Source organism: Streptococcus sp. Marseille-Q6488 (assembly GCF_946902925.1).
Taxonomy (GTDB): Bacteria; Bacillota; Bacilli; order Lactobacillales; family Streptococcaceae; genus Streptococcus.
Window position 1 is genome coordinate 1 of sequence record NZ_CAMPPZ010000014.1, and the last position, 57,671, is coordinate 57,671.

Annotated in this window: 53 protein-coding genes, 1 tRNA gene and 1 rRNA gene; 13 read left to right on the forward strand and 42 right to left on the reverse strand. The window is 40.6% G+C overall.

All coding sequences use genetic code 11. The features are described from left to right. The 11 genes from OVN23_RS07220 to argR form a co-directional block, all read right to left on the reverse strand. Positions 1-79 (reverse strand): 16S ribosomal RNA (locus tag OVN23_RS07220); the annotation flags it as partial. 243 nt (positions 80-322) lie between these two features. Continuing rightward, a tRNA-Glu gene (locus OVN23_RS07225) sits at positions 323-394 on the reverse strand. Positions 395-505: 111 nt separating this feature from the next. After that, on the reverse strand, positions 506-940 hold the full coding sequence (locus OVN23_RS07230) for a cytidine deaminase family protein (protein ID WP_049515878.1): 435 nt from the start codon (positions 938-940) through the stop codon (positions 506-508). Positions 941-953: 13 nt separating this feature from the next. Beyond that, positions 954-2,414: a glutamate--tRNA ligase gene (gene gltX, locus OVN23_RS07235; RefSeq protein WP_049515880.1), complete on the reverse strand. Its 1,461-nt coding sequence runs from the start codon at positions 2,412-2,414 to the stop codon at positions 954-956. A gap of 127 nt (positions 2,415-2,541) precedes the next feature. Beyond that, on the reverse strand, positions 2,542-3,891 hold the full coding sequence (locus tag OVN23_RS07240; RefSeq protein WP_000018268.1) for a glucose-6-phosphate isomerase: 1,350 nt from the start codon (positions 3,889-3,891) through the stop codon (positions 2,542-2,544). 170 nt (positions 3,892-4,061) lie between these two features. Next, entirely contained in the window at positions 4,062-4,751 is a 690-nt protein-coding gene (locus OVN23_RS07245; RefSeq protein WP_000124770.1) for a gamma-glutamyl-gamma-aminobutyrate hydrolase family protein, read from the reverse strand. Between the two features lie 20 nt (positions 4,752-4,771). Then, entirely contained in the window at positions 4,772-4,918 is a 147-nt protein-coding gene (locus OVN23_RS07250; RefSeq protein WP_191994110.1) for a hypothetical protein, read from the reverse strand. 122 nt (positions 4,919-5,040) lie between these two features. Continuing rightward, positions 5,041-6,807, reverse strand: coding sequence for a multidrug efflux ABC transporter subunit PatB (gene patB, locus OVN23_RS07255; protein WP_173214523.1), 1,767 nt, complete (start codon positions 6,805-6,807; stop codon positions 5,041-5,043). Position 6,808: 1 nt separating this feature from the next. Beyond that, entirely contained in the window at positions 6,809-8,515 is a 1,707-nt protein-coding gene (gene patA / locus OVN23_RS07260; RefSeq protein ID WP_267240887.1) for a multidrug efflux ABC transporter subunit PatA, read from the reverse strand. A gap of 146 nt (positions 8,516-8,661) precedes the next feature. Next, positions 8,662-11,196: a DNA mismatch repair protein MutS gene (gene mutS, locus OVN23_RS07265; protein ID WP_267240888.1), complete on the reverse strand. Its 2,535-nt coding sequence runs from the start codon at positions 11,194-11,196 to the stop codon at positions 8,662-8,664. 50 nt (positions 11,197-11,246) lie between these two features. Beyond that, complete coding sequence (gene argR, locus OVN23_RS07270; RefSeq protein WP_001231476.1) at positions 11,247-11,693, reverse strand: arginine repressor; 447 nt, start codon at positions 11,691-11,693, stop codon at positions 11,247-11,249. 135 nt (positions 11,694-11,828) lie between these two features. On the opposite strand from argR, the gene argS reads away from it, so the two are divergent. From argS to galU, 4 genes are all read left to right on the forward strand, one after another. Then, positions 11,829-13,520, forward strand: a complete 1,692-nt coding sequence (gene argS / locus OVN23_RS07275; protein ID WP_267240889.1) for an arginine--tRNA ligase — start codon at positions 11,829-11,831, stop codon at positions 13,518-13,520. Positions 13,521-13,975: 455 nt separating this feature from the next. After that, a complete protein-coding gene (locus OVN23_RS07280) occupies positions 13,976-14,221 on the forward strand; it encodes a hypothetical protein (protein ID WP_000084870.1) in 246 nt (81 codons plus the stop codon). A gap of 167 nt (positions 14,222-14,388) precedes the next feature. Further along, the gene (locus OVN23_RS07285) at positions 14,389-15,405 is read left to right on the forward strand and encodes an NAD(P)H-dependent glycerol-3-phosphate dehydrogenase (RefSeq protein WP_267240890.1); all 1,017 of its coding nucleotides are present in this window, start codon (positions 14,389-14,391) and stop codon (positions 15,403-15,405) included. A 21-nt stretch (positions 15,406-15,426) separates the two neighbouring features. Then, positions 15,427-16,326 (forward strand): UTP--glucose-1-phosphate uridylyltransferase GalU, encoded by a 900-nt coding sequence (galU, locus tag OVN23_RS07290; RefSeq protein ID WP_050392047.1) that lies wholly within the window; start codon positions 15,427-15,429, stop codon positions 16,324-16,326. Positions 16,327-16,392: 66 nt separating this feature from the next. On the opposite strand, the gene OVN23_RS07295 is transcribed toward galU, so the two are convergent. The 6 genes from OVN23_RS07295 to pbp1b form a co-directional block, all read right to left on the reverse strand. Further along, entirely contained in the window at positions 16,393-17,070 is a 678-nt protein-coding gene (locus OVN23_RS07295) for a rhomboid family protein (protein ID WP_267240891.1), read from the reverse strand. After that, positions 17,054-17,593 carry a 5-formyltetrahydrofolate cyclo-ligase gene (locus OVN23_RS07300; RefSeq protein WP_050392045.1) on the reverse strand — a complete coding sequence of 180 codons (540 nt, stop codon included), beginning with the start codon at positions 17,591-17,593 and terminating at the stop codon, positions 17,054-17,056. Before OVN23_RS07300 ends, OVN23_RS07295 begins: the two co-directional genes overlap by 17 nt. An 11-nt stretch (positions 17,594-17,604) precedes the next feature. Further along, positions 17,605-18,735 carry an N-acetyldiaminopimelate deacetylase gene (locus OVN23_RS07305; protein WP_050392044.1) on the reverse strand — a complete coding sequence of 377 codons (1,131 nt, stop codon included), beginning with the start codon at positions 18,733-18,735 and terminating at the stop codon, positions 17,605-17,607. Between the two features lie 67 nt (positions 18,736-18,802). After that, a complete protein-coding gene (dapD, locus tag OVN23_RS07310; RefSeq protein ID WP_050392043.1) occupies positions 18,803-19,501 on the reverse strand; it encodes a 2,3,4,5-tetrahydropyridine-2,6-dicarboxylate N-acetyltransferase in 699 nt (232 codons plus the stop codon). A 228-nt stretch (positions 19,502-19,729) separates the two neighbouring features. Next, a complete protein-coding gene (locus tag OVN23_RS07315) occupies positions 19,730-20,641 on the reverse strand; it encodes a DMT family transporter (protein ID WP_173282598.1) in 912 nt (303 codons plus the stop codon). Between the two features lie 82 nt (positions 20,642-20,723). Beyond that, a complete protein-coding gene (pbp1b, locus tag OVN23_RS07320) occupies positions 20,724-23,198 on the reverse strand; it encodes a penicillin-binding protein PBP1B (RefSeq protein ID WP_267240892.1) in 2,475 nt (824 codons plus the stop codon). Between the two features lie 141 nt (positions 23,199-23,339). On the opposite strand from pbp1b, the gene tyrS reads away from it, so the two are divergent. Then, positions 23,340-24,596 carry a tyrosine--tRNA ligase gene (gene tyrS, locus OVN23_RS07325; protein WP_173276606.1) on the forward strand — a complete coding sequence of 419 codons (1,257 nt, stop codon included), beginning with the start codon at positions 23,340-23,342 and terminating at the stop codon, positions 24,594-24,596. A gap of 77 nt (positions 24,597-24,673) precedes the next feature. On the opposite strand, the gene OVN23_RS07330 is transcribed toward tyrS, so the two are convergent. Together OVN23_RS07330 and OVN23_RS07335 are read right to left on the reverse strand one after the other, a co-directional pair. Beyond that, positions 24,674-26,737, reverse strand: coding sequence for a heavy metal translocating P-type ATPase (locus OVN23_RS07330; RefSeq protein WP_267240893.1), 2,064 nt, complete (start codon positions 26,735-26,737; stop codon positions 24,674-24,676). Position 26,738: 1 nt separating this feature from the next. Continuing rightward, complete coding sequence (locus tag OVN23_RS07335) at positions 26,739-27,017, reverse strand: DUF6110 family protein (RefSeq protein ID WP_000910909.1); 279 nt, start codon at positions 27,015-27,017, stop codon at positions 26,739-26,741. Positions 27,018-27,167: 150 nt separating this feature from the next. Here OVN23_RS07335 and OVN23_RS07340 point away from each other — a divergent pair, with 150 nt between their 5' ends. After that, positions 27,168-28,016, forward strand: a complete 849-nt coding sequence (locus OVN23_RS07340) for a putative RNA methyltransferase (RefSeq protein WP_173214491.1) — start codon at positions 27,168-27,170, stop codon at positions 28,014-28,016. A 341-nt stretch (positions 28,017-28,357) separates the two neighbouring features. On the opposite strand, the gene OVN23_RS07345 is transcribed toward OVN23_RS07340, so the two are convergent. From OVN23_RS07345 to malQ, 3 genes are all read right to left on the reverse strand, one after another. Continuing rightward, positions 28,358-28,564 carry a hypothetical protein gene (locus OVN23_RS07345; RefSeq protein WP_240148998.1) on the reverse strand — a complete coding sequence of 69 codons (207 nt, stop codon included), beginning with the start codon at positions 28,562-28,564 and terminating at the stop codon, positions 28,358-28,360. Between the two features lie 219 nt (positions 28,565-28,783). After that, the gene (glgP, locus tag OVN23_RS07350) at positions 28,784-31,042 is read right to left on the reverse strand and encodes a glycogen/starch/alpha-glucan family phosphorylase (protein ID WP_000950149.1); all 2,259 of its coding nucleotides are present in this window, start codon (positions 31,040-31,042) and stop codon (positions 28,784-28,786) included. A gap of 25 nt (positions 31,043-31,067) precedes the next feature. Then, positions 31,068-32,585, reverse strand: coding sequence for a 4-alpha-glucanotransferase (malQ, locus tag OVN23_RS07355; RefSeq protein WP_173253540.1), 1,518 nt, complete (start codon positions 32,583-32,585; stop codon positions 31,068-31,070). Positions 32,586-33,139: 554 nt separating this feature from the next. On the opposite strand from malQ, the gene OVN23_RS07360 reads away from it, so the two are divergent. From OVN23_RS07360 to OVN23_RS07380, 5 genes are all read left to right on the forward strand, one after another. Beyond that, positions 33,140-34,411 (forward strand): extracellular solute-binding protein, encoded by a 1,272-nt coding sequence (locus OVN23_RS07360; protein ID WP_000095466.1) that lies wholly within the window; start codon positions 33,140-33,142, stop codon positions 34,409-34,411. Positions 34,412-34,520: 109 nt separating this feature from the next. Continuing rightward, complete coding sequence (locus OVN23_RS07365) at positions 34,521-35,813, forward strand: sugar ABC transporter permease (RefSeq protein ID WP_000414955.1); 1,293 nt, start codon at positions 34,521-34,523, stop codon at positions 35,811-35,813. Position 35,814: 1 nt separating this feature from the next. After that, on the forward strand, positions 35,815-36,657 hold the full coding sequence (locus OVN23_RS07370; protein WP_004236955.1) for a sugar ABC transporter permease: 843 nt from the start codon (positions 35,815-35,817) through the stop codon (positions 36,655-36,657). A 261-nt stretch (positions 36,658-36,918) separates the two neighbouring features. Then, positions 36,919-37,719, forward strand: a complete 801-nt coding sequence (locus tag OVN23_RS07375) for a DUF1189 domain-containing protein (RefSeq protein ID WP_164226274.1) — start codon at positions 36,919-36,921, stop codon at positions 37,717-37,719. Positions 37,720-37,728: 9 nt separating this feature from the next. Beyond that, the gene (locus OVN23_RS07380; RefSeq protein ID WP_164226273.1) at positions 37,729-38,715 is read left to right on the forward strand and encodes a LacI family DNA-binding transcriptional regulator; all 987 of its coding nucleotides are present in this window, start codon (positions 37,729-37,731) and stop codon (positions 38,713-38,715) included. 29 nt (positions 38,716-38,744) lie between these two features. On the opposite strand, the gene OVN23_RS07385 is transcribed toward OVN23_RS07380, so the two are convergent. The 12 genes from OVN23_RS07385 to hisS form a co-directional block, all read right to left on the reverse strand. Next, complete coding sequence (locus tag OVN23_RS07385; protein WP_164226272.1) at positions 38,745-39,686, reverse strand: YitT family protein; 942 nt, start codon at positions 39,684-39,686, stop codon at positions 38,745-38,747. Beyond that, positions 39,664-41,427: an aspartate--tRNA ligase gene (gene aspS / locus OVN23_RS07390; protein ID WP_164226271.1), complete on the reverse strand. Its 1,764-nt coding sequence runs from the start codon at positions 41,425-41,427 to the stop codon at positions 39,664-39,666. The genes OVN23_RS07385 and aspS overlap by 23 nt, the downstream gene beginning before the upstream one ends. 134 nt (positions 41,428-41,561) lie before the next feature. Next, positions 41,562-41,792: a hypothetical protein gene (locus OVN23_RS07395; protein WP_164226270.1), complete on the reverse strand. Its 231-nt coding sequence runs from the start codon at positions 41,790-41,792 to the stop codon at positions 41,562-41,564. Between the two features lie 17 nt (positions 41,793-41,809). After that, on the reverse strand, positions 41,810-42,451 hold the full coding sequence (locus tag OVN23_RS07400; protein ID WP_164226269.1) for a CPBP family intramembrane glutamic endopeptidase: 642 nt from the start codon (positions 42,449-42,451) through the stop codon (positions 41,810-41,812). A 9-nt stretch (positions 42,452-42,460) separates the two neighbouring features. After that, entirely contained in the window at positions 42,461-43,159 is a 699-nt protein-coding gene (locus OVN23_RS07405; protein ID WP_164226268.1) for an ABC transporter permease, read from the reverse strand. Continuing rightward, positions 43,152-43,976 carry an ABC transporter ATP-binding protein gene (locus OVN23_RS07410; RefSeq protein ID WP_164226267.1) on the reverse strand — a complete coding sequence of 275 codons (825 nt, stop codon included), beginning with the start codon at positions 43,974-43,976 and terminating at the stop codon, positions 43,152-43,154. The genes OVN23_RS07405 and OVN23_RS07410 overlap by 8 nt, the downstream gene beginning before the upstream one ends. A gap of 10 nt (positions 43,977-43,986) precedes the next feature. Further along, the gene (locus OVN23_RS07415) at positions 43,987-44,727 is read right to left on the reverse strand and encodes a DUF3169 family protein (protein ID WP_049513535.1); all 741 of its coding nucleotides are present in this window, start codon (positions 44,725-44,727) and stop codon (positions 43,987-43,989) included. A gap of 2 nt (positions 44,728-44,729) precedes the next feature. Continuing rightward, positions 44,730-44,927, reverse strand: coding sequence for a hypothetical protein (locus OVN23_RS07420; protein WP_033682914.1), 198 nt, complete (start codon positions 44,925-44,927; stop codon positions 44,730-44,732). Next, positions 44,914-45,102 carry a hypothetical protein gene (locus tag OVN23_RS07425; protein WP_112444826.1) on the reverse strand — a complete coding sequence of 63 codons (189 nt, stop codon included), beginning with the start codon at positions 45,100-45,102 and terminating at the stop codon, positions 44,914-44,916. The genes OVN23_RS07420 and OVN23_RS07425 overlap by 14 nt, the downstream gene beginning before the upstream one ends. After that, positions 45,102-45,308 carry a helix-turn-helix transcriptional regulator gene (locus OVN23_RS07430; RefSeq protein WP_020900531.1) on the reverse strand — a complete coding sequence of 69 codons (207 nt, stop codon included), beginning with the start codon at positions 45,306-45,308 and terminating at the stop codon, positions 45,102-45,104. The genes OVN23_RS07425 and OVN23_RS07430 overlap by 1 nt, the downstream gene beginning before the upstream one ends. 9 nt (positions 45,309-45,317) lie before the next feature. Beyond that, positions 45,318-45,632 (reverse strand): hypothetical protein, encoded by a 315-nt coding sequence (locus OVN23_RS07435; protein ID WP_112444828.1) that lies wholly within the window; start codon positions 45,630-45,632, stop codon positions 45,318-45,320. A gap of 144 nt (positions 45,633-45,776) precedes the next feature. Further along, positions 45,777-47,057, reverse strand: coding sequence for a histidine--tRNA ligase (gene hisS / locus OVN23_RS07440; protein ID WP_112444830.1), 1,281 nt, complete (start codon positions 47,055-47,057; stop codon positions 45,777-45,779). A gap of 86 nt (positions 47,058-47,143) precedes the next feature. On the opposite strand from hisS, the gene OVN23_RS07445 reads away from it, so the two are divergent. Further along, entirely contained in the window at positions 47,144-47,290 is a 147-nt protein-coding gene (locus OVN23_RS07445) for a hypothetical protein (protein ID WP_000694304.1), read from the forward strand. Here OVN23_RS07445 and OVN23_RS07450 read toward each other — a convergent pair. Next, positions 47,287-48,534 (reverse strand): transporter, encoded by a 1,248-nt coding sequence (locus OVN23_RS07450; protein WP_267240895.1) that lies wholly within the window; start codon positions 48,532-48,534, stop codon positions 47,287-47,289. The two genes, OVN23_RS07445 and OVN23_RS07450, sit on opposite strands and share 4 nt — an antisense overlap. 200 nt (positions 48,535-48,734) lie before the next feature. Continuing rightward, the gene (rgg, locus tag OVN23_RS07455) at positions 48,735-49,586 is read right to left on the reverse strand and encodes a quorum-sensing system transcriptional regulator Rgg (protein ID WP_173214482.1); all 852 of its coding nucleotides are present in this window, start codon (positions 49,584-49,586) and stop codon (positions 48,735-48,737) included. 123 nt (positions 49,587-49,709) lie between these two features. Here rgg and OVN23_RS07460 point away from each other — a divergent pair, with 123 nt between their 5' ends. Continuing rightward, positions 49,710-50,051 carry a metal-sulfur cluster assembly factor gene (locus tag OVN23_RS07460; RefSeq protein ID WP_001206380.1) on the forward strand — a complete coding sequence of 114 codons (342 nt, stop codon included), beginning with the start codon at positions 49,710-49,712 and terminating at the stop codon, positions 50,049-50,051. Positions 50,052-50,262: 211 nt separating this feature from the next. On the opposite strand, the gene ilvD is transcribed toward OVN23_RS07460, so the two are convergent. The 6 genes from ilvD to OVN23_RS07490 form a co-directional block, all read right to left on the reverse strand. Then, positions 50,263-51,966 (reverse strand): dihydroxy-acid dehydratase, encoded by a 1,704-nt coding sequence (ilvD, locus tag OVN23_RS07465; protein ID WP_000137346.1) that lies wholly within the window; start codon positions 51,964-51,966, stop codon positions 50,263-50,265. 232 nt (positions 51,967-52,198) lie between these two features. Beyond that, positions 52,199-53,131, reverse strand: coding sequence for a transketolase family protein (locus tag OVN23_RS07470; protein WP_173228701.1), 933 nt, complete (start codon positions 53,129-53,131; stop codon positions 52,199-52,201). Beyond that, a complete protein-coding gene (locus OVN23_RS07475; protein ID WP_166732271.1) occupies positions 53,128-53,985 on the reverse strand; it encodes a transketolase in 858 nt (285 codons plus the stop codon). Before OVN23_RS07475 ends, OVN23_RS07470 begins: the two co-directional genes overlap by 4 nt. A 3-nt stretch (positions 53,986-53,988) precedes the next feature. Further along, entirely contained in the window at positions 53,989-55,335 is a 1,347-nt protein-coding gene (locus tag OVN23_RS07480) for a PTS ascorbate transporter subunit IIC (RefSeq protein WP_267240896.1), read from the reverse strand. A gap of 12 nt (positions 55,336-55,347) precedes the next feature. Beyond that, complete coding sequence (locus OVN23_RS07485) at positions 55,348-55,632, reverse strand: PTS sugar transporter subunit IIB (protein ID WP_000912476.1); 285 nt, start codon at positions 55,630-55,632, stop codon at positions 55,348-55,350. A gap of 3 nt (positions 55,633-55,635) precedes the next feature. Continuing rightward, positions 55,636-57,666, reverse strand: a complete 2,031-nt coding sequence (locus tag OVN23_RS07490) for a BglG family transcription antiterminator (protein ID WP_267240898.1) — start codon at positions 57,664-57,666, stop codon at positions 55,636-55,638. Positions 57,667-57,671: the final 5 nt, after the last annotated feature.

Sequence of the window (57,671 nt, forward strand, 5' to 3'; positions counted from 1 at the left end):
TCCTCCTTCAGCGTTCTACTTGCATGTATTAGGCACGCCGCCAGCGTTCGTCCTGAGCCAGGATCAAACTCTCATTAAAAGTTTGAGTTCTCACTCATTTCTGTCACTGACAGATTTATTGTTTTTTTCATTGTTCAGTACTACAACCTTAGTTGTAGTGCCCTGCACATTGGTTCGTCTTGTTCAGTTTTCAAAGGTCTTTGTCACTCGCTTCTCTCAAGTGACAACTATATTAGTATATCACAGACGCTTTCGCTTGTCAACACTTTTTTGAAACTTTTTTTGATCTTTTTTCATCAAGTGCCGCAACCACAACATACCATAGTCCGTACGGGATTCGAACCCGTGTTACCGCCGTGAAAAGGCGGTGTCTTAACCCCTTGACCAACGGACCTGAGCTGTTATTTTCAACTCTTACTATTATACAGACTTTTTCTAACTTGTCAACAACTTTTTTTATCTTTTTTCAAATTAAGTAAAAAGAGCCAGAATTATACTGACTCTTCTATTGATTATTAAACTTAGAAGCACGTTCTTCTCCCCACCAATATGGGATTAGTTCTGCGATTTTCACCGTCTTTCTTGTATCGTAGTCCATCATGAATTCTGCGTCCTTATTTTCAGCGTTCAACTCTAAGAGGAACTCTCTGCAAGCGCCACAAGGCATACCCGAACTTCCACCATAAGGTGGTTTGTCTCGAAAGGCTAAGACTTTTTTAACCTTAGTTTGTCCCGAGAATTGATACATATTAAAGAGTGCCGCACGCTCTGCGCAGAGATGGAAAACACCACAGGTTCCCTCCATACAGAAACCTGTAAATATTTGTCCATCTTCTGCTTCTACTGCGGCTACGACATGGTTAGCATAAACAAAATCAGATACTTCATGTGGATTATATAATTTCTGTGCTTCTTCGTACATCTTTTCCCAGATGTCCATTATTACATCCTTCTTATTTAGAGATTTCTTTTAACATATTTTCGATATGCTGGATTGATTTTTTACGGCCTAACAAAAAGATCGTATCTGGCAATTCTGGACCATGCATTTCACCTGAAACAGCAATACGAATAGGCATGAAAAGATTTTTCCCTTTAATACCTGTTTCTTTTTGGACAGCTTTGATTTGTGGGAAAATATTTTCTGTCACAAATTCTGCATCTGTCATCGCTTCAAGTTTTGCTTTAAAGGCTTCAAGAACTGTTGGGACTGTTTCACCCGCCATGACTTCACGCTCTGCTTCGGTCAATTCTGGGAAATCTGAGAAGAAGAGATCTGTCAATGGGATAATCTCATCTACTGATTTCATTTGTGGTTTATATAGCTCAACTAATTTTTCAGCCTTGTCAGTTAAACGGCCTGCTTCCTCTAAGAATGGTTTTGCCATTTCAAAGATAGTTTCTAGGTCTGCATTCTTGATATAGTCATTGCTCATCCAGTCGAGTTTTTTCTGGTCAAAGGCTGCTGGAGACTTGCTCAGGCGGTTTTCATCGAAAAGTTTAATGAGTTCTTCACGAGAGAAGATTTCATCTTCGCCACCTGGGTTCCAACCAAGAAGAGCAATAAAGTTAAAGACTGCTTCTGGTAAATAACCTTTTTTACGGTAGTCTTCGATAAACTGAAGGGTGTTGGTGTCACGTTTAGACAATTTTTTCCCAGTTTCAGAGTTGATAATCAAGGTCATATGACCGAACTCTGGAGCTTCCCAACCAAGTGCTTCATAGACCATAAGCTGTTTTGGTGTGTTGGCAATGTGGTCGTCTCCACGGATAACATGGGAGATTTGCATATCATGGTCATCGATGACAACGGCAAAGTTGTAAGTTGGGTAACCGTCTTTCTTTTGGATAACCCAGTCACCACCGATATTGCCACCTTCAAATTCGATATCACCTTTGACCATATCATGCCACTTGTAGATACCTGACTCATTGACAGCCAAACGAACCGTTGGGATGATTCCTGCTGCTTCACGTTCTGAGATGTAAGCCGCTTTTTCCTCTTCACTCATGCCAAGGTATTCATTGATATAGCGTGGTGTTTCACCAGCTGCTTCTTGGCGTTCGCGTTCAGCTGCCAACTCTTCTTCTGTAACGTAAGATTTGTAGGCTTTTCCTTCAGCTAACAGTTGGTCGATGTATTTTTGATACAAGTCCAAACGCTCAGACTGGCGGTAATTTTCATGTGTTTCTGGGCTTTCATCCCAATCCATACCTAACCAGCGAAGGTTTTCAAGTTGTGAACGTTCACCATCCTCGACATGACGTTTACGGTCAGTATCTTCGATACGAATGATAAAAGTTCCACCATGATGACGTGCGTAAAGGTAGTTGAACAATGCTGTACGGGCATTCCCGATGTGTAGTAGTCCTGTTGGACTTGGTGCGTAACGTACGCGGATATCTTTTGACATAGTTTCTCCTATAAAGTCTCTAGGCGTCTGCCTTTTTGCTCTCTATATTATATCACAAGTCTTGGCTGAGTCCAATTTCTATGGATAAAGAGAGTAAAAAGAGTGGACAAACCACTCTTTTCTTCTATTATAGACGTGCGTTAAGTTCTTTGCTCAATTCTTCAAATCCTGGTTTTCCAAGGAGGGCAAACATGTTACGTTTGTAAGCTTCAACACCTGGTTGGTCAAATGGGTTGATAGCATTCAAGTAACCTGAAAGGGCGATAGCCAATTCGAAGAAGTAGATAGTGTAACCAAGAGTGAAAGCATCTTGCTCTGGAAGAGTCACGTACATGTTTGGTACATCACCATCTGTGTGGGCAAGAAGAACACCATCAGTCGCTTTTTTGTTTACAAAGTCAACGTCTTTTCCTTGAAGGTAACCAAGTCCATCAAGATCTTCTTCCAAGCTAGGAATAATCACGTTTTTACGAGGTTTGTCAACACGGACAACTGTTTCAAACATGATACGAGTTCCTTCTTGGATAAATTGACCAAGTGAGTGCAAGTCAGTTGAGAAGTTGGCTGAAGTTGGGTAGATACCTTTTTGGTCTTTTCCTTCTGATTCACCAGCCAATTGTTTCCACCATTCTGAGAAGTATTGAAGTGATGGCTCATAGTTTACCAAGATTTCAGTTGCATAGCCTTTACGGTAAAGGATGTTACGAACAGCTGCATATTGGTAAGCTTCGTTTTCAGAGATTTTGTCTGAAGTGTAGTCTTTGCGAGCTGCGTTAGCACCTTCCATAAGGGCTTTGATGTCAGCTCCTGAAGCAGCGATTGGAAGCAAACCAACAGCTGTCAATACTGAGAAGCGTCCACCGATGTCATCTGGAACAACAAATGTTTCCCAACCGTTAGCATCTGCTTCAACCTTAACAGCACCTTTTTGGCGGTCAGTTGTTGCATAGATACGTTTGTTAGCTTCTTCTTGACCGTATTTCTTAACCAAAAGTTCTTTGAAGACACGGAAAGCAATCGCTGGTTCAGTTGTTGTACCTGATTTAGAAATCACGTTTACTGAGAAGTCTTTGTCAGCTACATACTCTACTAAGTCAGCAAGGTAAGTAGATGAGATTGAGTTTCCTGCGTAAAGGATTTGTGGAGCTTTGCGTTCTTCTTTTGTTTGCAAGTTAGCAAAGTGGTGGTTCAAGAAGTCGATTGCTGCTTTGGCACCAAGGTAAGATCCACCGATACCGATTACAACCAAAACATCGCTGTCTGATTTGATTTGCTCAGCAGCTTTCAAGATGCGGTCAAATTCTTCACGGTCGTAGTTTTCAGGAAGGTCCAACCATCCCAAAAAGTCGCTACCAGCACCAGTTCCTTTACGGATCAATTCATCTGCTGCTGTTACTTGTGATTGCATGTATTCCACTTCATGTGGTGCAACAAATTTGTCTAAAACTTTTGAATAATCAAATTTAATATGTGACATGTTATTCCTCCAATATTTCTTCTTTTCTATCATAACGCTTACCTTCGTTTTTTTCAAGTTTTTTTGTCGAATTTCTCCAATTTTTATCAGAATTCAAACGTTTGCGTAAAAATCCCACATTCCAAAAATTTTGAAAAAATAAAAGAAAGAACGACTAGATGTTCCAGTCGTTACAGTTCATTCAATAAATACTCAAATAATTCTAAATTGCCATCTTCTTCATTAACCAGAAACTCTGGATGCCACTGTAAACCGATAATGCGGTGCTCGTCGATAGACTCAATCGCTTCAATAGTTTGGTCTCTTGGATCAATAGCAGTTACACGGAAATTAGGTGCCAAATCTTTAATGCTTTGACGATGGACGGAGTTGACCTGACTTTCTTTCCCAAATAGCTTAGCCACCACGCTTCCTTCTACTGTCTCAATAGAGTGAGATGTTCCGAAAGGTAGCCCTTGCCAGTGACCTTCGATTTCTTGATTGAGGGTTCCACCAAAGGCAACATTGACAAGTTGAACACCGCGACAGATTGCCATAATTGGTTTATTCTGACGAAGCGCTTCTTTCAAGAGGGCCAATTCAAATTCATCACGCACTAGATTGTAATCATCGCTCTCGATGGTCTTTTTCTCTCCATAAAACTGAGGGTGGACATTTTGACCGCCTGTCAAAATGAGTTTGTCAATCATTTCCACATAATCGCGTACAACTGACTCATCACCAACAGGAATGACTAAAGGGAGACCACCGACTTGACGAATGCTCTCTGCGAATCTACAAGATACAGATGAATGAATGTTTTTGCCTTCTGCGTCTACGGGACATAGATTTGCAGCAACTCCTACAACCGTTCTAGCCATGATGTCTCTCCTTTCGAATATTAATACTCTTCGAAAATCTCTTCAAACCACGTCAGCGTCGCCTTACCGTAGGTATGGTTACTGACTTCGTCAGTTCTATCCACAACCTCAAAGCAGTGCTTTGAGCAACCTGCGACTAGTTTCCTAGTTTGCTCTTTGATTTTCATTGAGTATAACGATAGTCCTATCATATCACTCAAAAAGCCTTTCGTCTAATATGTTTTTTTTAAGGCTGTGATAAAAATTTTTTATGGGCAAGAAAAAGCTGCCCACATAGGACAACTTTTTCTTATTCAAAAACAAATTGATTGTGATAGAGTTCTGAGTAGAAGCCACCTAGTTTCAAAAGTTCATGGTGGTTACCGCGTTCAATGACTTCTCCATCTTTAAGGACAATAATCTGGTCTGCATTGAGGATGGTCTTCAAACGGTGGGCAATGACGAAACTGGTTCTGCCTGCTACAACCGCCTCCATGGCATGCTGAATCTTGCTTTCTGTCACCGTATCTACGTTTGAAGTGGCTTCATCGAGAATGAGAACTTCTGGATCTGTCATCAAGGTTCGAGCGATAGAAATCAATTGTTTCTGCCCTGTCGAGAAGATGCTCTGGTCATCATCGATAAGAGTATCGTACTTATCAGGCAAGCTTTCGATGTAGTCGTGGATATGGGTTGCCTTGGCTGCTGCCTCAACCATTTCTTGACTAGCATCTGGCACACCAAAACGGATATTGTCTCGAATCGTTCCGCTAAACAAGACCGAATCCTGCAAGACAATTCCCACCTTGCTTCTGAGACTATCCAAATCATAGTCACGGATGTCTTTGCCATCAAAATAAATACCACCAGCATCAACATCATAAAAGCGATTGATGAGGTTCATAATAGTCGTTTTCCCTGACCCTGTCGGCCCAACAACCGCTGTCATCTGACCTTTCGGAGCGGAAATGCTGACATCTTTCAAAATAGGTTTATCAGGCAAATATGAGAAATCAATGTGGCTGATTTCAACACCTTCTTGCAACTTAGTGAAGATTGGAGCCTTTTCAGGTCGGATTTCTTCCTCTGCGTCAAACATTTCCTGAATCCGTTCAGCACCTGTAAAGGCTAACTGAAGGCTTCCCCAACTAGCTGCAACTTGGATAATAGGCTGGTAGTACTGCTGTGAAAATTGGGCAAACATAACAATCAAACCTAGGGCTGTACTTGTTTCAATAGACTTATCATTCAAAAGTACAGCTGAACCAGCAAAGATGACGATGGCTGTATTAACCAGGCTCATCCCATTCATGACAGGGAAAAGAATTCCTGAGAACATTCTTCCTTTAAAGGTCGCCTTGCGCACGCGCTCATTTTGTTCAAGAAATCCTGCCATCATATCCTCTTGAATTCCTTGCACAATAACAGCTTTTTGACCTGAAATACTCTCGTCCATATAGGCGTTGAGCTTCCCTACCTCTTTCTGCTGGAGGTTGGTGTATTTGCGTGCCATTTTCACGATGAAAATCAGCATGAGGAAGGCTACTGGTGTGCTGGCAATAGTGATGAGGGCCAGGGTTACATTTCTCGAAAACATGACAAGAATCAGACCAATGTATAAAACAATATTACTCATGACCTGAACCAGACTTTCATTAAAGGCTTGGAGGATATTATCCAAATCACTAGTAAAACGAGATAGGATATCGCCATCTTGTCGGCGGTCAAAGAAAGAAACCGTCAACCGAGCAAGCTTACCGAAGAGGCCTTTGCGCATCTCGTTGGTCGACTCTGCAATCACGCGCGTCATGAGACACATGTATATGACACTGGAGATAAAGAGAACCAAAACCAGCAGACCAAGATTGACCATGATTCCTGATAGGCTTTGCCAAACAAGTTCTGGATTGCCATCTTGATAAGCTTGAACTAAATTAGCTAACTGCGTCACTGCTTGTCCAGAAAAGACCGGAAAGAGAGCTTGGGCAAGAGTCGCCAGAACAATCATCAGGATGACGACTACAAATGATAGCTTATAGACTTTAAAATAATGCCAAAAAAATTGAACTGTCTTCATTTCACTCCTCCTTTCCTTTCTGTGTTTCGTAGATTTCACGGTAAACGGCATTGTTGGCAACCAAGTCTGCATGCGTGCCTTGACCAATCAATCGTCCTTGATCCAGTACCAAGATCTTGTCTGCATGGACAACCGAGCTAATCTTTTGCGCGATGATAATGGTTGTTGTTCCCTTCAAGTCCTTATTCAAGGCTTCTTGAACTAGGCGCTCTGACTTAGCATCCAAGGCCGAGGTCGAATCGTCAAAAATCAGAATACGCGGATTGCTGACAATCCCACGCGCAATCGACATCCTTTGTTTTTGCCCACCTGAAAAGTTGGTTCCCCGTTCCTCAACTGGACTCTCAAAGGTTTTCTCCATACGATGAATGAATTCACTGGCTTGGGCAATATTGGCTGCGCGCTCCATTTCAAATAGAGTAGCATCTCCCTTACCCTGTCTCAAGTTATCAGCAATCGTTCCACTAAAGAGAATGGCACGTTGAAGAACGATAGACACTGTTTTACGCAGGGTTCCTTCACTCACTTCGCGAATATCCTTGCCTCCAATTTTGATGGCCCCTTCCTGTGGATCAAAGAGACGTGGAATCAATTGAGCCAAGGTTGACTTCCCTGCACCAGTTGCTCCAACCACACCAACCATTTGACCAGGTTCAATAGTAAAGCTCACATCTTTCAGCATCGGTTCCTTGTCCATTGGATAGGTAAAGGTCACATTTTCAAAGCTAAGACTACCGACCAACTCTTCATCTGGGACATCCTTGAAAGTCATAGCTGGCTCTGCATCCAGAATTTCTCGAATACGACGCATAGAAATCATGGCACGGCTGACAGAATTTCCCAAAAATCCAACCATAACAATGGTAAAGATAATCTGGCTTAGGTAATTGACAAAGGAAGCAATGGAGCCAACAACTGACGGATCCGACTGAACCATCCCTGCAACCAGCCAAATAGAGAGGAAGACCGCCCCGTAACCGACCAACATCATAAAGGGTTCCACTACTGAAAAGGCATAACCGATGTAAAGATTTTGACCGAGAAGCTCGTCTGAAACCTCCGTAAACTTAGCAAACTGCTCTTTTTCTTGGACAAAGGACTTGACCACACGAACACCGCGCAGATTTTCCTTAGCAATGGCATTGATGCGCTCAAGAAGGGTTTGAAACTTGGCAAAACGAGGTCCCATCATCCCCATCATGACAGCAGTCAAACCAAAAATCAAGACTACCATGAGAACAATCACCCACCACAGAGAAGGTAGGGTTTGAACCGCCAAGATAAAGGAACCGATAAACAAGAGGGGAAGTCTGAACAGAATTTGGAAGGTCATCATGACGACGTTCTGAATCTGGTTGATGTCATTTGTCATGCGAACGACTAGATTTCCCGCATTAAATTGTTCAATATTGGCATAAGAAAAGGTTTGGATTTTACGGAAGGCATCCTCTCGAAGGTCAGATGAAACTCCTTGGGCAATATAGGCTGCAAGGATAACATTGAGCCCCCCAGCAACCAGACCGATCAAGGCCACACCAATCAACCAAGCCCCGATACTATAAATAGCTTCATATTTTCCAGCAAGGAGGGCGTCTAACACTTCCTGCAGATAACGCGGTTGCAAAAGTGAACTAGCAACCATCAAGCCTGTCATCAGGAGCGAAGCTAAGGCCTGCCACTTGTAGGTTTTTATTTTCTGAATCAGCATACTTTCTCCTTAAAAAATAGACAAAAGGGAGCGACAATGTGTCAGCTCCTTCTCATTCTGTTTGTGTGATGTTATTCTAGCAAAAAAGTGGGAACTTGTCAAAGAAGTTTCCTTGATATAGCTAGAATGACTGGCAAGTCTTGACTTTATAATTTTTGTTTTAACTCAACCAATACATTCATAGCCTGCATAGGTGTCATGTTGTAAACATCTAGTTTAGACAATTCTGCTAAGATAGGATGTTCTTCAGTCGTATCAAAGAGTGAAATCTGTTCTGTGACAGCATTTGTTTGTCTCATAGGAGCAGGACTTTCTGTACCTTGACTCTCTAGTTGAGTCAAAATATTATCCGCTCTAGCTAAAAGATCTGCTGGCAAGCCAGCAATCTTAGCAACATGGATACCGTAGGATTTATCAGCTGGTCCTGGTTCAATCTTGTGAAGGAAGGTAACCTGCCCATCCTGCTCCAAGGTTGCCACGTGAACATTGACCAAGTGTTCCAAGCTAGACTCCAGACTAGTCAACTCATGGTAGTGGGTCGCAAAGAGGGTCTTGGCTCCGATATGCTCATGGATGTATTCGATGATGGACTGAGCAAGAGCCATACCGTCATAAGTTGCAGTTCCCCGTCCCAATTCATCAAAAAGAATCAAGGAATTTTTAGTCGCATGCGAAATGGCATTGTTGGCCTCCATCATCTCCACCATAAAGGTTGATTGACCTGAAACCAAGTCATCTGCTGCTCCAATACGAGTAAAGATAGCATCAAAAATCGGCAAATGGGCACTTTCTGCTGGCACATAAGAACCCAACTGAGCCATAACCGCCGTCATAGCCAGCTGGCGCATATAGGTTGACTTCCCGCTCATATTTGGCCCTGTAATCAGCTGAATACTGGTATCTTTTGCCATCTGAATCGTATTTGGAATATAGGTCTGAGCCCCCATAACCTTTTCAACGACAGCATGGCGTCCTTTCTGGATATCGATTTGTGAATCGTCACCAAACTCAGGTCGAATCAAATGCTGGGTTTCGGCCACAACTGCTAGACTTTGCAAGACATCAACTGTCGCAATTCCTTGGGCTAGAGCTTGTAAACGTTGGATGTACTTGCTGACCTCTTCACGAATACGCATAAAGATTTCATACTCTAGGTTAGCTGATTTCTCACGCGCTTCCAGTATATCTCCCTCGATACGGGCTAATTCTTCGGTTCCAAAACGTTCTGAGTTTTTCAGCGTCGCCTTGCGGAAAAAATGGGCTGGCACATTTCCCAGTTGAGAATTGGTCACATGGAAATAGTAGCCATCTTTCTTATTGTAGTCAATCTTGAGCGTGCTGATACCAGAGCTTCCTCTCTCCTTGGCCTCAATCTCAGCAATCCAACCAGTCCCTTCTCTGAGAACGCGACGGTACTTATCTAAAGTCTCATCAAATCCAGTCCGGATGATTCCTCCATCCGTAATCACATGAGGAGCCTCAGGAGCAATCGCTGAGCTAATCAAACTCTCCAACTCTGGAATGGCATCTAGTTGTTCGATGAGATAGGCTAGAGCAGGTTGTTCCATCCCTTCTAAAATCGCACGAATCCTTGGCACACTGGACAAGGTGGTCGCCAACTGCAAGAGATCCTTGGGATTGGTTTTGCCAAAAGAAACACGACTAGCCAAGCGCTCAATGTCATAAACACCCTTGAGACTGTCTGTCAAATCACTGCGCTCAAAGAAATGGTCGAGAAAGACCTGCACCACTTCTTGACGCTGAACAATTCGTTCCTTATCAATCAAGGGGCGATGAATCCAAGACCGCAAGAGACGCATTCCCATAGCAGTTTTGGTTTCATCCAAAAGCCAGAAAAGACTGCCTTGCTTCTTGCCCGAACGAGCATTCTCAACCAAATCCAGACTAGCCTTGGTCGCATAATCCATCTGCAAGAAATCCTTGATTTCATAGCGGATAACAGGTTTGAGGTGGTTCAATTCCCTCATCTGAGTCCGATGAACATACTGGAGCAATTTACTAGATGCCTCTTGCTCCACAGATGCCAATCGTGAATCCAGTAAATGAAGGTCTTCAAAGCCTTCTTTTTCATAGGAAAGTACCAGATTCATCTGACGACTAAGGATTTGTTCCTCTTCCTCAGACAAGTCATAACCCAACACTACTTCGCGCGCCTTGAGATTGCGGATTTCCCCACAAACTAGCGTGAAATCCAAAAGACCTGTCACATAAAAATCACCCGTCACTAGGTCCATATAAGCGAGGCCAAATTGATTGCCTTCGCGGTCTATGGCAACCAAGAAATTGTTCTGACTGTCCGGCTTACTGCTATCAACCACTGTCCCTGGCGTAATGACCTGAACAACCTCTCGTTTCACAACCCCAACTGCTTGTTTAGGATCTTCCATCTGCTCTGCAATGGCTACCTTATAGCCCTGCTCAATTAAGACATCAATGTACTGTTGGGCAGAATGATAGGGGACACCTGCCATAGGAATCGGATTGTCGGCATTCTTGTTGCGACTCGTTAAGGAAATTTCCAGAATCTGCGCAGCATTGACCGCATCCTCATAAAATAATTCATAAAAATCACCCATCCGAAAGAGCAAAAACGCATCTGGATATTGCTTTTTAATATCCACATACTGTTGCATGCCGGGTGATAGCTTCTCTGTCGCCATTTTTCGTCTCTCCTTGTCAAAAATAAGTCTTGAGAGCAACTCTCAAGACCTTACTTATCTTTCATCAAATCTAGCAAACGATCTTCCATGAGTTTGGCAACGTGCTGGTCTCGACAAATAACCAATAAGGTATTGGCACCAGCAACTGTTCCTAAAATCCATTCATCCTTGTTTGCATCTACAATATTTGCCAAAACAGAGGCTTCTCCCAATTTGGTATGAAGTACCAAGGTAAACTCTGCTCTTGCAACACCTTCTAAATGATGAGACAAAAATTCAACCAAATCAATCTTTTCTGTCTCATTTGCTAGTACATAATACACCATATCATTTTTCTTGACCTTGGTCAAGCCGATTTCGCGCAAATCACGAGACAGGGTTGTCTGCGTCACAAAAACATTGTGCGCCTCCAACCGATCTTGAATTTCTTTTTGTGTACTTAATTTCTCCTCAGTAATCATTTTTTTTATTAACTGATGACGATCTCTTTTTCTCATAAAATCCTCTTATATGCATATTTATAACTAATTTTATAACTATATTATACCAAAAAAATAGGAGATTTCAAAAATTTTTTCTTCTTTCTTTAAAATTGTGATAAAATAGTAGAAAAGTCCAAAAAGGAGCTCTTAATGAATACAAAAGAATTGATTGCTAGCGAATTGGCTAGCGTCATTGATAGCCTGGACCAAGAGGCTATTTTAAATTTACTGGAAACCCCTAAAAACTCAGAAATGGGAGACATTGCTTTCCCTGCTTTTTCTCTTGCAAAAGTCGAACGTAAAGCACCTCAAATGATTGCGGCTGAACTGGCTGAAAAAATTAACAGCCAAGCCTTTGAAAAAGTTGTTGCAACAGGACCTTACGTCAACTTTTTCCTTGATAAATCTGCCATTTCTGCTCAAGTATTGCAAGCTGTTATCACTGAAAAAGAGCACTATGCTGACCAAAATATTGGTAAACAAGAAAATGTTGTTATCGATATGTCTAGTCCCAATATCGCTAAACCATTTTCTATTGGTCACCTGCGCTCAACTGTTATCGGAGATAGCTTGTCACATATTTTCCAAAAAATCGGTTATCAAACGGTCAAGGTCAACCATTTGGGAGACTGGGGTAAACAGTTTGGGATGCTGATTGTTGCCTACAAAAAATGGGGCGACGAAGAAGCTGTAAAAGCTCATCCAATCGATGAACTTCTTAAACTCTATGTCCGCATCAATGCTGAAGCTGAAAATGACCCTAGCTTGGATGAAGAAGCACGCGAATGGTTCCGTAAACTTGAAAATGGAGATGAGGAAGCTCTCGCTCTTTGGCAATGGTTCCGTGACGAAAGTTTGGTAGAATTTAACCGCCTTTACAATGAATTGCAAGTCGAATTTGACAGCTATAACGGAGAAGCCTTCTACAACGATAAGATGGATGCAGTTGTAGACATTCTTTCTGAAAAAGGCCTTCTTGTTGAGTCAGAAGGTGCCCAAGTTGTGAATCTTGAGAAATATGGAATTGAACATCCAGCCCTCATCAAGAAATCTGATGGTGCAACTCTCTATATTACACGTGACTTGGCTGCAGCCCTTTACCGTAAAAATGAATACCAATTTGCTAAATCTATCTACGTCGTTGGCCAAGAACAATCTGCCCACTTTAAACAGCTCAAAGCTGTCTTGCAAGAAATGGGCTACGACTGGAGTAACGACATTACTCACGTTCCTTTTGGTTTAGTTACAAAAGAGGGGAAAAAACTCTCCACTCGTAAAGGGAATGTCATCTTGCTAGAACCAACTGTTGCAGAGGCCGTTAGTCGTGCCAAGGCCCAAATCGAGGCTAAAAATCCTGAACTTGAAAACAAAGACCAGGTAGCGCATGCTGTTGGGGTTGGAGCCATTAAATTCTATGACCTCAAAACCGACCGTACAAATGGATACGACTTCGACTTAGAGGCTATGGTATCCTTCGAGGGTGAAACTGGACCTTATGTTCAATACGCCTACGCTCGTATCCAATCTATCTTGCGCAAAGCAGATTTCAAACCAGAAACAGCTGGCAACTATAGCTTGAATGATGCTGAAAGTTGGGAAATCATCAAACTCATCCAAGACTTCCCACGTATTATCAACCGTTCGGCGGATAACTTTGAACCTTCTATCATTGCTAAATTTGCAATTAGTCTGGCTCAAGCCTTCAACAAATACTATGCACATACGCGCATCTTGGATGAAAGTCCAGAACGCGACAGCCGTCTAGCCCTTAGCTACGCAACCGCAGTTGTTCTCAAAGAAGCCCTTCGCTTGCTTGGAGTAGAAGCTCCAGAGAAGATGTAAATCGTTACAAGAGACTGGAACTAAAGTTCCTAGTCTCTTGACGGCAATCGCTATATGGCGAATTGCCTAAACGCTTTACTAATTCACCTAACCAAATAATATCGATTTGGTTAGGCTCATGTCGTAATCTTTTAATTACTTGATTGTAAAGCAATCTAAGTAACTAACACCAAATCCTATCAGGTATTTGGCCAGGCGCTTCACTAGTTCTGTGACATAATATTATCGATTTATGTTCCAGAACGTCGTAATCTTAAAGTTATTGGAACTAAAGTTCCTAATTGTTAGACGCTAGCCGCTTATATGCGGACTAGCTAACTGCTTCACTAGCCATGGCTCCTAAATATAATCGATTTAGAGGCCATGACGTCGTAACTATGGCGATTGATTTGCCTAATCGCTTCACTAATTCAATCTACTCACTACTACTTCTTTATCATACAGGGAGATTTCCTATGAGCCAATACGCTTATGTCCTCGTTGTAATTAGCTTGGTCTTCCTTTTTCTGCTCAATAAGTACGAGAAGGAGAGACTGCAAAAACTCTACCAAGAACAACTTTTAAAGGATGAAACATTTAGGACTGATATCAAAGAGAAAATTCACACGACTGAAAATATCAATGATGTCATTGCTTATATCAATAAAACTTATCATCTGGGAATGTTGCTATCAAAAGACATTACAGATCAATTGAAATAAACCTAGCTATTCTTTAAGGAATAGCAAAACCGAGACTAAGAGTTTAATACTGAGTCTCGGTTTTTATATATTTTTCAAGTAACAAAGCCACCACTCCCCATCAATGCAAGTGCAAAATCCCCTAGAATGTGATAAAATAAAAAGAGAACTCTATCAAGGAGGAAAACATGGAAAAACAAACCGTCGCCGTTTTGGGGCCTGGTTCTTGGGGAACTGCCCTTTCACAAGTCTTAAATGACAATGGACACGAGGTACGTATTTGGGGAAATCTTCCCGAGCAAATCAATGAAATTAATACCTATCATACTAATAAGCACTACTTTAAAGATGTCGTTCTAGATAAAAATATCATTGCCTACACTGACTTAGCAGAGGCATTAAAAGATGTAGATGCGATTTTATTTGTTGTCCCAACAAAAGTGACACGACTTGTTGCCCAACAAGTTGCAAAAACCTTGGACCATAAGGCTATCATCATGCACGCATCAAAGGGATTAGAACCTGATAGCCATAAACGATTATCAACCATCCTTGAAGAAGAAATTCCTGAACATCTCCGCAGTGATATTGTCGTTGTTTCAGGTCCTAGTCATGCGGAAGAGACCATTGTGCGTGACCTAACTTTAATCACTGCTGCTTCTAAAAATTTACAAACAGCTCAATACGTGCAAGAACTCTTTAGTAATCACTACTTCCGACTTTATACCAATACGGATGTTATCGGGGTCGAAACCGCTGGTGCTCTTAAAAACATTATCGCTGTCGGTGCTGGAGCCTTACATGGTTTAGGATTTGGTGACAATGCTAAGGCAGCCATCATCGCTCGAGGCTTGGCAGAAATCACCCGCCTAGGGGTAGCACTCGGGGCTAATCCACTGACCTATAGTGGCTTGTCTGGTGTAGGAGACTTGATCGTAACGGGAACCTCCATCCACTCTCGTAACTGGAGAGCCGGAGATGCTCTTGGTCGTGGAGAATCCCTAGCTGATATCGAAGCCAATATGGGCATGGTAATCGAAGGAATTTCAACGACTCGAGCAGCCTATGAACTAGCGCAAGAACTTGGAGTTTATATGCCCATTACGCAGGCCATTTACCAAGTTATTTACAACGGAACCAATATCAAAGATGCCATTTATGATATCATGAACAATGAATTTAAAGCAGAAAATGAGTGGTCTTAACCCTCTAAAGAAAGGATTCTTATGGCACTGAAAGTTAGAAAAGCAGTCATTCCTGCCGCTGGACTAGGAACTCGATTTTTACCAGCAACCAAAGCACTTGCTAAAGAAATGTTGCCAATTGTAGATAAACCAACTATCCAGTTTATCGTAGAAGAGGCTCTTAAATCAGGTATCGAAGATATTCTGGTTGTCACTGGTAAATCAAAACGTTCTATTGAGGACCACTTTGATTCAAACTTTGAGCTTGAGTACAACCTCAAAGAAAAAGGCAAAACGGATTTGTTAAAATTGGTAGATGAAGCAACTGGTATGCGCCTCCATTTCATTCGCCAAACTCACCCTCGTGGTCTTGGAGACGCTGTCCTACAAGCCAAAGCTTTTGTGGGGAATGAACCCTTCGTTGTTATGCTGGGTGATGACCTTATGGACATCACAGACGAGAATGCCGTTCCTTTGACAAAACAACTGATGAATGATTACGAAAAGACACACGCATCAACCATTGCTGTCATGCCCGTACCACACGAAGACGTTTCATCATATGGGGTCATTGCTCCTCAAGGAGAAGGAATCAATGGACTCTATAGCGTTGAAACTTTCGTTGAAAAACCAGCTCCCGAAGATGCTCCAAGTGATTTGGCAATCATCGGTCGCTATCTTCTCACACCAGAAATTTTTGATATTCTCGAAAAGCAAGCTCCAGGCGCTGGAAATGAAATCCAGCTTACCGACGCTATTGATACCCTTAATAAAACACAACGTGTTTTCGCCCGTGAATTTACAGGAGCTCGTTACGACGTTGGGGATAAGTTTGGCTTTATGAAAACATCTATTGACTACGCCCTCAAACATCCACAAGTCAAAGATGACTTGAAAGATTACCTCATCCAACTTGGAAAAGAATTAGCTGAAAAAGAATAACATAAAAAGATAAGGTTCAAAAAATGCCTTATCTTTTTTCATTATACAAATTTTCTTTCAACTTCGTCACAACCCCATTCCCTTGTAGAGAAGTAAGACTGCGAGTCCTACGAACAACACTAACGCTACCAGTCTCTGACTAGCGCCATACATCCGTCTTTCTCCTCTAACTGGAAAGATAACTGCTAGAAATGCGCCACCAACTGCACCTCCGATATGACCTGCTAGACTGATTCCTGGAATCAGAACACTTCCAATAATGTTAATCACAAAAAGTGTCAGATAAGATTGCCCCAACTGCTGGATATAAGGATTACGCGTTGCATAGCGAAGAACAATAATCGCAGCAAATAGCCCATAGAGAGAAGTAGAAGCTCCTGCTGCTAAGGATTTTGGACTAAATACAAAAACAAAGAGATTGCCCATCATTCCAGATAAGAGATAGAGAAAGCAAAACTTCTTGGATCCGAAAATCTCCTCTACTTGCCTACCAAGATAATAGAGCGAAAGCATATTAACAATGAAATGCTCCCACCCAATATGAACAAAAATAGCAGAGAAGAGACGCCAAACCTGCTCGGGAAAGAGCCGAATAACAGGCCCATACATAGCTCCAAATCGAAATAGGGTATCTGCCCTGTAAAAGTTTCCTCCTGCGGTCACCAACATTAGTAGAAATACCAAGGTCGTCACTAAGAGGAAGAAACTCGTCACAGGGTAACGCCTATCAAAGATTTCTTTCATCAATCAGAACCTCCTGAACAGGAATATCATGCTTTTCAGGGATAAAGTCCTGAACTTGATAATGATAAACCGTACTCAAAGTATGACCAGTAAACTGTTCCAGATAGCGGTCATAATAACCTCCGCCATAGCCAATTCGATAACCCTTTGTCGTAAAAGCCAGCCCCGGAACATGAATCAAATCAATCTTAGAGGCATCCAATACTTCCAAATCTCCCTGTGGTTCCAGTAAGCCAAAGGAAGTTTTTACCAACTGCTGCGGATCATAGACCACAAAGTCCATGTGCCCCTTGGGATAGGTTTTGGGTATCAGAACCTTCTTGCCATCCTTCAGCGCCTGCTCAATCAATCCCTGCGTTTGAAACTCATGAGGAAAAGAGAGATAGGTTGCAATAACCTTGGCTTCTTGGTAAAAGGGGTGTTGTAACAATCGCTCGGTTAAAGCTTGCTCTATAGCCTGTTTTTGCTCTTGAGATATAGTCTTCATTTCTTGCAAGACTTGCTTGCGTAATTCTGCTTTCATAGACAATTCCTCTACTCTGCTGCCTTCTTTTTCAGGAAACTAGAGACCGCATCCACCCCAATAGATAAAGCCTCTTCCTTAGGACTCATTTGAGGGTGATGAAGAGCGTAGGGACTATCGATACCTAGCCAAAACATAACACCATCAACCTTTGAAAGAAGATAACCAAAGTCTTCACCTGTCATAGCAGGCTCGATATCAATCAGCTCGATTCCGTCTTTTTCTTCAAAGAAATCCATCAGTTCACGCGCCAAGGCTGGATTGTTCTCAACAGGTAGGTATCCACCTTGCTTGAGTTCCACTTCAACTTCCATATCAAAGGCAGCTGCAACTCCTTCTGCAACTGTTTTGACCCGCTTTTGCACCAAGAGGCTCATATCCTGAGTTAAGGCACGAATAGTTCCATGTAAAAAGGCTGTGTCTGTGATGACATTGTTGGTTGTTCCAGCCTGAAAAACGCCAAAGGTCACCACTGCTCCCTCGATTGGGTTGACATTGCGGCTGACAACTGACTGCACTTGGGTTACAAAGTAACTAGCCGCCACCAAAGCGTCATTGGCTTCATGCGGAAAGGCTGCGTGGCCACCTTTGCCTTTGAAACGAATCTTCACCTCACAAGTCCCTGCAAAAAGTGTATGAGTATTGGTCGCAATCTGGCCAACTTTCAGATCTGGACGGACATGGAGGCCATAAAACTGGTCTGGCAACCAGTCTCCAAAAGCGCCATCCTCATACATGAGCATGCCACCAGCTTCATTTTCTTCAGCAGGCTGAAATAGGAAGAGTAGATTGTTCTTTGGTTGCTCCTCAAGGGCGCGCTCAAGACAGCCCAAGGCAATGGTCATGTGGAAATCATGTCCACAAGCATGCATACTACCTTGGTGCTGAGAAGCGAAAGGAAATCCTGTTTGTTCAACGATAGGCAGACCATCAATATCTGTCCGCCAACCAATGGTCCTCTCTGGCTGACTTCCCTGCAAATAGACCAAAATACCTGTCCGCCAAGTACGAACTTGAACAAACTTCTTGCCCGCAGTCAATTTCTCAATCACATCTAGCAAATAAGCATGAGTCTTGAACTCCTCCAAGCCAATCTCTGGAATCTGGTGCAAATCTCGTCTAGTCTGAATCAAATCTAACATCTATCTGTCCTCCTATATAGCAGAAAGAGGCTGGAAGAAGGGTTCCGCCTCTATTTTTCTTTTACAATTATAAGGTACGAAGCGCATCTTCTAGCGCTGTTTTTTGTTGGGTTTGGGCATCAATCTCTTTGATGATACGAGCTGGAACACCTGCTACTACTACGTTTTCTGGGACATCTTGGGTAACAATAGCTCCTGCTGCGACAACTGAACCACTACCGATTTGAACTCCTTCGATGACCACTGCATTAGCGCCGATAAGAACATTATCTCCAACACGGACTGGTTCTGCGCTAGCTGGCTCAATCACACCTGCAAGAACGGCACCTGCACCAACGTGACTGTTTTTCCCAACAATAGCACGGCCACCAAGGATAGCCCCCATGTCAATCATGGTTCCTGCACCAATTTCAGCACCGATATTGATGACTGCTCCCATCATGATAACAGCACTGTCACCAATTTCAACTTGATCACGGATAATCGCACCTGGCTCGATACGAGCATTGATAGCACGTTTATCTAGCAAAGGAACGGCAGAATTACGAGCGTCTTGCTCAACAACATAGTCTTGATTTTCTACCAAACCATCGAGAAGCGGAGCAACATCTTTCCAGTCTCCAAATAAGACATTCCCTAGTTTAACAATAGAGCTAGGTACAGCAGTTGCAAGTTCTCCCTCAAAGGTTACTTTCACACTGGTTTTCTTTTCAGCATTGGCGATAAATTGAATAATTTCTTGTGCGCTCATTTTTGTAGCAGTCATAAAAGGCCTCTCATTCTTTATAATGATAACTATTCTACCAAAAAAGGCCTCAAATTTGAAGCCTTTTTGTCTGTTTTTAGGTATGATTTTTTAGGGATGTGAGATAAAACGTGCTGTCGGTAAAAGCAAGCCCCTACCGATACAACCTAAAAACACTCTTCACAACTATCTCCCCGTGTTTTATTGACTATTCTAGTATAGCACACTTTTAGAATTAAGAAAAGACTTTTATCTACTTTCTTTCGCTTCTTCTATAGACAAAAATATCATAGGCAAAATAATCAAGGCCATCGCTAGAAGAAGGGACCAATCCACTACCAATCCTAAGAACAAAACACTCAAGAGAGCAGAAGAGAGAGGTTCACTGGCACTGATAACAGAAACCACCAAAGGAGAAACCAAGGACACTGCCTTCATGGAAATGAAAAAGGCAAAAGCCGTCCCGAAAAAAGCGATAATGAGGCAAATCAAGATACTCCAAATATCCAGAGTAAAGGAAAGCTGGTAAACCGGCGAGAGGACATTGCTAAATAAACCTGCCAAAATCATCCCCCACCCAACCGTAGGTACAAAACCATAGCGTTTCGCAAAAGGTTGGGGTAAGATAACATTAAACATAACCCCCATGGCACTCAACAGACCTGTTATAAGGGCTAGTGGCGTCATGGATAACTGAGAGAGATCGCCTTTTGTCGCCATCAGGCAAACACCCAGCATAGCAATCAAAACATAGAAAATAGCACTTTTTGACGCTCGTTTTTGATAAACCAAGCGATTGTAAAAGAGGATAAAGACAGGGCTAATAAACTGTAAAATAGTCGCTGTCGCTGCATTTGAGTATTCTACACAGAGATAGAAAAAATATTGGACTGAAAAAATCCCCAAAATAGCATAGGCCAAAAAGGGCAGGTAATTTTTCTTGTCTCGCCAAATATCAAACACTTGCGATTTTAATTGCATCGCAGACCAAATGAGTACAAGACTTCCTGCCAGTGTCAAACGCATAGAGGTAATCCAGCCCGAAGACACCTGATAATGAGTAAAGAAGTACTCTCCTAAAATCCCACAGATTCCCCAGATTAGGCCGGATAGAAGAGAATAAATGGTTCCTTTAACAATCTTTTTCTGATACTGATTCATACCTTTATTGTAACACGAAAGGAAAAAAGAAAAAAGTGGCAATCCATTGATTGGCCACTTCATTTAGCACAGTTCATAGAACTTATCGTCTCGCCCTTGAAGAAGAAGGTCGTGTAGTACTTGAGTTACTGCTATCACTAGAACTACTACTTGAACTACTTGAACTGCTGGAGCTTGATGGAGTTGGTAGTGTGCTAACGATACTTGACCAAGCATTTTGATAATCTGACTCACTTCCTCCAATAGCAAAATGATAGCTGGTCGTAGGAGCTCCTATCTTATTAGCCCAATAGCTGGTAACAGTCGAACCTGTGACCTCTACCTCTTTTCCTTCAACAGAAACCTTCCCTGGTTTTTGACCTGTTGATTTCAAGACTTCCGATTTCACTACACTAGGATCTAAAGTAAAGCGCTCGTTCCCCCAAATGCTTGGTGAGGCTTGCTGAATCGCATTTACCAGATGAGCCATGTAATTAGAGTTATTAGAATAGCCTGCTCTACGTGACAATGAATGATTATCATCATGCCCAATCCAGCCACCTAGGGTTAATCTAGGTGTCGAAAGCATGAGCCACATATTTTCGTCTTGGTTGGTTGTACCAGTCTTCCCAATCCAATCTGCATTAGCCAGAGTAGGATTTAAAGAAGTCAGATTCGTCTTGAAGGTTGTTGTCACACGAGAGGATAGAACTTCTCGCAGCAATCCCTGCATAATCGTCGCAGTAGCTTTTGAATAGACTTGAACTGGTTTATCCTGATATTCATACACCACTCTACCATCTGCTGCTTCAATTTTAGAAATTACATGTTTTTTATGATATAGACCATTATTTGCTAGGGTCTGATAGCCATTAGTATGCTGGGCAACTGTGACTTCAATACCACCCCCCATTGGCAGGCTCTCAATACCGTACTCTGGAATCTCATAACCCATTTTTTCCATATAACCCTTGACATCAACACCCTTTTCACGGAGCATACGATAGGTCCAGTAAGCCGGGATATTCCATGAATAGTTCAGAGCTTCTCCCAAGGTCATCATTCCTGTTCCCTTGCTATTAGCATACATAATCGGATTGCCATTAGCAAAGTTTGTTGGATAGTTAGATAGAATCGTTTCGCTTCCCATCAAGCCCTGGTCAATAGCAATACCGTAGGCCAGCAAGGGCTTGGTAGTAGAAGCTGGCGAACGTTTGGTATCAAAGGCATGATTATTTTGATTTTCTTGATAATTACGACCACCTACAAAGCCTAGAATAGCACCTGTTTGGTTGTCCATCAAGACATTTCCTACTTCTACACGACCTGTTCCATCGTCTAAAAGATAGCCATAGTCAGCAACCGCACTTTGCATGGCAGAATGAATTTTCTGATCTATGGTAGTAGTAATCTTATAACCACCATTTTCAATTTCCTTGGCTGCCAAATCGCGATAAAACTTCTGGGTTGCCTCATTTTTCAACTCCTTAGCGGAGACATTGTCTCTCTGAGCTAGATAGTCATACATACGTTCTTGAGCTTCTGCCAAAGTTGTAAAGTATAAATAGTCTCGTGAAATTCCTGTGACCGTGCCCGATGGTAAAAAATCCTGTTTAAGGTCATAATCCTTGTATTGAGAATACTCGTCCTTGCTTAATGCACCTGTACGATACATACTGTAAAGAACTGCCTTAGCCCGTCTTAAGCCAATTTCTAAGTCTTCATCACTCTTCAACTCCCCAGTATTTTCATAAGGAGAGTAAGTAATGGGACTCTGTGGAAGTCCTGCTAAAAATGCTGCTTGAGGAACAGTCAACTGACTGGCATCTACACCGAAAATCCCCTCAGCTGCCTGCTGAGCTCCCGCAATATTCTGCCCCTTATTATTTCGGCCAAAGGGAGCCACATTGAGATAGGTCGTTAAAATCTCATTTTTATTCATGGCGCGTTCCAAGGCAAGAGCATCCACAATCTCTGTCGCCTTACGAGCCAAGGTCGGCGCATCCCCAACCACCTGCTGCTTAATTAGTTGCTGGGTCAAGGTTGAACCCCCACTAGAGGAACCCAAACCTACAAATTTCCCCAAGGTCGCACGAATCACCGCCTTGGGCACTACACCCTTATGTTCTTTAAAGTGTTCATCTTCTGTCGCAATGATAGCCTTCTTCAGATTTTCCGAAATTTGCTCAGATGAGATAGAAGTGCGCAACAAATCACTCTCTATGGAAGCAATCACCGTCCCGTCCGAATAGGTAATCTCTGAAATAGAAGAAATATCCTTGACCTGATTCACCAATTCTTCTGTCTGAGGCACCCGTACCTTGTCAAATAAGGCCACTCCGTACCCCAAAGCAATCCCAGCTCCCAACATTCCTCCTAGAAAACCAAGCACAAAGAGTAAGTTAAATAAGGCTTTTATACTCAGTAAAATAGCTGGAAAAATGGCTGGCTTCTCTAAGGATTTAGATTTTTGGACACTTGAACCTTTCTTGCCAGGTCTAGCTGATTTTTTATTTTTTTGTTTTGGCTGGAAAAATTCCAGCATTTTTCGTTTTAATTCATTTAATTGATTTTGCATGGATTTCCTCACTCTATCTATTATACCACAAAAGGGAAACTTTCAATAAAATAGCCACTTTCTTCCCTATTCTGCTAGGCTATTGCCCAAGTTTGTGATACAATAGGTAGAAACAATAATTTTAAAAAGGAGAAAAGACACATGCACATTTTTGATGAGCTAAAAGAGCGTGGTTTGATATTTCAAACGACTGATGAAGAAGCTTTGCGTAAAGCCCTAGAAGAAGGTCAAGTTTCTTATTATACTGGCTACGATCCAACTGCTGACAGCCTTCACCTAGGCCACCTTGTCGCAATCTTGACAAGTCGTCGCTTGCAACTAGCAGGTCACAAACCTTATGCGCTCGTTGGCGGTGCTACAGGTCTCATCGGAGATCCGTCCTTCAAAGATGCTGAACGTAGTCTCCAAACAAAAGACACAGTAGATGGCTGGGTCAAGTCTATCCAAGGACAACTTTCTCGTTTTCTTGACTTTGAAAATGGTGAAAATAAAGCTGTCATGGTCAACAACTACGACTGGTTTGGCAGCATCAGCTTCATTGACTTCCTCCGTGATATTGGAAAATACTTCACTGTCAACTACATGATGAGTAAAGAGTCTGTTAAAAAACGGATTGAAACTGGAATTTCTTACACTGAGTTTGCTTACCAAATCATGCAAGGGTACGACTTCTTCGTCCTTAACCAAGACCACAACGTAACGCTTCAAATCGGTGGTTCTGACCAGTGGGGAAATATGACAGCTGGTACCGAATTGCTTCGTCGTAAGGCTGACAAAACTGGACACGTTATCACCGTTCCATTGATCACAGATGCAACTGGTAAGAAATTTGGTAAATCAGAAGGAAACGCAGTCTGGCTCAATCCTGAAAAGACTTCCCCATACGAAATGTACCAATTTTGGATGAACGTTATGGATGCAGACGCTGTTCGCTTCTTGAAAATCTTTACTTTCTTGTCACTTGATGAGATTGAAGACATCCGCAAACAATTTGAAGCGGCTCCACACGAACGCTTGGCTCAAAAAGTCTTGGCTCGTGAAGTCGTTACACTTGTTCACGGAGAAGAAGCTTACAAAGAAGCCCTCAACATCACTGAGCAACTCTTTGCAGGAAACATCAAAAATCTTTCTGTCAAAGAGCTCAAACAAGGACTTCGTGGCGTTCCAAACTACCAAGTTCAAGCAGATGAAAACCACAATATCGTGGAACTGCTCGTGTCATCTGGTGTAGTCAACTCAAAACGCCAAGCCCGTGAAGATGTTCAAAACGGAGCTATTTACTTAAATGGCGACCGTATCCAAGACCTTGACTATGTCTTGAGTGACGCAGATAAGTTAGAGAACGAACTGACTGTTATCCGTCGTGGTAAGAAAAAATACTTTGTATTGACTTACTAAACTATTCAACATTTATCTATAAACAAAGGAGTTACCCTCGAGAAAGGTAACTCCTTTTTGTTGTTAATAACTCTCATCTATCTATTTTTAATAGACAGGCTACGCAGTACAATGCGTAAGGTTGTTAGATTATGTAAGATAGAAAGATTTGAAGGGCTGAGCCAATTAAACAAGCCAAAGCCAATCAAACTACTATTTACGACAACAGTATCTTGAATATTCTTCTTGATGAGTGTTTGCAAAGATGATGATAGCCAATCCAACTCTTGGAAGAAATCCAAGCGATTATCTAACAATAAGATATCGCTCATCTGCTTAGAAATATCTGCACTCTCATTCATCACCACACCGATATCTGATAGGGTTAGAGCTGCTGAGTCATTCAATCCATCTCCAACCATCAAAATAGTGTGACCTGCTTTCTGCAGTTCCTCTACTAACTCAAATTTCCCATCAGGTTTCAAGTCTGTATAGACCTGATCAAAGGGCAAATCTTTGACTAATTCCTCTGTCCTAACCAAGGTGTCCCCTGTTGCCAGAATCAATTTTTTCCCTTGTGCCTTAAGTTTCTCCAAGGCTGCTTTTGCTTCTTTTCTCAAAGGAGTATGGATGCAAAACATTCCAATCAATTCATTCTGATAAGCCAAGAATAAGAGATTGTAGTGACTCTTGTACTCTTCAATTAAAGCATTTTGTTCTGAACTGATATGAATCTGTTCATCCTGCATCAAGACATAATTCCCAATAAGAACTGGTTGCCCATCTATATGAGATTTAATCCCCTTGCTTGCGATATATTGGAGTTTCCCATGCATTTCCTCATGTTCAATTCCCTCTATCTCAGCTTGCTTGACGATGGCATTAGCAATAGGATGATAAATGTGTTCCTCAAGACAGGCACTGATTCTGAGAATATCTTCCTCACTATAGTCCCCAAAAGGTAACACCTTTTCAACTATAGGATAACTAGTTGTGATTGTTCCCGTCTTATCAAACAAGAAAGTATCAACTTCCAGGTATTTCTCCAGAACATCTCCATCCTTAATCACCATTTCACGGTTCAACCCCTCCTTGATAGCTGTTAAATAAGCTACAGGAGTAGAGATTTTCAAAGCGCAGGAGAAATCGACCAATAGGAAAGAAATAGCCTTAGAAAAAGAACCTGTTAATAGGTAAGTCAGCCCAGCCCCCAAGAAATTATATTTGACGACCTTGTCCGCCATCTTGATGAAATAGCGTTGTTTCGTTTTCTTGTTTTCTTCAGATTTCTTCATCAACTCAATCAGTTGTAAAATCCGGCTGTTCATCTGATTATCGGTTACACGAATGCGTAACTCTCCAGTTTCTAATACTGTATTTGCACAAACCAAATCAGACTCTCTTTTTTCAACTGGAAAACTCTCTCCTGTCAAGGAACTTTCGTTGACCATACCTAAACCTGAAACTACTTGTCCATCAAACAGAATTTCATTTCCTTGAGATAGGACCAAGACATCTCCTATTTGAACATCGGAACTCTTGATACTAACGACCGTATCCCCCTGTACTAGAAATACATCGCTCTCTTTTGCAAGAAGGCTTTGTTCTAAATCTGTTGCAGTTTTTTTCAAGGACCACTGATCTAAATGATTCCCCAAATCAAGCATAAACATGATATTGCTAGCTGTCTTGGATTGGTTCATAAACAAGGACAATAAAATCGCCGAACAGTCCAAGACCTCCATCGTTAGTTCCTTACGCGCTAGTGTTTGATAGGCTTCTCTAATATAGCCAAAAGCCTGATAACAAGTCCATATATAGCGAATAGGATACGGCACAAAACTACGAAAAAGTACACGCTTAATCGCTGCACCTGAAACAATAGAATAAGCACTCTCTTCTCTACGAATGGGAAGAGTCATCAACTCAGAAACTTTCCCTTTATCAATTCTTTTTAAAAAGGCTTCTGCATTATCTAATACAGAAAAGCCTTCTTTTATGCGTAGAGTAAAGTGCTGTTGATCCATGTAAAACTGGATAGACTCAATCCCCTTTTCATCTCTCGCCAAGGAACGAAGATAGTCTTGAATATCCAAGGTGAGTGAAAAAGAAGATGATAGTCGGATATGTTGGTATCCTCTATGTAGCACTTTAAAAGACATATTATTCTCCTATAAGGCTATCTAATTGCTCTTCTTTTTTCTCTTGCTCGTACAAATATTTGGCATCTTGCAAGACATCGTCTCCATGTTGCTTCACAACAGAAACAGATGCATCTAGCTCGTCTTTCAACTTGTAAGCCTTAGCCAAAGCTTTAGAATAACCTTTTTTAGCTTCCTTACTTGCCAAGATTTTCAAACCAAGGGTACCAAATGCAACTCCACCTAAAAAGAGTGATGATTTTTTCGCAACTTTTGCGACGGTCAATACTTCTTTTAACATACTTATTTCCTCCTAGCTATTATTATATAACAATTTAGATATAAAAGCAATTTAATTTTGGCACTTTGAAAAGTAATTATACTACTATTTAATTTTATTACAAATCATCCTAAAGTTGCTTTCATTTGCCTCTTTTGATACACTTAAACTATGAATACAAATCTCAAACCTAAACTCCAGCGTTTTGCTTCTGCGACTGCCTTTGCCTGCCCTATCTGCCAAGAAAATCTGACTCTGGTAGAGACTAGTCTCAAGTGCTGCAACCGTCATTCTTTTGACTTGGCTAAATTTGGCTATGTCAATCTGGCACCTCAAATTAAGCAATCTGCTAACTACGACAAGGAAAATTTTCAAAACCGCCAACAAATCCTAGAAGCTGGATTTTACCAAGCTATTCTAGAGGTCGTCTCTGATTTACTTTCAAGCTCAAAAAATGCCAAAACAATTTTAGATATCGGTTGTGGTGAAGGTTTCTACTCTCGTAAACTCCAAGAAAGTCACTCTGAAAAAACTTTCTATGCCTTTGACATCTCCAAAGATTCAGTCCAAATCGCTGCCAAGAGCGAACCCAACTGGGCAGTCAACTGGTTCGTTGGTGACTTGGCTCGTCTTCCTATAAAAGACGCTAGCATGGATATCCTGCTTGATATCTTCTCACCTGCCAACTATGGAGAATTTCGTCGCGTTTTATCCAAAGACGGTATCTTGATAAAGATTATCCCAACTGAAAATCATCTCAAGGAAATCCGTCAGAAGGTACAAGACCAGCTGACAAACAAGAATTATTCTAATCAAGAAATCAAAAATCATTTCCAAGAACACTTTACCATCCTATCTAGTCAAACGGCCTCTCTTACTAAGACTATCACAACAGTGCAACTCCAAGCCCTACTCAGCATGACCCCTCTCCTATTTCACGTTGACCAGAGCAAGATTGACTGGAGCCAACTGACAGAAATTACCATTGAAGCAGAGATTTTGGTTGGGAAAGCACTCTAAACTATACTTCCCAAAGGTATAAAACTTACCGAAAATCTTCAATATTACGAAAACGCATAAGAACAGGTGGTCAAAAACCTTAATCTTATGCGTTTTGTTATAGTTTCCATACACATTAAGGGGAAATATTTGAAATCAGTTCTTTTAATAACCATTGAATACCATATAGTACATTTACCCCAAATATGATATAGGCCGTATAAATCAAGTATTTCGATTTTTCCCGCCTTAAAGAATAGATCTTGTACAAGATAAACAAATTTAAAATAATAAATAACAGAGACAAAATCTTCCCTCCAAAATCAATCATAAAAGTAGGCAGTCAAGCATAGTTCTAATCTTTATTTTCGATTCGAGATAACAAACTTATCAATAAATAGCAAGTGAAATAAGGCAAGTGTAATTCCAAATAAGCACCCATGATAAGAGATTTCTTGATGGGTAAGGGGGAAAAGAGTATCATTACCCGCCAAGAGGCAGGTCAAAATGATAAATAAAATCCAAAATAAATCCGTCCATTTATATTTTGAAAAATATTTTTTCCACATAAAAACACCTTCTTTCCTACAATTATATTATAATACTTTATGTAATCGAATACAAGGGGTATGAGGTTGAAAGAGAGTAAAAAGCAGTATTTAAAGCCTTCACTGTATCTATGATTTCTATCTTTTTAAGACAAGATTGACTCAAATCTACATCATTAAAAAAGCGAATTTCAATCGAAACTCGCTTTTTTACAAAATGTATTAGTATAAATTTGTATCTTAGTTCAAGTGCCAGATATCTTCGTTATACTGAGCAATTGTACGGTCAGATGAGAAGAACCCTGCTTTAGAAATGTTAACGATGACTTTATCCAACCATGCGTCACGGTCTTCGTAGTCAGCCAACATTTGCTCTTTCACTTTGATGTAATCTTCTAAGTCAAGAAGAGTCATGAACCAGTCTTTGTTGATCAATTCATTGTAAAGACGTTCCAAGCGCTCTTTATTTCCAGCTGCAAGAACTGCATCGCTAACGATGAAGTCAACCAATGGTTTGATAGCTTTACGAGCGTAGAATTCGCTTGATTTGTAAGCTGCTTTTGCGTAAAGGTCGATAACAGTTTCTGAATCTTCACCAAAGATGTAGATGTTTTCGTCGCCAACCAACTCAGCGATTTCCACGTTAGCTCCGTCCATAGTACCAAGAGTCAAAGCTCCGTTCAACATGAATTTCATATTACCAGTACCTGAAGCTTCTTTAGAAGCAAGTGAGATTTGTTCTGAGATATCACATGCTGGGATAAGGAAGCTTGCTGCAGTAACGTTGTAGTTTTCAACCATAACTACTTGCAAGTGTGGAGCTACTGCTGGATCGTTAGCAATAACTTCTGACATGCAAAGGATCAAGTGGATGATGTCTTGAGCGATTGTGTAGGCTGGAGCTGCTTTACCACCAAAGAAGATTGTGATTGGGCGAGCAGGGATGTTCCCAGCTTTGATGTCAAGGTATTTGTGGATCACGTACAAAGCGTTCATTTGTTGGCGTTTGTACTCGTGAAGACGTTTGATTTGGATATCAAAGATAGAGTTTGGATTGATTTCTACACCTTGGTGTTCTTTCAAGTGACGAGCCAATTTACGTTTGTTGTGAGCCTTGATGCTTTCCAATTTTTCTTTGACAGCTGCTTTGTCTTCATAAGACAAGAGTTTTTCAAGCTCATCAGCTTCATGGTGCCAACCATCTCCAAGAATCTCATCCAAGTAGTGAGACAAGCTTGGGTTAGCATGCATGAGCCAACGACGGAAAGTGATACCGTTTGTTTTGTTGTTGAATTTTTCTGGGTAAAGGTCATAGAAGGCTTTCAACTCAGAGTTCTTCAAGATTTCAGTGTGAAGTGCTGCTACTCCGTTAACGCTGTATCCGTAGTGGATATCCATGTGAGCCATGTGAACACGTCCGCTCTCATCGATAATTTGAACAGCTGGATCTTTGTATTCTGCTTTCACGCGACGGTCCAATTCTTCGATGATTGGTACCAAGTGAGGAACCACTTCTTGCAAGAATTCAAGAGGCCATTTTTCAAGGGCTTCAGCAAGTATTGTGTGGTTAGTGTAGGCAGTCATGCTACGAACGATTGAAATTGCTTCGTCAAGCTCGATACCACGTGCAGTCAAAAGACGGATCAATTCAGGGATAACCATTGATGGGTGAGTGTCGTTGATTTGGACAACTGCGTAGTCAGCAAGGTCATGCAAGTTGCTTCCTTTTTCGATTGCTTCGTCGATGATCAATTGCGCACCGTTTGAAACCATGAAGTATTGTTGGAAGATACGGAGCAATTCACCTTGACGGTCACTATCATCTGGGTAAAGGAAGAGAGTCAAGTTGCGAGCGATATCTGTCTTGTCAAAGCTGATACCGTCTTTAATAATAGAAGAATCAACTGAATCCAAGTCAAACAAACGCAAGCGGTTCTTCGTTTCTGTCTTGTAACCAGGAACATCAATATCATAAAGAGTTGATGTCAAAGTAAAGTCTGCAAATGGTACTTGGTAGCTACGGCTTGAGCGAACCAACCAGTTTTGCTCTGTCAACCATGCATTTGGAATTGTTTCTTGTTGGTTGTTTTTAAGAACTTGTTGGAAAAGACCAAAGTGGTAGTTAAGACCAACACCATCACCGTTCAAGCCAAGAGTCGCAATTGAGTCGATAAAGCAGGCAGCCAAACGTCCCAAACCACCATTACCAAGAGATGGTTCCAATTCAACTTCTTCGACTTCGATCAAGTCTTTACCTGCAGCAGCAAGTTCTTTTTTGACATCGTCGTAAAGACCAAGGTTGATCAAGTTGTTTGACAAGAGTTTACCAATCAAGAACTCAGCTGAGATATAGTAAACTTTCTTTTTACCAGTGTTAACTGGTTTTTGGCTACTTGCAAGCTTGCTGTAGTTAAGAAGAGCAAGGTAAAGCTCTTCATTGCTACATTCTGCAATGGTTTTATTGTAACGATTTTGTACAAATTCTTGTAGTGATAACATGTTTAAGGTGTCTCCTGATATTGTATTATTTCTTTAATTCTACCAAATTTTCATTGATTCGGCGATAGATTGTTGTCAAGTCAAGCAAACCTTCCTCGACAGCTGGTGTCAATTGTTCCTCAGTCATACGCCAAGACCAGTTTCCACCAAGGGTAGATGGGAAGTTCATACGAGCTGTCTCATCCAATTCTAGCAAATCTTGCATAGTTGCAATTGCCATGAAGCTAACTGATGAAAAGACTGTGCGAAGCATAGCGTGTGGAACTGTTTCATACTCTTTACGGTTCGTGTAGCGAGCCATGTATTCACGAGTTGGATCGTCGATCTCATTACGGTACCAACCAAGGACCGTATTGTTATCGTGTGTTCCTGTGTACATAACAGAGTTAGCAGGTGCCAAGTGTGGGCTATCGATGCTTTCGTCTTCTGGGTTGAAGGCAAATTGAAGAATCTTCATTCCTGGGAAGCCAGTACGTTCACGTAATTCGATAACTTCGTCTGTCATGAAACCAAGGTCTTCTGCAATGATGTTTAGCTCACCAAGTTCTTCCTTAACGGCTGCAAAAAGCTTGTAGCCAGGACCTTTCACCCACTCACCAGGTGCTGCTGTATCAGAACCAGCAGGGATTTCCCAGTAAGATTCGAAACCACGGAAGTGGTCGATACGAACGATGTCGTAGATTTTGAAGCTTTCACGCAAGCGTTCAATCCACCATTTGTAGCCGTCTTTGTCCATTGCTTCCCAGTCATAGATTGGGTTACCCCAAAGCTGACCAGTTGCAGAAAATTCATCTGGTGGGCATCCGGCGATGCAAGTAGCCTTACCATTGACATCTGTCTTGAAGAGATGTGGATTTGCCCACATATCGCTTGAATCTTCCGCTACGTAGATTGGCATGTCCCCAACGATTTCGATGTGGTTGTCGTTTGCGTAAGCTTTCAATTTCAACCATTGTTGGAAGAAGAAGTATTGCGTCACACGGTGGTAAACCAACTTGTCTGCTAATTGCTCACGGTAGCTTTCAAGTGCTGAAGCTTTACGAGCACGAGCATCTGCATCTGGCCATTCTGTCCAAGCAAGATTGTCAAAATGCTCTTTGATAGCCATATACTCAGCAAAGAGCTCAAGCCATGATTGGTTGTCTTGAGCAAATTTCTCAAAATCTTTAACATCTCCGACTTCAAAGAAACGTTTCACCGCTTTTTCTAAAAGAGGACGACGTGCATAGTAAATCTTAGCATAGTCAACTTCAGACGCATCGCTACCAAAGTCAACTCCTTCAAGGTCACTTACTTCCAACAAACCTTGCTCCACCAAGATATCTAAATCGATAAAATGAGTGTTTCCTGCGAAGGCTGAGAAAGATTGGTAAGGAGAATCCCCGTAACTAGTTGTTCCTAATGGAAGGATTTGCCAGTAACGTTGTTTTGTACGAACCAAGAAATCAACGAAGTCGTAAGCACTTTGACCAAATGATCCGATTCCGTAAGCTCCTGGGAGAGAAGAGATGTGCATCAACACACCACTTTGACGTTTTTTCATAATAGCACCTCATGTGTTAAAATAATGGAACGTTGCGTATTTTAACAGACGCAAACGTTTGCGCTACTTATAAGTATACTCCTTTTCAAGCATAATTGCAAGCGTTTTTAAAAAAACTTTTTTGATTATTTTTAAGGAGACTAACTCATTTTAGCAAAGATAACTTGAAACTATCTAATCCTAAAGTTTGACTCTCATGAAACAGTCTACAAAGTGCAAAACCTCCTTAAAAAAACTTTAATTTATATGTAGGAGGCACAAAGGTCTATAGAAAATAGATAGGGATTAGAAACAAGGAAATAGCCCCTCCTGATTTCCCTCTTTAGACAGATTCCATCTATTTTTTATTAAAAATACTGTATTCTTATCTATTTCACACTTTTCTTCTATATAAAAAGTAAAATCATGCTATCAAATCAAGCTTAAAATTTTTTTAAAATTTTTAACAAAAACACTTGCAACCGTTTTCTATTTGTGCTATACTAAGCTCATAAAGGAAAACGTTTGCGTTTTTCTTGTCAATAAAACTTGTTATTCTTTAGGAGGAATACACTATGTCATCTAAATTCATGAAGAGCGCTGCTGTGCTTGGAACTGCTACACTTGCTAGCTTGCTTTTGGTAGCTTGCGGAAGCAAAACTGCTGATAAACCTGCTGATTCTGGTTCATCTGAAGCGAAAGAAATCACTCTTTACGTTGAGGACCAATACAAAGCTTATGCTGAAACAGTAGCTAAAGCTTATAAAGAACAATCAGGAACAACAGTTAACATCAAATCTGGTGACCAAATGGGTGGGCTTGACAAACTTTCTCTTGACAACCAATCAGGTCAAGCTCCTGACGTTATGATGGCTCCATACGACCGTGTAGGTAGCCTTGGTACTGACGGACAACTTTCAGAAGTGAAATTGAGCGACGGTGCTAAAACAGATGATAAAACTAAATCTCTTGTAACAGCTGCTGACGGTAAAGTTTACGGTGCTCCTGCCGTTATCGAGTCACTTGTTATGTACTACAACAAAGACTTGGTAAAAGAAGCTCCAAAAACATTTGCTGACTTGGAAAACCTTGCTAAAGATAGCAAATACGCATTCGCTGGAGAAGATGGAAAAACTTCTGCTTTCCTAGCTGACTGGACAAACTTCTACTTTGCATACGGACTTCTTGCTGGTAACGGCGGTTACGTATTCGGACAAAACGGTAAAGACGCTAAAGACATCGGTCTTGCAAACGACGGCGCTATCAAAGGTGTAGAATACGCTAAAACTTGGTATGAAAAATGGCCTAAAGGTATGCAAGATACGGAAGGAGCTGGAAACCTAATCCAAACTCAATTCCAAGAAGGTAAAACAGCTGCTATCATCGATGGACCTTGGAAAGCTCAAGCCTTCAAAGACGCTAAAGTAAACTACGGTGTTGCAACTATCCCAACTCTTCCAAACGGAAAAGACTACGCAGCATTTGGTGGTGGTAAAGCTTGGATCATCCCATCAAGCACTAAGAACCTTGAAGCTGCTCAAAAATTTGTAGACTTCCTTGTTTCAACTGAACAACAAAAAGCCTTCTACGATAAGACTAACGAAATCCCAGCGAATACTGAAGCTCGTTCATACGCTGAAGGTAAAAACGATGAGTTGACAACAGCTGTTATCAAACAATTCAAGAACGCTCAACCAATGCCAAACATCTCTCAAATGTCAGCAGTTTGGGACCCAGCTAAAACAATGTTGTTTGAAGCTGTAAGCGGTAAGAAAGATGCTAAAACAGCAGCTAACGATGCTGTAACATTGATCAAAGAAACAATCAAACAAAAATTTGGTGAATAAAAAATTTGTTCAAGGGGGGTGGAAATCAAATCCCCCTTTGAATTTATCAACAAAAACACAAATAGTTTAGGTTTTATGTAGAAACCAGTATCCTATGAAAGGAGTTATTATGGAAAAGCAACAACCTAGTAAAGCAGCCCTGCTGTCTATCATTCCTGGGTTAGGACAGATTTACAATAAACAAAAAGCCAAAGGTTTTATCTTCCTTGGTGTAACCATCGTATTTGTCCTCTACTTCCTAGCACTTGCAGCCCCTGAATTGAGCAATCTCATCACTCTTGGTGACAAGCCAGGTCGTGACAATTCCCTCTTTATGCTGATTCGTGGTGCCTTCCATTTAATCTTTGTAGTTGTTTATGTACTCTTTTATTTCGCAAATATCAAAGATGCTCATACAACTGCCAAACACATTAATAATGGTATTCCAGTAGCACTTACCTTTAAAGAAATGGTCAAAGGAATCTATGAAAATGGCTTCCCTTACCTCTTGATCATTCCATCTTATATTGCAATGACTTTTGCGATTATCTTCCCAGTTATCGTAACCTTGATGATCGCCTTTACCAACTACGACTTCCAACACTTGCCACCAAACAAATTGTTGGACTGGGTTGGTTTGACCAACTTTACAAACATTTGGAGCTTGAGTACCTTCCGTTCTGCCTTCGGTTCTGTTCTTTCTTGGACTATCATTTGGGCTTTATCTGCCTCAACTTTGCAGATCGTGATTGGTATCTTCACAGCTATCATTGCTAACCAACCATTTATCAAAGGAAAACGTATCTTCGGTGTTATTTTCCTTCTTCCTTGGGCTGTCCCAGCCTTCATCACTATCTTGACATTCTCAAATATGTTTAATGATAGTGTCGGCGCTATCAACACTCAAGTCTTGCCGATCTTTGCTAAATTCCTTCCTTTCCTTGATGGGGCTCTTATCCCTTGGAAAACAGACCCTACTTGGACAAAGGTTGCCTTGATTATGATGCAAGGTTGGCTTGGATTCCCATACATCTACGTTTTGACCTTGGGTATCTTGCAATCTATTCCTAACGACCTTTACGAAGCAGCTTATATTGACGGTGCCAATGCTTGGCAAAAATTCCGCAACATCACTTTCCCAATGATCTTGGCCGTTGCGGCACCTACTTTGATCAGTCAATACACCTTCAACTTTAACAACTTCTCTATCATGTACCTCTTCAATGGTGGAGGACCTGGTAGTGTCGGTGGAGGAGCTGGTTCAACAGATATCTTGATCTCATGGATCTACCGTTTGACAACAGGTACATCTCCTCAATACTCAATGGCGGCAGCTGTTACCTTGATTATCTCTATCATTGTCATCTCAATCTCTATGATCGCATTCAAGAAACTACACGCATTTGATATGGAGGACGTCTAAGATGAATAACTCAATTAAACTCAAACGTAGACTGACTCAAACCCTTACTTACCTTTACCTGATTGGTCTATCAATTGTCATTATCTATCCACTTTTGATTACCATCATGTCAGCCTTTAAAGCAGGTAACGTCTCAGCCTTTAAACTAGATACTAACATCGACCTCAATTTTGATAACTTTAAAGGCCTCTTCACTGAAACCTTGTACGGTACTTGGTACCTCAACACTTTGATTATCGCCTTGATTACCATGGCTGTTCAAACAAGTATCATCGTACTTGCTGGTTATGCTTACAGCCGTTACAACTTCTTGGCTCGTAAACAAAGTTTGGTCTTCTTCTTGATTATCCAAATGGTGCCAACTATGGCCGCTTTGACAGCCTTCTTCGTTATGGCGCTTATGTTGAACGCCCTTAACCACAGCTGGTTCCTCATCTTCCTCTACGTTGGTGGTGGTATCCCGATGAATGCTTGGCTCATGAAAGGCTACTTCGATACAGTGCCAATGTCTTTAGACGAATCTGCAAAACTAGACGGTGCAGGACACTTCCGCCGTTTCTGGCAAATTGTTCTTCCACTTGTTCGCCCAATGGTTGCCGTACAAGCTCTCTGGGCCTTCATGGGACCTTTTGGGGACTACATCCTCTCTAGTTTCTTGCTTCGTGAGAAAGAATACTTTACTGTTGCCGTAGGTCTCCAAACCTTCGTTAGCAATGTGAAAAACATGAAGATTGCCTACTTCTCAGCAGGTGCTATCCTCATCGCCCTTCCAATCTGTATTCTCTTCTTCTTCCTACAAAAGAACTTTGTTTCAGGACTTACAAGTGGTGGCGACAAGGGATAATATATCCCCGCCACCCTTTTTCATTTTATACTCTTCGAAAACCTCTTCAAACCACGTCAGCTTCCATCTGCAACCTCAAAGTTGTGCTTTGAGCAACCTGCGGCTAGCTTCCTAGTTTGCACTTTGATTTTCATTGAGTATTAGCGATTGTTACTGTAAATAACATCCTTACAACAAGCAATTTTTCTCCTAGACTTGAAATAAAGCACATTTCTCTATATAATAATACTCATATAGAAAACACCTTTTAGAAAGATACCTATGCTTCCATATCCATTTTCCTATTTTTCAAGTATTTGGGGATTTCGTAAGCCCCTGTCCAAACGTTTCGGACTCAACTGGTTCCAACTACTCTTTACCAGTATCTTCCTTATCAGCTTGTCTATGGTACCCATTGCCATTCAAAACAGCTCGCAGGAGACTTATCCGCTAGAAACCTTTATCGATAATGTCTATGAACCATTGACAGATGAGGTTGTCCAGGATCTCTCTGAGCATGCTGCAATTGTTGATGGTAAATTAACTTATACAGGAACAGCTAGTCAAGCCCCTTCTATTGTGATCGGTCCAAGCCCAAGTAAGGAGTTCCCGAAGGACTTGCAACTGCATTTCGATACGAATGAGCTCGTCATCAGCAAGGAAAATAAGGAACTGACCCGAGTCTCTTACCGAGTGATTGATACTGAGAGTTTCAAAAGCAAAGACAGCTTAACCCAAGCGATTTCTAAAGACTGGTACCAACAGAATCGTGTCTATATCAGTCTCTTCCTAGTTCTCGGTGCCAGCTTCCTCTTTGGTTTGAATTTCTTTATTGTCTCTCTAGGAGCTAGTCTTCTCCTTTATATCACTAAGAAATCACGCCTCTTTTCATTTAGAACCTTTAAAGAGTGCTATCATTTTATCTTGAACTGTTTAGGATTGCCAACTCTGATTACGCTTATTTTGGGATTATTTGGCCAAAATATGTCAAACCTCATCACTATACAAAACATTCTTTTTGTTCTGTATCTGGTCACTATCTTTTATAAAACACATTTCCGTGATCCAGATTACCATAAATAGGAGATTTTTATGCCCGTTACGATTAAAGACGTGGCCAAGGCTGCTGGTGTTTCGCCTTCAACCGTAACCCGTGTTATTCAAAATAAATCAACCATTAGCGACGAAACAAAAAAACGCGTTCGCAAGGCTATGAAGGAACTCAACTACCACCCCAACCTCAATGCTCGTAGCTTGGTAAGCAGTTATACCCAAGTTATTGGCTTGGTGCTTCCTGACGACTCAGATGCCTTCTATCAAAATCCTTTCTTCCCATCTGTTCTCCGTGGCATTGCCCAAGTCGCTTCTGAAAATCACTACGCCATTCAGATTGCGACAGGTAAAGATGCCAAAGAGCGTCTTAAAGCTATTTCTCAGATGGTCTATGGTAAGCGTGTAGATGGTTTGATTTTCCTCTATGCCCAAGAAGAGGACCCTTTGGTTAAGTTAGTAGCAGACGAGCAATTTCCTTTCCTTATCTTAGGTAAATCTCTATCTCCTTTCATTCCACTTGTCGATAATGACAATGTCCAAGCTGGTTTTGATGCGACAGAGTATTTCATCAAAAAAGGATGCAAGCGAATTGCCTTTATCGGAGGTACTAAGCGACTCTTCGTAACACAAGACCGTCTGACAGGTTACGAGCTAGCTCTAAAACAATACCAACTTCCTCTCGATACTAATCTGACTTACTTTGCTACTGAATTTCTTGAAGATAATGGTTATCGCTTTAGTAGACTTCTCTTCAAACACGATCCAAATATTGACGCTATTATTACCATTGATAGTCTCCTTGCTGCAGGGGTCTGTGATTACATCGCAAAACACCAACTGGATGTCCCTGTTCTCAGCTTCGACTCAGTCAATCCCAAGCTCAACTTGGCAGCCTATGTCGATATTAATAGCCTAGAACTTGGTCGAACATCATTTGAAACAATTCTTCAGATTATCAACGATGCTAAAAGCAATAAACAAATTTGTTACCGTCAGTTAATCGCCCACAAAATTATCGAAAAATAAAAACCAGCTCGCGCTGGTTTTTTTGGTCACTAATTTTCTGTTTCAACGAATCGTCCCAGAATATGAACATTCTCCGATACAGAGACAAAGGCTCCTGAGTCCACCTGTTTCATAATCTGTTTAAATTCATTAAACTCTGCACGTGTAATAACAGTGATTAAAACTGCCTTTCTCTCGTGATTGTAGGTTCCTTCTGCATCGTGGATCATGGTTGCTCCGCGGTGCAATTTTTTATGGATTTTCTCAATTACTTTATCTGGATGATTGGTCACAATCATAGCCTGCATGCGTTTTTGCTTAGTAAAGACAGCGTCTGTGACACGGCTAGAGACAAAGATGGTAATCATAGAGTAGAGAGCGTATTTCCAACCAAAGGTCAAGCCTGCTATCAGCATGATAGTCCCATTTACTAAGAAAGAAATACTACCGACATTCTTACCTGTTTTCTTGCGAATAGTCAAACTGACAATATCCGTCCCACCACTAGAGATATTGTTGCGAAGAGCAAAACCAATCCCCAAGCCCATGACAACGCCCCCAAAAAGGGCATTGATAATGGGATCCTCCGTCAAGGTTGCCACAGGGACAAACTGGATAAAGAAGGAACTCATGGATACCGTGATAAAGGTAAAGACGGTGAACTTATGGCCAATCTGATACCAAGCCAAGACCATCAAAGGGAAGTTAATAGCGTAAAAGGTTAGCGAAATCGGAATATGAAAACCAAACCAGTGATTACTCAAGGCAGAGATAATCTGTGCCAGACCTGTCGCACCACTCGAATACACATGCCCTGGTTGGAAAAAGAAATTGACTGCCACTGCTGATAAAAAACCATAGACCAGAGAAGCTGAAATCTTCTCATCATATTTTTCCCGAGAGATGCTTTGTAAGACACGTAAAATTTTTATCTGATAAGCAAAGCGGCGCAGATAATAGCGCCACCGCTTAATTCGTTTTGCTTGTTTCATCTTCTTCTACTTGTAAGCTGAGTTCCTCTAGTTGTTTGAGAGCGACTGTTGAAGGAGCTTGTGTCATTGGGTCACTTGCCTTGTTGTTCTTAGGAAAGGCAATGACTTCACGGATATTTTCTTCTCCTGCTAAGAGCATGACAAAACGATCAAGCCCTATAGCCAAACCACCGTGTGGTGGGAAACCATAGTCCATGGCTTCAAGAAGGAAACCAAACTGGTCATTTGCTTCTTCAGCTGAGAAACCAAGAGCCTTGAACATGCGTTCTTGAAGGTCTTTTTGGTTGATACGAAGACTACCACCACCAAGCTCATAACCGTTCAAGACAATATCGTAAGCAATGGCACGAACCTTAGCCAAATCACCTTCTAATTCGTGAGCAGTCTCTTCCTGTGGAAGTGTGAATGGATGGTGGGCGCTCATGTAGCGGCCTTCTTCTTCAGACCATTCAAACATCGGCCAGTCAACCACCCAAAGGAAGTTGAACTTATCATTATCAATCAAGCCAAGCTCTTTGGCAATACGTCCACGAAGGGCACCGAGAGTTGCATTGGCCACTTCAAGCGTATCCGCCACAAAGAGAACCAAGTCCTTGTCTTCAAGAGCAAGCGCTGCTGTCAATTCTTCTTGGATACCAGTCAAGAACTTGGCAACTGGTCCGTTTAATTCTCCATCAACCACCTTGACCCAAGCAAGACCTTTGGCACCATATTGTTTGGCTACTTCCGTCATCTTGTCGATGTCTTTACGTGAATAGTTGTCCGCAGCGCCTTTGACCACAATTGCTTTTACAGCAGGTGCTTCTGAAAAGACTTTAAAATCTACACCTTTGACCACTTCTGTCAAGTCCTGAAGCAACATGTCAAAACGAGTATCTGGCTTATCAGAACCGTAACGAGCCATAGCGTCATCATACTTCATACGCGGGAAAGGCAGAGTGACTTCGATGCCTTTAGTTTCTTTCATCACGCGTGCAATCAAGCCTTCTGTGATATCTTGGATTTCTTGCTCAGTAAGGAAAGACGTTTCCAAGTCGACCTGAGTGAACTCAGGCTGGCGGTCACCACGCAAGTCCTCGTCACGGAAACATTTGACGATTTGGTAGTAACGGTCAAAACCAGCATTCATCAACAATTGCTTAGTGATTTGTGGACTTTGAGGAAGAGCATAGAAATGCCCCTTATTAACACGAGATGGCACCAAATAATCACGCGCCCCTTCAGGCGTTGACTTAGAAAGGAATGGTGTCTCCACGTCGATAAACTCCAACTCATCCAAGTAATTACGGATAGAGTGGGTCACCTTAGCACGAAGTTTAAGATTTTCCAACATTTCTGGACGACGAAGGTCAAGGTAACGGTAACGCAAACGTGTATCGTCATTGGCCTCAATACCATCCTTAATCTCAAATGGTGTTGTCTTAGCTGTATTAAGCACTGTCAGAGCTGTCACGTTTAACTCAACTGCACCAGTTGGCAACTTATCATTGGCTTGCTCACGCGCAGCGACCTGACCAGTCACCTCGATAACAAATTCGCTACGAAGGCTTTCAGCTGTTGTCATAACCTCTGCAGAGACTTTTTCAGGGTTGATAACCAACTGCATGATTCCTTCACGGTCACGAAGATCGATAAAGATCAAACCACCAAGGTCACGACGACGGCCTACCCATCCTTTCAAGGTTATTTCTTGTCCGATGTGTTCCTCACGAACACGACCAGCATACATACTACGTTTCATTGTTTCTCTCCTCTTTTATTCTGTTACTATTTTACCATAAAAGCGCAGGCTCTTCATGAAAATCATCAGAAAAGTTTGCCAGTCTTTAAAAATTAACTCACATACAAAAATCCGATGAAGTTCACCGGACTCTTTTATTTTGAATTGTTGCCTGCTTTACGCTTTTCAGCGATTTCGGCTGCCTTTCGAGGCAAGACAATTTCCGTTATGTAAGCTGTCCCAAAACGCAAGACACCTGCAATAGGGGCAAAGACGACTACTAGATAGTTATAGAAGAAATCGCCCTTAAAGGCATAAGCTAGCGCCCCAATGATGAAAAATAGAACAACTGCTTGAATCACTGCTAATAAAATTACTCGTTTCATGTGACCTCCTGACTCTATTATAGCATGAGTATCATCAAAAAGCCGATTAAATTATTCAAAGCGTGGAGAGAAATACTGTAGACCAGACCTTTTCTGCTAATGTAAGCCAAACCCAAACTAAAACCAAGGCTAAAATAGACAAAAAATTGTTGCACATCACCTGGGAAATGAATCAAGGCAAACAGAAGACTAGATACCAGAAGGAAAATCAGAGTTTGTTTCCTATTGTCCTGCTTAGGAAAGAGATAGCGTGCCAACATCCCTCTAAAGATAAGTTCTTCCGTCAAAGGAGCAAAAATAACGACCGCAAAGAATGAGAAAAGTGGTTGAGACAAGGTCAAGTCTATCGCTATTTGCTGATTTACTGAAGGATCATTTGGCAAGAAAAACTGGACAACAAGAGATAAGAACCAAACCAAGACAGGAAGCCAAATAAATCGGTTGAAGCCACTCTTCTCAATACGAACAGGACCTTTCTGATACCATTTGTAAATGCCGTACACATAAACTCCAGCCAAGGCCACATAGAGCAAGGTCACAGCATAGGGTGAACCGCCTAAGGCAAGCGACGTAGTCGCGAGCACCTGAATGAAGCCATAGATGAATAAAAAGGATAGAATGGCTAGAAGAAACCAGCCAAGGTTTTTAAGTAGTTTCATAAAGTTCTCCTATCTTGCTTTATAGCTGTTTTTCAATACAAAGAGGTTTGCTATTCCTAACACAAGTACCCAGGCAAGTAACATACCAATATTAGAAAAAGATATTTCCCCACCTTTTTGATTTAAAAGATTTACAATAGGACCGACGAACGAGTAATCTAACACTTTCTGAGCCGTATCATTTTGAAGAGCAATTATAGGTAAAAAAGAGACAATTAACATAGGGAAGATACTATAAACTTGCGCTTTAGATTGAGTATCTGAAACCGCACCGATTAGAAGGTTGAGAAAAATAATACTAATCGTTGCTAGGAGCAAATAGATAACGTAGGCAACTAAATAACCAGATACATCTACTCTAAGATAGATGGGAAGTGCAATCATAGCAAGCAACATTATCAGAATAGGGAGAACGAGCATACTGAAAGTATATTCTGTTGCTGTCACACCACTTAGAATGAGTGATTTCAGATTTCGTTTTTCCTTATCTTCTGCCATCATAATCGATACCATATAACCACTTCCCATACTCAAGACCATGGTCAAACTCGTAGAGAGGAGAAACATACTCAATTCTCCATTCTTATTCATGAATTCATTATATAGAACAGCAATACCAAAAGGCATCAATAAAGTTGCTAACAAACTTGAATTGCTAATAAGAACTTGTACTCTTAACCATAGTAGGGCATTTAATTTTCTAAACATCTAACTTTTCTCCTGTCAATCTGATAAAGATTTCTTCTAGAGTTGGCTCACAAGAGTGAACCATCATCAAATCTGTCGTATCTAAATGTGGTAATTCTTCAAATGGAACGATCTGTTCTCGTCCATCATTATAAACCACACGTACTTTCTTATCCACATGGTACTTCTGGATAATATCTTGTGGACTTCCATACTCTATTAAGTTCCCCTTATTCAAAAGAGATAAGCGATCACAAAGCAGAGTTGCTTCATGCATATCATGCGTGGTCAGAAAGATAGTTGTCCCCGCCTGCTTTAACTCTTGAAGTAGGGTATGAATCATCTTAGATGTTGTAGGGTCTAAGCCACTGGTTGGCTCATCTAGAAAGAGAATCTTAGGAGCATTCAGAAGGGCACGAGCCAAGAACATTCGTTGTTTCATTCCAGTAGATAACTTTTCTGCAATAATATCTTTAGCATCTGCCAATCCAACCTGTTGGAGCACCTGATTTACTCTATCTGCCTTGAGACCATATAACTTAGCATAGATGAGAAGATTTTTATAAAGACTCATCTTTTCATAAAAACCACTGCCATCACTAACAATACCAATTTGTTCCAAATCATTTGAGGTTAAATCTTGAGAATTCTTGCCTAACAAAACTGTTTTACCTTGATCTGCAGCCAACTGACCTGTTAAGACATTGATCATGGTTGTTTTACCTGAGCCAGAAGGCCCAAGAAAACCAAAGATTTCACCCTCCTTAATCTCAAAAGAAATCTGATGAAGAGCTTTTTTGTTCCCAAAACTTTTGCTTACATTTTCAACACGAATCATAAAAACTCCTTTATTTGAAATAACGTTTCACCATAGGTAACTGCATCACATTGATATAAATATGGATTGCTCCGACAAACAAGAAGGCTAGTAACTGAATCTCTCCTGTCAGTAAAGAAAAGAGAGCAATCAGAAAGTACAAAGCTGGCAAGACATACTGATGTAATTGGAATAAAATCCGAAAACTCTGTTCCAAATTAGCCTGGCGCTCCCCTTCATCGCAAGAATTGACATAACCTAAGATATCCTTTGGCATAGAGAAAAATACCATATCAAACTGGCGAACAATCGCAATGGTTTTATAAAAATATTTTTGAGCATTAAAAGTCAACACTAATCCCAAAAAAGAAAGAGATAAGGTTAGATTGCTTCTATTTAGTATAACCACTTCACTTGCTGAAATGAAGAGAGCCAATAAAATCACTACACTTGCACTATTAAAAGCAATACTTCCAAACTCAAGATTCCGATACATTTGCACATAATAGCTTTCATTCAGATCATCATCCATTTCCTCTTGATACAAGGAATGAAATTTTCTGCTTTTCTTTAAGAAATTGAAAGTCAAAAAAAGACTAATGAAACCTAATACTAAACAAATAGCTGATATCCAAGGTATCAAGACTTTTACATCTAAAATAACTTCGTAGGATTCGGCACGTGCCTTAAACATCCCTACAAACATGCCCAAGAAGCCTCCAAAGACAACAGACATTAAAAATAACAAGACACCTTTCTTATTCTTTTTCATATTCATTCTCCTTTTTCACTCGCTAAATTGTTTGCTTTCTTTTCAATCCAGTCAACGACTGGGATGAGGGCAAAGTAGGCCCAAATAAATTGGTCACTGTAATAGAGATCAAACCATCCTAGATTTGTTCCAATTAGTAGACACACGCTGACTAATAAAGCTATGGCAACTACATAATAAATCACTTTATACTTGTTCATCATTTTTCTCCTTTTTCTTTAACCAGTTGAAAATGGACAAGAGGACTAAGTTAACCCAAAACAAATACTTACTTTCAACAAAATAGAACCAACCCAGTAATGTTCCAATCATAGCAAAAGCATTCACAATAAGGGCAAGAACACTCATACAATAAATCACTTTATACTTGTTCATCACTCGTCCTCCTCCAAGCGAAATACCGATTCGACTGTTTCGTTGAAAATTTGAGATATTTTCAGGGCAATGATAATGGACGGGGTGTATTCATCCCGTTCTAATAGACTGATAGTCTGTCTGGAAACCTCTGCTAGCTTGGCTAGTTCGGTTTGATTAAGGCCATCGCGAGCCCGCAACTCTTTTAGACGATTTTTTAGTTGCATGTCACACACCTACTCTCCGTCAAATTCAACGGCTTGGATATCCTCAATACGTTGCAACTTGATTTTTTCTTTTCCCGTCTTATCTACGTATCGTAGCTTGACCCATTCCTCATCAACATCCACAACTTCCCAAAAATTTGTTCCAAATAGTTCTCCAATGATTGTTGGTTTCTTTCCAATCATTTCTTGCAATAATCTCGACATTTCTGCGTTTCCTTTCTCTTTTCTTTCGATTACCTTTAACCTCTTCTCTATCCGCTTGATTTTCTTAGATTGACTCATATAAATCAAGACGAGAAAAGGAAACAAAATCCATACCCACATGTGGCTCCCTCCTATTTCTTAACTTGCTTATATTGTAACACATCTTTTTCTTTTTGACAAGCATATTTGTCAAAAAGTTTATGATTTTTGTCATTTTGCAAAAGAAAAAGGTCAGGAGTAGGTTCCTGACCAGTTTATCTATCATTAAAATCCTAGTTTTTCAAAGATTTCTGAGAAGTTTTGGCTGATTGTCTCAAGTGACACTTGCACTTCTTCTCGAGTTTGGTTGTTCTTGACTGTCACTTGTCCGCTTTCGACTTCGCTCTCTCCTAGGGTGATGAGGGTCTTAGACGCAAAGACATCGGCTGACTTGAACTGAGCTTTGAGTTTACGATTGAGGTAATCACGCTCTGCTTTGAAACCTTGTTGGCGAAGAGTCTGTACTAATTCCAAGGCCTTGACATTTGCTCCTTCTCCCAAAACTGCGATATAGACATCTAGGGCGTTTTCGATAGGGAGAGACACACCTTGCTTTTCAAGAATGAGAAGCAGGCGCTCTACACCAAGTCCAAAACCAAAGCCAGCAGTTTCAGGGCCTCCAAAGTAAGAAACCAAACCATCGTAACGACCACCCGCACAGACGGTCAGGTCATTGCCCTCAATCTCAGTGATAAACTCGAAAATGGTGTGGTTGTAGTAGTCCAGACCACGCACCATATTGGTATCGATGATATAGTCTACACCCAGATTTTCCAACATCTGACGCACAGCATCAAAATGAGCTTGGCTTTCTTCATCAAGGAAATCCAAGATAGAAGGTGCATTCTCCACTGCCACCTTGTCTTCTTTTTCCTTAGAGTCCAAGACACGGAGAGGATTTTCCTCCAAACGACGTTGGCTATCCTTGGACAAGGTCTCCTTGAGCGGTGTCAAATAGTCAATCAAGGCTTGACGGTAGGCCGCACGACTCTCAGGATTCCCAAGAGTGTTGAGGTGCAATTTGACACCTTGGATGCCAATTTCTTTCAGGAAGTGGGCTGCCATAGCGATGGTTTCCACATCGGTAGCTGGATTGCTAGATCCAAAACACTCAACACCAATCTGGTGGAACTGGCGCAAACGCCCTGCCTGTGGACGCTCATAGCGGAACATAGGGCCCATGTAGTAGAACTTACTTGGCTTTTGCACTTCTGGGGCGAAGAGTTTATTTTCCACGTAGGAACGGACAACAGGCGCAGTTCCTTCTGGACGGAGGGTAATATGGCGGTCACCCTTGTCATAGAAATCGTACATTTCCTTGGTTACGATATCCGTTGTATCTCCGACAGAACGGCTGATAACCTCGTAATGCTCAAAAATAGGCGTGCGCACTTCTGCATAGTTATAGCGCTTGAAAATTTCACGGGCAAAGCCCTCAACGTACTGCCATTTGGCAGATTCAGCAGGTAAAATATCCTGCGTTCCTTTTGGTTTTTGTAATTTCATAGGGAATCCTCTTTAAACTTAATAGTCTTATTTTACCATAAATAGAGGGATTAAAACAGTGAGAACAAAATTAGGATTTATACTCAATGAAAATCAAAAAGCAAACTAGGAAGTTAGCCGCAGGTTGCTCAAAACAATGTTTTGAAGTTGTGGATAGAACTGACGAAGTCAGTAACCATATCTACGGTAAGGCGACACTGACGTGGTTTGAAGAGATTTTCGAAGAGTATTAGATATCATTTTTGAGATTAAGAATCGTCAAAAGAATAGCTAGCAAGGAAAGACCAACAAATAGCATCCAAGTCAACTGTATATTCCATACAGCTACAAGTGAAAAACAGGCTGTTCCCACAGGTATGGATAAGGTGAACAATAAACCTAAAAAATTACTGGTACGAGCTAGAACCTCTGGAGCTAGATTTTTCAGGAGCATGGCACTAATCTTTGGTTGAACTTTACCAGACACATACAGAGTTGAACAGAGAAATAGTAAACCAAGTACGACTTGATTGAATAAATTAGCTAGACCAACTAGACTGAGTCCTACGGTCACCCACATCATCAATCTAGGCAAGGACTGCTTCCCAAAATAATCATTGCCCGTAAGGCTACTGATGATGATTGCTACTAAAGCACAGACTTGACTGATAAATAGTGCCTCTGTATAAGAAAAATTCAAGAGAGAATGGCTCAAAAAGAAGATATTATAAATTCCACCCAAAGCGCCACCCAAGGCATTGATAAGCAAGACAGCAAAGAGCATAAAACCAAAGTTTTTCTGTCCACTTTTAAGAAAAACGAGACGTAAATTTCGGTAAATCGTTAGGAACTGGTCTTTGATAGGAAGCTTCTCATTTTTTAGTGATTCACCATCAGCAGATGAAATTGATATACTCAATTTGCTTCTTCCTAAAAAGAGAACAGAAGCTGATACGAGGAAAAAACAGGCATTGATTCCCGCAACAAGGGAAAAATTGTTGACCAATAGCCCTAAGAGCCAGACTCCGAAAGATTGACCCCCAATAGCTGAAATATAGGTGATGAACTGTGAAAAAGAGTAAGCCTCCATCAAATCATTTTCAGCTACTTTTTCCTTAATAAGAGGCATGCGCAAACCACCAGCAAAATCACTGATGACATCACTAATGACATTGATCAAACACAGGCTAGAAAAGGCAAAGAGACTAGCTTGCTGAACAACTAGGGCTGCTAGAAAAAATAAAACCGCCTGAAACAAACCGCTATAGACCATCCATTTGACCTTGTCCCTCGTGTAATCTGCCCGAATCCCTACAAAAACTGTAAAGAGAGTCGGAAGAATCATGACAATATTCGCCATAGCAACAGCAAAGGAGGCTTGCGGCAAGGTCGATGCATAGACGATAAATACCAGGTTGAAAATCGAAGCACCAAAAGCATTGAAGAATCGTGACAAAGTCAAGAATCGATAAGCTTGATTTCTAAACAATAGTTTCATAGGTAATCTCCCTTCTTGTTCGAAGTTTTATGTGAAGTATGACTATAGTATAGCACTTAGAAATTTTAGAGGAAAAACTTTTGAATATATGCAACAAATGAAATGAGCAAAAAGAAACGATAGAATTTCTCCAGTGACACGAGAGAGCCCAATAGTTCTATCGCTTCAAATTTCAAATAATTTTCTTAGTTTGCAGATATTCAACAATCGATCGTTTTTCTATAGTATTCGGCAGATTTGTTACAGCCAAGCATCTCAAAAATACGGACAGCATCTTCCATCTTTTTTTGTCCTTCCTTGACTCTGCCTTGCTTGCTATCAAGGAGACCTTCCGCCCACAAATAGACAATTCGGAAGTAGGTCTCATTTTCCTTGTAGAAATGCTCTTCGATAACACGTTTAAAATAATGGGCATTAGTAAATTCTTCACACTCAATGCTAGCTAAAAAACCATTCAATAGTATAGTGTGAAAAAGGTTTCGATTGCCAGACATTTCCATTAGAAAATCAGATTTTCGGACCATTTCTCGTACATATCTAGTAAAAAGAGAAACAGATAAAAATGGTGAACTGACTGAAAATAAATTGAGTTCATAGATCCCCCAAATCTCGGTAGAAAACAAATAATCATGAAGGACTTTCCCTTCCTCTGCTGTTAACTCTACCCCTTCATCCATGCCCTTCATATAAGACTTGATCATAATGGCATTTAGAATATGTTTCTGTTTGTTTTGAGAATGGGCATGCTTTTGATACTCCTTGCGATACAAGTCCTCAAGCGGAGCTATATTCTTTGGATCCAAGACATCTATGATTTCTTTTCTCAACTCAGAATCTGTATCATACTGAAAACCTCTCGCCAGAAAGAGAATTTCCTCTACACTGGCAGATATATTTTCTAGGGCAAATAAAAACTTTTCCACCGAAAGCTCACTCTGACCTGTTTCAAATCGGGACAACATAGACGGCGAAAATTGTCCCCCAGTTGCTTGTCTCAGCGAGATATTTCTTGACTCTCGTAATTGTCTAAAGACTTTTCCAATCTGCTCCATAGACTTCCCCTTGATTCAGTATTTTCTTCATTTTATCATATTTTTCAGAAAATTCATCAAAAACTTGCCAAATTGTCAGAATTATGAGAAAATAGAGGATATTTATCACGTGGAGGGACTGTAATGAGAGAGGATATCAAAATCAATGACCGCGCTTTAGCCTTGCAAGACCAAATTATCGAAAAACTAGAGAAGGTTTTTGATACAGATGTGGAATTGGATGTTTACAATCTAGGACTGATTTATGAAATCAATCTGGATGAAACGGGCCTCTGCAAGATTGTCATGACCTTCACCGACACCGCCTGTGATTGTGCCGAAAGCCTGCCTATCGAAATCGTAGCAGGTCTGAAACAAATCGAGGGTATCGAAGATGTCAAGGTTGAAGTCACCTGGTCGCCTGCCTGGAAAATCACACGAATCAGTCGCTACGGCCGTATTGCCCTTGGACTGCCACCTCGTTAATACTCTTCAAAAATCTCTTCAAACCACGTCAGCTTAGCCTTATCGTATAGATGTTACTGACTTCGTCAGTTCTATCTGCAACCTCAAAACAGTGTTTTGAGCAACCTGCGCCTAGCTTTCTAGTTTGCTCTTTGATTTTTATTGAGTATAGGCAGGCAAATCACTTTTGGAGATGAAAAGAAGCAAGCCGAAGTTGGCTTGCTTTTTGAGTTTATTTTTTACCTGACTTGTCCATATTCCAGAAGTCTGTCACGGCTCCGCGTGAAGCAGATGATACGATGTGGGCATATTTACCGAGGACACCACGACTGTAAAGTGGTGGCAAGGTAGTTTCTGCCTTGCGTTTTTCAAGTTCTTCTTCGGATACGGCCATGGAAATTTCTTTGGTATCTTGGTCAACCGTAACAATATCGCCTGTACGAAGGTAGGCAATTGGTCCACCATCCTGAGCCTCAGGAGCGATATGTCCAACAACTAGACCATAAGTCCCACCAGAGAAACGGCCATCCGTTAAGAGGGCAACCTTGTCTCCTTGACCTTTACCAACAATCATGGATGAAAGTGACAGCATCTCAGGCATACCAGGACCACCCTTAGGTCCAACAAAACGAACAACGACAACATCGCCATCAACGATTTCATCTGTCAGAACGGCCTGAATCGCATCTTCTTCTGAGTCAAAGACCTTAGCTGGTCCAACGTGACGACGCACTTTAACACCTGATACCTTGGCAACTGCTCCATCAGGGGCAAGGTTCCCGTTCAAGATGATAAGCGGACCATCTGCACGTTTTGGATTTTCAAGTGGCATAATGACTTTTTGGCCTGGTGTAAGGTCTGCAAAGTCAGCTAAGTTTTCAGCTACAGTCTTACCAGTACATGTAATGCGGTCTCCATGAAGGAAACCATTTGCCAAGAGGTATCTCATAACCGCAGGCACACCACCGACTTCATAGAGGTCTTGGAAGACATACTGACCAGATGGTTTCAAGTCGGCCAAGTGAGGCACACGCTCTTGGATCGTATTGAAGTCCTCAAGTGACAAGTCAACATTGGCAGCATGGGCAATGGCAAGCAAGTGAAGAGTGGCATTTGTAGAACCACCGAGAGCCATAGTTACAGTGATGGCATCTTCAAAGGCTTCACGAGTCAAGATGTCTGATGGTTTGAGACCGAGCTCCAACATCTTAACAACAGCACGTCCTGCTGCTTCGATGTCTTCTTTCTTATCAGCTGATTCAGCTGGGTGAGATGAGGAGCCTGGCAAACTCATACCTAGAACTTCGATAGCTGTCGCCATGGTATTAGCTGTATACATACCACCACAGCCACCAGGGCCAGGGCAGGCATTACATTCAAGACGTTTTACGTCCTCAGCTGTCATGTCACCGTGGTTCCATTTTCCGATACCCTCAAAAACAGAAACCAAGTCAATATCTTTACCATCAAGATTTCCCGGTGCAATAGTTCCACCATAAGCGAAAATAGCTGGAATATCCATATTGGCAATGGCAATCATAGAACCAGGCATGTTCTTGTCACAGCCACCGATAGCGACGAAGGCATCCACATTGTGGCCTCCCATAGCCGCCTCGATTGAGTCCGCAATGATATCACGAGATGTCAAAGAGAAACGCATACCGGGCGTTCCCATGGCAATCCCGTCCGCTACAGTGATAGTCCCAAACTGCACAGGCCAAGCACCTGCCGATTTGACACCTTCTTTAGCCAATTTCCCAAAATCATGCAAGTGGATGTTACATGGTGTATTTTCCGCCCAAGTCGAAATCACTCCCACAATCGGTGTCTCAAAGTCCTTATCTGTCATACCAGTCGCACGAAGCATAGCACGGTTTGGTGATTTTACCATACTGTCATAAATGCTACTGCGGTGACGTTTATCTAATTCGGTCATTTGTTCCCTCCCATTTCAGTTTTTACTATTATAGCACATTTTAAAAGCAATGAACAGAAGAAAATTCTTGAATTTTCAGAAAATTCTATATACATATGAAATATTTAAAACTAAAAACAACAAAGCGGATTAGGGCACTTTCTGATGACCAGAATATGCTTTTTAATCCGCTTTCTTTAAATAACGTACTGTAATTGTTACAAAAATTCTTTCAGAACAGTGTATTCAACATCTATCTTGCATTATAAATTTCTAGAACTTTCTCTTTTATATTCGATTCACTCAAACCATACTCATTAAGAAGATAATCCACTTTCCCTACTTGACCGAATCTTTCTTGAACACCCATCCGATGAATTTTTGTTATTCCATCATCAGAGAATAATTCACATAAAGCACTGCCAATTCCACCTATCTGATTGTGGTTTTCTACAGTAAATATAGTTTTTCCACTTAACATTGTTTTTATCTGTTCTGGTATCGGTTTAATTCTAAATAAATCTATCACACCTACTGAATAACCTAATTTAGACAGTTCATCCGCAACTCGAATACTTGGAGCAACCATTATGCCAGAAGCAACGATTACAACATCTTCACCGTGTCTTAACTCAATGTAGCCTTTAGAAAAATCTTCTCCACCTTGATATACAGCCTCTGGAGCTTTTCTAATTGTTCGAATATATTTCAGTCCTTTTAAGTCTAATGTCTGGTTCAATATTTCACGAAATTGGATATCATCAGTTGCTTCAAAAATGATCGATTTAGGAATTAAACGTAACAATCCAATTTCTTCAAATGGCATATGTGTCCCACCATTCATTTCTGCAGTTACTCCTGCATCTGATCCAATCACAGTGGCATCCAATTGTGCGTATCCAAGAGAAATAAATAATTGATCAAATACCCTTCGTGAAGCAAAAGGACCAAATGTATGAAGATAAGGTCTAAACCCCTGAATAGATAAACCTGCTGCAAGTCCGACCATCTCTGCTTCCATGATCCCAACATTCACATAACGGTCTCCAAAGTCCTTTTCAAGATTATTAGTAGCCCTAGAACTTGACAAGTCTGCTTCTAAAACTACTATATCAGAATAACTTTGGTTAGCCTCTAGAAGGAAATCTCTATACACATGTCGTAATTCTTTCGTACTTCTCATCATTCTGTTTCCTCCAATTCCTGACTTAATCTTTCTACAACTGAAGTTAACATTTGTCTCTCCTCTACAGTAGGGCGAAGATGATGATTGGATTTCATTTCTTCCAGCTCTCGAACTCCTTGACCTTTAATAGTGTCTAATACAATACACTTAGGGGATGAATTATTTGACTGTTTTAATTGGATAATCCCTTCATAAATTTCTCTAATATCTGAACCATTGACCCTAATGGATTCAAATCCAAATGATGAGAATTTTTCTACAAAATCACCTGGATTACAAATATCCTTTGTAAAACCATCTAATTGTTTTTTGTTATCGTCTACAAATACAATTAAATTAGATAACTGTTGATGAGAAGCAAACTGTATAGCCTCCCAACATTGTCCCTCATTTAACTCACCATCTCCAACAATAGCATAGGTATAAAAGGGACTTTTTCTTATTCTCTGACCATATGCAAGTCCGGTTGCAACACTAATTCCTTGTCCTAAAGAGCCCGTTGTCATATCTATGCCTGGCGTTAGATTTCTATCAGGATGAGACGGTAATTTGGTTCCATTTGTATTTAAAGAATATAAGAATTCTTTGTCAAAGAAACCATTCAAATAGAGTGTACTGTATAGAGCTGGTCCTCCGTGACCTTTTGATAATATGAAATAATCTCTATCTCGCGATGCAAATATTTCTGGAGTCATTGGCATTATTTCACCATAAAGCACTGCTAGAACTTCTACGATAGACAGGCTCCCTCCATAATGACCAAATCCAAGATGATTCAAGGTTTCAAGAGTATTTAATCGGATGTTAGTCGCAAATTTTCTTAACTCATCTTCTCTATTTTTACTTAAAATCATCCCTTATTCCTCCTTTACAGATGGCTTTTTAATAAAGGATACTCCAAACATAACTGCTAAAATAAGAACAAGACCAATCACAATGCCTGCTTGTGAGCCAAATTGATTTAACATTCCTAAAATAATTCCTGATAGACCAAAATCTGCATCTGAGAAAGTTGATCCTTGGAAACCAAGTCCTCCCAAAACTGGCATTAAAAAGACTGGAAGAAAACTGATTAAAATACCTTGTAAAAATGCTCCAATAGTGGCTCCACGAACACCACCAGATGCATTCCCAATAACACCTGCAGTCGCTCCACAGAAGAAATGAGGCACAACGCCTGGTAAGATAACAACCGTTCCTGAAGCAATCATAATTGCCATACTTACTAAACCACCAACAAAACTAGAGATAAATCCAATTAGAACTGCATTGGGTGCATAAGTATAAACAATCGGACAATCCAAAGCAGGTTTTGAATTAGGTACAAGACGCTCTGAAATACCTTTAAAGGCTGGAACAATTTCACCCAAAATAAGGCGAACACCTGCTAAAATAACAAATACCCCTGCTGCAAATTGACCTGCTAATTGTAAAGCATAAACTAGACCACTTGTACCACTACTGATTTCTTTTTCTATATATTCTGACCCTGAAAAGATAGCTACAATAATGTAAATAACTGCCATGGATAAAGTAATACTAACAGTACTATCACGTAAAAAAGCTAAACTCTTTGGAAATTTAATGTCCTCTGTTGATTTTGATTTGTCACCGATAAGGCTACCAGTAAAACCACTCAACCAATATCCCAAAGAACTGAAATGACCTAAAGCCACCTTGTCATTTCCAGTTAATTGAACCATATATTTTTGCACAAATGCTGGGGAAATACTCATAATAATACCGAGTGCTAATCCTCCTAGTAAGATAAGAGGCAAACTTGTAAAGCCAGCAACTGATAAAATGACTGCAATCATACACGCCATATATAGAGTGTGGTGCCCTGTTAAAAAGATATATTTGAATCGAGTAAAACGAGCAATTAAGATATTGAATACCATACCTGCAAACATAATCATTGCAGTAGCTGAGCCATATGTTGTTAAAGCTACAGCTACAATTGCTTCATTATTCGGTACAACTCCAGATAAATGAAAAGCATGTTCAAACATGGTACCAAATGGATTCAAAGAATTTTGTACAATTCCTGCACCACCAGATACAACTAAGAAACCAACAAAGGTCTTAATTCCACCTTTAATAATATCAGGTAATTTCTTCTTCTGAAGAACTAATCCTAAGATTGCAATTAAAGCTACTAAAATAGCTGGTGTACTAACAATATCCAATATGAACTTCATCATGACGCTAGCCTCCTATATAAGTCCTTTTTCTTCACAAAGTTTCGTAATTAATTCTCGTAGTTCATCCATATCAATAATACTATTTAAGATACGAACATCTCCAAGATGACTAGCTGAATCAGCTAGATCACGACCAACAATCCAAATATCAGCTGCATTTGGATCTGCTCCACCTAAATCATAGTGTTCAACTTCTACATCTGAAACATTCAAATCACTCAATACAGATTCAATATTCATCTGTACCATAAAACTTGAACCTAATCCTGAACCACAAGCTGTACCAATTTTTAACATTATCTAATCCTCCTGTTTAATTATCATTTCAATGTCATCATAGTTTTTTGATGATATTAAAGTTTGAACATGACTTTTATCTCTTAAAATTGTTGTTAAATGTGACAAAGCCTTTAAATGACTTTCATTATCAATGGCTGCAATACAAATCAACAATCTTACCTCTTGTTCTGGATTATCCAATAAATAAATCGGTTTTTCCAAAACTAACATTGACATTCCTATTTCATTCACACCTTCATCTGGCCGAGCGTGAGGAATTGCTACTCCCTTCCCTAAATTAATAAAAGGCCCAAACTCTTCTACTTTTTGAATCATTGCCTCAGGGTAGTTCTCCGTTATCTTATCTTGATCCAAAAGCGGTTTAGCTGCTAAACGAATCGCCTCCTTCCATCCTAATTTTTGCGAACTAACCTGATAGGTTTCTTTGGTAATAAGTTGTTCTAGCACTGGTACAATTTCCTTTCTATCATTTTTTTGATAAAGATAATTCTTTAACGCCAATCTTAATTCCAATTCTTGTGTAATAATTCCATATCTTTTGACAATATTCAGGATTTGTTCAATCTCAAAATCCCCATACTCTAAATTCGGAAAATCTTTTAACACTAGTTCTACTAGTTGTATTGCTTGCTCTTCAGTCATCATAACCGAAACTAGATAATTTGGCTTTTCTGTCTCCACCTTTATGGTAGAAAAAACCATATCATAGTCACTACTAGTTTTCGCCTGTAAATCATCAATCTTTGAGGTTCCTATGAACTCAATTTGAGGAAATAATGCTAATAGATTCTCTTTTAACATCAATGAAGAACTAACACCATTAGGACAAATGATTGCTGCTTTATACCATTTTTGAGGCAAAGTATCTGCTTTCTTTAAATAACCTCCGAAATGGATAACAAAATATGCTGTTTCACTATCAGGTATGGGCTTGTCAATAGCGTCCATCAAGGGAGTCAAAGAATCTTTTACTAGTTCAAATAAATCAGGATAATGTTCTTTAACATGCAACACATATTCATTTGAACTAGGTAGACCGAACTTTAATCTATAGTAAGCCGGTATAAGATGGCGACGAAGATTTTCTCTCAATCCTTCCCTTTGTTTAAAATGTAACAAAGAAATATCTTCCATTCTACTTATAATAGCCTCTGTTAATTGATTAAAGTAAACCGGAGCAACATCTACTTCACCTTCAAAGCAACTTGATAATAAAACTGTGATATAGCGATAATCATCCTCAGAAAACACCGTATCTATAATTCCCAAATCAACCACTGTATCCAATAAAATAGTGGTTATATCTTGAATAACAGGAGATACTAATGTCTCTGAAAGACATACTCTTTCAACATCCCTTTGATACCTACACAGAATGAATACTAAACCGAAAAGGCAAACTTTTAATTGATTAACAATAGGTACTAGCTGTAGCTTCTCATAATAATCTTTAACTACCTGATTTATCAAATCATAAGTTAATGAATACCCCCAACTGGATAAAACATAATCCAAACCCCAAATCCCTATGGAGGATTCCAGCAACTCACTAACCATTTGAAAAGCTAAACGGTGCTTATTCCACTCTGAACCGTGTAAAGTATAACCTTTTGCTCTACTGTACCCTAGCTCCAAATCATTATCTAACATAATCTTTCTTAATGATTGAATATCAGATAAGGTTGTATTCTTACTTACTTTCAAAAAGTCTTGGTAATGATTATTCGATATAAAATCTAATCGGCAAAAAGTGTAAAGATAGATTAAAGCTAAGCGAGTCGACTTTGGTAAAACCAATTCATCCGACTTAATAATATCTGTCAAAGACTGCTTCGTACGATTTGATAAACTATAGCGACCTTGCTTTTTATCCAGCACTATCCCCTTATTAGCTAGATAAGGCACTAAATAATCTATTCCTTCTTTGACTTCCTTTATAGGTAAGCTCACCTTAACAGATAATTCATATAATGATAGCTCACAATGATCCATCAAAGTCATCAAAATAACTAGTGCTCTATAATCAAACATTTCTC

Excerpts from the sequence above, each read along its gene's own strand:
- aspS (WP_164226271.1), bottom strand. The coding sequence starts at position 41,427 with ATGAAACGTAGTATGTATGCTGGTCGTGTTCGTGAGGAACACATCGGA.
- argR (WP_001231476.1), bottom strand. The coding sequence starts at position 11,693 with ATGAGAAAAAGAGATCGTCATCAGTTAATAAAAAAAATGATTACTGAG.
- glgP (WP_000950149.1), bottom strand. The coding sequence starts at position 31,042 with ATGTTATCACTACAAGAATTTGTACAAAATCGTTACAATAAAACCATT.
- OVN23_RS07330 (WP_267240893.1), bottom strand. The coding sequence starts at position 26,737 with ATGTCTTTTAAAGTGCTACATAGAGGATACCAACATATCCGACTATCA.
- OVN23_RS07340 (WP_173214491.1), top strand. The coding sequence starts at position 27,168 with ATGAATACAAATCTCAAACCTAAACTCCAGCGTTTTGCTTCTGCGACT.
- OVN23_RS07430 (WP_020900531.1), bottom strand. The coding sequence starts at position 45,308 with ATGCAACTAAAAAATCGTCTAAAAGAGTTGCGGGCTCGCGATGGCCTT.
- OVN23_RS07335 (WP_000910909.1), bottom strand. The coding sequence starts at position 27,017 with ATGTTAAAAGAAGTATTGACCGTCGCAAAAGTTGCGAAAAAATCATCA.
- OVN23_RS07485 (WP_000912476.1), bottom strand. The coding sequence starts at position 55,632 with ATGTTAAAAATTGGTACAGCTTGTGGTTCAGGATTAGGTTCAAGTTTT.
- OVN23_RS07300 (WP_050392045.1), bottom strand. The coding sequence starts at position 17,593 with ATGAAAGCAGAATTACGCAAGCAAGTCTTGCAAGAAATGAAGACTATA.
- OVN23_RS07230 (WP_049515878.1), bottom strand. The coding sequence starts at position 940 with ATGGACATCTGGGAAAAGATGTACGAAGAAGCACAGAAATTATATAAT.
- OVN23_RS07395 (WP_164226270.1), bottom strand. The coding sequence starts at position 41,792 with ATGAAACGAGTAATTTTATTAGCAGTGATTCAAGCAGTTGTTCTATTT.
- hisS (WP_112444830.1), bottom strand. The coding sequence starts at position 47,057 with ATGAAATTACAAAAACCAAAAGGAACGCAGGATATTTTACCTGCTGAA.
- OVN23_RS07280 (WP_000084870.1), top strand. The coding sequence starts at position 13,976 with ATGAGCCAATACGCTTATGTCCTCGTTGTAATTAGCTTGGTCTTCCTT.
- OVN23_RS07415 (WP_049513535.1), bottom strand. The coding sequence starts at position 44,727 with ATGAAAAAGAATAAGAAAGGTGTCTTGTTATTTTTAATGTCTGTTGTC.
- OVN23_RS07470 (WP_173228701.1), bottom strand. The coding sequence starts at position 53,131 with ATGATGAGAAGTACGAAAGAATTACGACATGTGTATAGAGATTTCCTT.
- OVN23_RS07480 (WP_267240896.1), bottom strand. The coding sequence starts at position 55,335 with ATGATGAAGTTCATATTGGATATTGTTAGTACACCAGCTATTTTAGTA.
- OVN23_RS07425 (WP_112444826.1), bottom strand. The coding sequence starts at position 45,102 with ATGAACAAGTATAAAGTGATTTATTGTATGAGTGTTCTTGCCCTTATT.
- OVN23_RS07370 (WP_004236955.1), top strand. The coding sequence starts at position 35,815 with ATGAATAACTCAATTAAACTCAAACGTAGACTGACTCAAACCCTTACT.
- pbp1b (WP_267240892.1), bottom strand. The coding sequence starts at position 23,198 with ATGCAAAATCAATTAAATGAATTAAAACGAAAAATGCTGGAATTTTTC.
- patB (WP_173214523.1), bottom strand. The coding sequence starts at position 6,807 with ATGAAGACAGTTCAATTTTTTTGGCATTATTTTAAAGTCTATAAGCTA.
- OVN23_RS07405 (WP_164226268.1), bottom strand. The coding sequence starts at position 43,159 with ATGTTTAGAAAATTAAATGCCCTACTATGGTTAAGAGTACAAGTTCTT.
- OVN23_RS07475 (WP_166732271.1), bottom strand. The coding sequence starts at position 53,985 with ATGATTTTAAGTAAAAATAGAGAAGATGAGTTAAGAAAATTTGCGACT.
- OVN23_RS07460 (WP_001206380.1), top strand. The coding sequence starts at position 49,710 with ATGAGAGAGGATATCAAAATCAATGACCGCGCTTTAGCCTTGCAAGAC.
- OVN23_RS07240 (WP_000018268.1), bottom strand. The coding sequence starts at position 3,891 with ATGTCACATATTAAATTTGATTATTCAAAAGTTTTAGACAAATTTGTT.
- argS (WP_267240889.1), top strand. The coding sequence starts at position 11,829 with ATGAATACAAAAGAATTGATTGCTAGCGAATTGGCTAGCGTCATTGAT.
- OVN23_RS07315 (WP_173282598.1), bottom strand. The coding sequence starts at position 20,641 with ATGAATCAGTATCAGAAAAAGATTGTTAAAGGAACCATTTATTCTCTT.
- OVN23_RS07245 (WP_000124770.1), bottom strand. The coding sequence starts at position 4,751 with ATGGCTAGAACGGTTGTAGGAGTTGCTGCAAATCTATGTCCCGTAGAC.
- gltX (WP_049515880.1), bottom strand. The coding sequence starts at position 2,414 with ATGTCAAAAGATATCCGCGTACGTTACGCACCAAGTCCAACAGGACTA.
- OVN23_RS07420 (WP_033682914.1), bottom strand. The coding sequence starts at position 44,927 with ATGAACAAGTATAAAGTGATTTATTATGTAGTTGCCATAGCTTTATTA.
- OVN23_RS07285 (WP_267240890.1), top strand. The coding sequence starts at position 14,389 with ATGGAAAAACAAACCGTCGCCGTTTTGGGGCCTGGTTCTTGGGGAACT.
- OVN23_RS07375 (WP_164226274.1), top strand. The coding sequence starts at position 36,919 with ATGCTTCCATATCCATTTTCCTATTTTTCAAGTATTTGGGGATTTCGT.
- OVN23_RS07380 (WP_164226273.1), top strand. The coding sequence starts at position 37,729 with ATGCCCGTTACGATTAAAGACGTGGCCAAGGCTGCTGGTGTTTCGCCT.
- OVN23_RS07250 (WP_191994110.1), bottom strand. The coding sequence starts at position 4,918 with ATGAAAATCAAAGAGCAAACTAGGAAACTAGTCGCAGGTTGCTCAAAG.
- galU (WP_050392047.1), top strand. The coding sequence starts at position 15,427 with ATGGCACTGAAAGTTAGAAAAGCAGTCATTCCTGCCGCTGGACTAGGA.
- OVN23_RS07385 (WP_164226272.1), bottom strand. The coding sequence starts at position 39,686 with ATGAAACAAGCAAAACGAATTAAGCGGTGGCGCTATTATCTGCGCCGC.
- OVN23_RS07490 (WP_267240898.1), bottom strand. The coding sequence starts at position 57,666 with ATGTTTGATTATAGAGCACTAGTTATTTTGATGACTTTGATGGATCAT.
- OVN23_RS07410 (WP_164226267.1), bottom strand. The coding sequence starts at position 43,976 with ATGATTCGTGTTGAAAATGTAAGCAAAAGTTTTGGGAACAAAAAAGCT.
- rgg (WP_173214482.1), bottom strand. The coding sequence starts at position 49,586 with ATGGAGCAGATTGGAAAAGTCTTTAGACAATTACGAGAGTCAAGAAAT.
- mutS (WP_267240888.1), bottom strand. The coding sequence starts at position 11,196 with ATGGCGACAGAGAAGCTATCACCCGGCATGCAACAGTATGTGGATATT.
- OVN23_RS07400 (WP_164226269.1), bottom strand. The coding sequence starts at position 42,451 with ATGAAACTACTTAAAAACCTTGGCTGGTTTCTTCTAGCCATTCTATCC.
- dapD (WP_050392043.1), bottom strand. The coding sequence starts at position 19,501 with ATGACTGCTACAAAAATGAGCGCACAAGAAATTATTCAATTTATCGCC.
- OVN23_RS07450 (WP_267240895.1), bottom strand. The coding sequence starts at position 48,534 with ATGAAACTATTGTTTAGAAATCAAGCTTATCGATTCTTGACTTTGTCA.
- OVN23_RS07345 (WP_240148998.1), bottom strand. The coding sequence starts at position 28,564 with ATGTGGAAAAAATATTTTTCAAAATATAAATGGACGGATTTATTTTGG.
- OVN23_RS07445 (WP_000694304.1), top strand. The coding sequence starts at position 47,144 with ATGAAAATCAAAAAGCAAACTAGGAAGTTAGCCGCAGGTTGCTCAAAA.
- OVN23_RS07365 (WP_000414955.1), top strand. The coding sequence starts at position 34,521 with ATGGAAAAGCAACAACCTAGTAAAGCAGCCCTGCTGTCTATCATTCCT.
- malQ (WP_173253540.1), bottom strand. The coding sequence starts at position 32,585 with ATGAAAAAACGTCAAAGTGGTGTGTTGATGCACATCTCTTCTCTCCCA.
- OVN23_RS07295 (WP_267240891.1), bottom strand. The coding sequence starts at position 17,070 with ATGAAAGAAATCTTTGATAGGCGTTACCCTGTGACGAGTTTCTTCCTC.
- OVN23_RS07305 (WP_050392044.1), bottom strand. The coding sequence starts at position 18,735 with ATGTTAGATTTGATTCAGACTAGACGAGATTTGCACCAGATTCCAGAG.
- OVN23_RS07360 (WP_000095466.1), top strand. The coding sequence starts at position 33,140 with ATGTCATCTAAATTCATGAAGAGCGCTGCTGTGCTTGGAACTGCTACA.
- OVN23_RS07435 (WP_112444828.1), bottom strand. The coding sequence starts at position 45,632 with ATGTGGGTATGGATTTTGTTTCCTTTTCTCGTCTTGATTTATATGAGT.
- patA (WP_267240887.1), bottom strand. The coding sequence starts at position 8,515 with ATGCTGATTCAGAAAATAAAAACCTACAAGTGGCAGGCCTTAGCTTCG.
- tyrS (WP_173276606.1), top strand. The coding sequence starts at position 23,340 with ATGCACATTTTTGATGAGCTAAAAGAGCGTGGTTTGATATTTCAAACG.
- ilvD (WP_000137346.1), bottom strand. The coding sequence starts at position 51,966 with ATGACCGAATTAGATAAACGTCACCGCAGTAGCATTTATGACAGTATG.